Genomic DNA, 56,404 nt, shown 5'->3' on the forward strand with positions numbered 1-56,404 from the left:
CATGAGCTACATCATTTCTAAAATGATTGTAGGTGGACTGTCTCTAGATGAAGCTTTTAGAACCGTTCTGGTAACAGCTCCTAAATTGTTAGGAATTGACGATTTTACTTTTACTCCAAATAACCTTGTGGTTCTGGATTCTACTTCTACTGAGACTGCTTTTCCTGATGTAGATGGAGAAACGGTGTTAGGTAACATTAATTATCAACCGAAACACTTAATATTTAACGGTATACCAGATATTGAGAGCGTTTCTAGTTGGAAATAAACGTTTTGACACGATGAAAGAAGATATATTTCATTTTGTTCGCTGTCTTGAGGAAACAACAGAAGGGTAAATGGAGATACTCTTAGACATCTTACAGAAGCGTAAGAGTATCTCTTTATTTTTTAGATAAATGTAAGCGTTATCAAAATTTCTTTTTAAAAGGAGGAATTTGATTGGAAAATTCTCAATTGAATTTCGAAAAGAAGACGATTCGAAAGGTGACACGAAGAATTATCCCGTTACTATTTTTACTCTATATTATTTCTTATCTAGACAGGGCAAATGTGGGATATGCTGCATTGGAAATGAATGAAGCACTAGGACTAACAAGTAAAATGTTTGGTCTTGTGACAGGTATTTTTTTTATTGGTTATTTTCTGTTTGAAGTACCAAGTAATATTTTAATGCAAAAATTTGGGGCAAGAGTTTGGATTACTAGGATACTCTTTACTTGGGGAATTATTTCTATGGCAACTGGGTTTGCTCAGAATGCTACCCAGCTCTATATCATTAGATTCCTTCTTGGAATAGCAGAGGCAGGTCTATTTCCAGGTATTATTCTATACCTTACTTATTGGTTCCGAGCTAAAGAAAGAGCAAGTACAATTGCGATGTTTATGACAGCAATCGCCGTTTCTTATATTATAGGAGCTCCCGTTTCTACTTTAATTATTGATCATATTCATTGGATGAATGTGCCTGGATGGCGTTGGATGTTTATTATCGAAGGCGCCCCTGCTGTTATTTTAGGATTTGTTACATATTTCTACTTAACAGACCGGCCAGAACAAGCAAAGTGGCTAACAGCCGAAGAAAAAAATTGGTTGATTTCAGAATTAAGAAAGGACGAGGAGCTACGAGAAAAGAAAGGCCAACAAACCTCTAGTCATAAGACGGCCTTGACTGATCCTAAACTGTGGTACCTCGCCTTAATTTACTTTGTATATACTGCAGGTACACTGGGTGTTGGATATTGGATGCCCCAAATTATTAAAGGCTTATCTAGTTATTTATCAAACACCCAGATCGGCTTCATTGCTACAATCCCTTACATTATTGCTTCAATCGTCATGAATTACTGGTCAAGACGCTCAGATCGCACTGGTGAAAGACGTATGCACACAGCTTTACCATTACTCGTAGCTGGTTTAACGTTACTCAGTGTAGGAATGGTATCCAATCCATTTATTGCAATGGTTTTCATCACCATATCATTGGCAGCCATGTATTGTTTTAAAGGTCCTTTTTGGTCATTGCCCACTATGATATTGAGTCCAGCCACAGTAGCTGTTGGAATTGCAGTCATTAATTCAATTGGAAGTCTAGGAGGTTTTGTTGGCCCTTATGCAGTTGGATGGTTAAAAGATGCTACAGGAAAAATGCAAGCCGGTTTGATTTTCTTAAGTATTATTTTAATAATAGCTTTCATATTAGTATTAGCTATGAAATTTGAGCAAAAAAGAACTGCCTTCAAGAGTCAGAAGGAAATAGGGGAAATCCGGCTTGAAAAATAATTTGTCTACAATCTGAGCAGATCAATGATCTGTTTTTTTCTAGTGAAATCAGCCTGTATCTTAAGGTCTATATCGTGTATATACAAGGTTGGCCTAAAGCGGTTTGATGACGTTTTACATATATGATAACAGGTGGAATTATGGTATCATTTTAAAATATATACAGCTGAGGCTGACGTTTATCCAAATGCGGTAGGACAAAAAAGGGGTTGTTTACTTGAATTCAAAACAGCAGCCGACGACTAGAAAACGCTTGGAGACAATGGCAGATCATGTTGAAGATAAACGTGAAGAATATAAAGAATTGCTCATTCAAGTTCAATCTATTCTCGGTGAACCTTCTTTAGAGCAGGAAGAAGTGAAAGAGAAGCTGTCAGATACGTATAAACAAATGAAAGAATATGCTTTATTTGTTGAATCCATCGAGGCCTTTATTCGAAAAATGGCGAAAGAGTCCGATCAGCAAAAATAGGCATTCAAGTATGGATAAAAGAGTGTACTCGGCTGCGGGTATGCTTTTTTGTTTCGGTCAGATTATTCAGAAATTTAAATGAAAGCGTTGACATTTTTATTGTCATGATAAATAATAAATAAAAATTCATCTGAGCATGTACAGGAGGAACGATATGAACCATACAACCAAGAAATGCCTGATCACCTTTATGATTATCCTATTTTCTATGAGTTTTCTTTTTCCTTCCATTTCTTCTGCCCGAAATCATACGTCGTATGCTGCATCAACTGCTTCAGTCCCGTCTGGTCAATATTATCGTTCACAAGAGGTAGCTCTGCATTCTCACGTTCAAAAAGCTTCTCTTTATTACACAACAGATGGCAGCCAGCCGACAACTCAAAGTCAGTTGTACAAAAAGCCCATACATATCGAAAAAGATACGACTTTAAAAGTAAGCGTTTACAAGAAAAACCACCGCCTTTCCACGTCTACATACAATTATCGGTTTGTCACACGAGAGGACATTGCATCATCTTTTTTATCTTTCGAATACAAAGGAATGCCTTATCGGCTGTATATTCCAAAAAATCGTAAGAGGGGTAAAGCCTATCCTCTCGTCCTGTTCTTACATGGAGGCGGTGAGAAGGGAACAGACAATCAAAAGCAGTTACTTGCGAATGATGGTGCAGTTTTATGGGCTTCCCCTGAAGTCCAAAAGAAACATCCTTCGTACGTATTAGCCCCTCAGGCGCGAAATGCTGTGGATGGAGGCTTTGCATTAACAAGAAATTTGCAAAATGAAATCGATCTGACAAACGTGTTTCAATTTTCACCGGATTTACACAAAGCTTATGATGTCCTTCAGCATGTGTTAACTTCTTATCAGATTGATCAGAAAAGGATTTATGCGACGGGTTTATCACAAGGTGGATTTGGCACGTACCAGTTGAACATCACATATCCTCGTTTGTTTGCAGCGATGATTCCTATTGCGGGGGGTGCAGATCCAAGCAAGGCAGGAATTTTAGCACACAAGCCGATATGGGCATTTCATGCAGAAGATGATTCCATTATCCCTATCAGCTATGCGAGAAATACAATTCAAGCTATTCAAAAAGCAGGCGGAAATCCGCTTTATACGGAGTACGCAAGCAAGTATGGATATGACCATGCATCATGGACGCCTGCTTATGAGACGCCAGGCTTAACCGATTGGCTGTTTGCACAGAGACGCAGCTTTCGATAAACAAAAAACCGATTCACCTACTAACAAGGCGAATCGGTTTTTTTCTGTTTTATTTGTCAAAACGATGAGCAGAATGCTTTGTTGGTCCGATGTATTCGTTTAGCTGGAAAGAGCCTTTGATGGCAGCAGTGATGAATTCTTTTGCTGCATAAATGGCTTCTTTCACGTCTGATCCATTCGCTAGTTCAGCTGTGACTGCTGCTGAGAATGTGCAGCCTGCGCCGTGTGTGTATTCTGTGTCGATTTTATCTGTTTCAAGGCGTTCGAAGGTTTGTCCATCATAAAGCAAATCGATGGCTTTGTCCTCGCTTAGCTTACCGCCTCCAGTGATGACCACATATTTAGCACCAAGTTCGTGAATGCGTTTTGCTGCTTCTTCCATTTGTTCAATCGTTTTGATCTCGCCGATTCCGCTTAATTGACCTGCTTCGAAAAGGTTAGGTGTAATAACGGTTGCCAGTGGCGTGAGCTTTTCGCGCAATGCTTCCGCGTGCTCTGGGTATAGGACTTCGTTCGCACCCTTACAAACCATAACAGGATCAATGACGACATTTTTTAGGTCGTATGTTTTGATGGTGTCAGCTGCAAGCTCGATCACGTCGACGGTTGGGAGCATACCTGTTTTCAGGGCATCTACACCAATGCCTTCTACAATGGTAGAGAGTTGCGAGCGAATCGTCGCCGTATCAATTGGAAACACCTGATGATCCCAATGATTATGAGGGTCCATTGCAACGACAACGGTTAAAGCTGTCATCCCGTAGACGTTTTTTTCTTGAAACGTTTTTAAATCTGCTTGGATACCTGCACCGCCGCTTGAATCCGAACCTGCGATGGTGAGTGCTTTATTCATAGACATAGTTGCTGAACCTCCAATGTGATGTGTAACAGTTATTGTTCTATCCCTTATTATAATCAGCTTTTCCATTTATCACAATGAAACGGCATAAAAAAGCGTTCCTCTCTTCGGAACGCCTTTCTTTCTTACCTTTTACAAATCACCAATTTCCCTTTTTTCAGTTCGTCTAAAAGGGTTAAAGCTAACTTTTGATCGGCGCCAGCTGACATCATTTTGGCCATCAGTTCATCATCCCGGGTGCGAATGACATTGGCGACTTGATCCAAAATCCCTTGATCGACCGCAGTCATGCTTTTGGCGTCTGTATACTCCGTTACGGTATCAGAGCGTTCTGGGTCGTACGCAAAAACAAATACAGCGTCCTTTGTTGAACCCGATGAATGAAAGTGGTCGATGGCCTGTTTCGCTTCTTTACTATTCTCAGCCGTGATATATTCCATGATCATCACTCCTTTTCATCAAAAATTCCCATTTTCCCGTCAAATCAAACCGCCTTTTATATCATGAGAAGAAACCCAATTTATGTTTTAATGGAAAAAGACGAATCTATTAAAGGAGTAAGCTGCATATGAAGATTTCCTTATTAATTGTGACACATAACCGGCTCAGCGCATTGTGTGAGCTGCTTGAATCCATTTCAAGACAAACCGTACAGCCTTTTGAAATTGTCGTCGTCAATGATGCAGGAGAGCGAGTCGACATCATTCAGGAACTTTACCCTGAGCTTCCGATCCGCTTGATTCATTTAGATGAGAATGTTCAGCATGTGAATGCCAGAAATGTGGGGGTGCGGGAGCTGACAGGCGACGTCATCATGCTGAGTGACGACGATGATTACTTCACACCTTGTCATATCGAACGCATGAGCAAGGAGTTGGAAGATGCCGATTTTGTCTTTTCTGATGCGGAAATTGTGTCGTTTGAAGAAAAAGGCGCGACCCGTTTTCCACTGTCGAGACGTTTGTTTGCTTATACAGCGGACATTGAGGATATGCGTGTCTTTTCTACATATGTTCCTTCCGGCAGTATGTACAAACGCTCTATACACGATGAGATTGGCTATTTTGATCCAGCGATGCATCATTATTGGGACTGGGACTTCTTTTTGCGTGTATCACAGCATGCCCGAGTTAAACGAGTACCAGCTGCCAGCGTGATCTATGCGTTTTTTGACGGCGGTGGAAATCAGTCTAGTGATCTTGGTGAAACAAGGAAGAACTACCTAGATGATTTAAGTGAAAAGCATGATTTAGGCGACCTGCCAACAGCGAACTTTGCTATATTATTAGAAGAACCAGCGATGAAAAAGCGAGAATCAGAGAGTGAGATTGTGTGGGATGGAAAACCGATGATCTCCAGACTAGCGCAGCAAGTAGAAGGAGGAAAACCACAATGAAGCCATTTTTAAATGATAGCTGGTGGGCTGTGATGAAAAGTGAATTTGAACAGCCATATTATCAGGAATTACGAGAATGGATGAAGGAAGAATATCGCACGCAGACCGTTTTTCCAAAACCAGATGACGTGTATCGTGCCCTTCATTTGACGTCATATGAAAAGGTCAAAGTGGTGATTTTAGGACAAGACCCTTATCATGGCCCAGGGCAGGCACATGGATTAAGCTTTTCTGTTCAGCCAGGCGTCAAACACCCGCCATCTTTGAGAAATATTTTTCAAGAGCTAAAGGATGATCTTGGCTGTCCTGTTCCAAACCACGGCTCACTTGTCAGCTGGGCAGAGCAGGGTGTGCTGCTCTTAAACACTGTGCTGACTGTGAGGAAGGGAGAGGCGAATTCGCATAAAGGCAAGGGCTGGGAACGTGTGACAGACCGCGTGATTGATGTGCTGAATGAACGTGATCAGCCCGTCGTTTTTGTGTTATGGGGAAGACATGCTCAAAATAAGAAAGAACGCATTGATCAAAACAAGCATTACATCATTGAGTCACCTCATCCAAGTCCTTTTTCTGCAAGAAACGGCTTTTTTGGCAGCCGGCCGTTTTCAAAGGTAAACACGTATTTAAAGCAAATGGGATTCGAAGAAATCAATTGGTGTATCAAGGATATTGAATGAAAATAGGACGAGGGGAGAGCCCCTTCGTCCTGTTTATTTTAAAAATTTGCGGACCAAGTCGAGTCCGTTTTTCGCATTTGGATAACGGAAGGAAAAATCGAAGCGGTTCGTTTGACGCAGGACGCTTTTTTCATGCGTAAAAGTAAAGAAGCTTTCCTTCCCGTGATATCGTCCCATGCCGCTTTCGCCGACGCCTCCGAATGGCAGGTAAGGTGTAGCGACATGCATAAGCGTGTCATTGATACATCCTCCGCCAAATGAGAGGTTTTCTAGAATATACGATTCTGTGTCTTTATTTGTTGTAAATAAGTAAAGCGCCAGCGGCTTTGGCCTTGCTTTGATCATATGCGCTGCCTCATGCAGAGAATCAAAGGTCATGACAGGCAGGATCGGCCCGAAAATTTCCTCCTGCATGACGGGATCCTCCCAAGTGATGTCGTCTAAAATGGTCGGAGCGATTTTAAGCTCGTGTTCATTGCGCTGTCCACCTGTGACGATCATTCCATTTGAGAGAAATTGTGAAAGCCTGTCAAAATGACGCTGACTGACATTTTTTCCGAAGTGCGGATGTGTTTCGGGATGTTCACCATAAAAGTCACGGATACAGGCCGTCATTTCTCGCAAAAGTTTCTCTTTGATGGATTCATGAACGAGCAAATAGTCTGGTGCAATGCAGGTTTGCCCTGCATTAGTGAATTTTCCAAAGGTGATCCGCTTCGCTGCCAGCTTGATGTCGGCATCAGGCATGACGATGCAAGGGCTTTTTCCGCCAAGCTCAAGTGTGACAGGGGTCAAATGCTTTGCGGCGGCTTCCATGACGACTTTGCCGACTGCCACACTACCAGTAAAGAAGATATAATCAAAGGGCAGCTTCAGCAGCTCTGTACTGACATCGACACCGCCCTCTACGACAGCCGCATGGTCTTCTTGAAATACACGTTTGATGATAGTGCTGATCACTTGTGAGACTGCCGGGGTCAGCTCAGACGGTTTTAAGATCACGGCATTTCCCGCAGAAATCGCGCCGACTAATGGAGAAAGGGCCAATTGGAAAGGATAGTTCCAAGGAGCAATGATGAGCACACTTCCATAGGGCTCCTTGATGATCATGCTTTTCGATCCGATATGAGTCAGCGGTGTTTTCGCGCGTGTTGGCTTCGCCCATTTGTGAAGGTGCTTGATGGTATGATTGATTTCTTCATACACCATCCCGATCTCCGTTGTATAGGCTTCCTGTTCGGATTTATGTAAATCATGGGCTAAGGCCTGTAAAATATCCTTCTCATACTGTTTGATTGCTGCTTTTAAGTCTTGAAGAATGCGGATGCGTTCTTTAACTGCCGGCTTCTGAAAGACTTTTTGTTTCTGAAATAGAGCTGTGAGCTTGTTCATTATTTAATCCTTTCATAGACGATTTTGTTTCTTTTATTATGTGTGAATAAAGGTGACGGGTCAATTAAGAGAGGCGTGAGCGCACTGCTTTGAAAAAATGAACCCATTTGGTTTGTTCATTTGGTAAAATAATGTTGAAAAGAGATTTTTTTAGATTGGAGGGTCTACCCTTGAATATTCATATATCAAGCCTGCTTCAAAAAATGGAGGAAGCGGTTCAAAAAGCAAAACAAAGTGGAAATGATGAAGAGGTGAAACGTCAAGTGGCGGCCATTTCTTCACTATGTGATGTCATTCTCGACGCACCATCACAGGTGCAAATGCCGCAGTCGCCAGTCATCTCACCACCTCCATCGATACATACACCATCAGCGCCATCTGTGTCTACAGATCAAGCCATGCTTGAGAAACTCATGGGCACAAGCGGCGCGAAGAAATTTCAGCAAAATGATGAGGGTCAAAAAGAGAAGGACGGGAACGGCGACTCTATTTTTGATTTTTAATGGTCTTGTCACGACAAAGGGAAGGTGATCAGTTTGAAACTATTTTTGGGCGCCATTCAGTGGATGGCATTTTTTATCGCAGCTTCTATTGCCGTACCAATTGCGATTGCACAAGCATTTGAATTGAACCAAGTACAATCGGCAGAGCTGATTCAAAGTACTTTCTTTTCACTTGGTCTTGTGGCGATGGTGCAGTGTTTATGCGGCCATATGCTGCCAATCAATGAAAGTCCAGCAGGGCTTTGGTGGGGTGTGTATACGCTTTATGCCGGCATGACAGGAACAATCTTTGCGACGTATCCTGAAACCTTGCAAGCATTACAAGGGGCTTTAATTTTTAGTGCTATTTTCTTTTTTATTTTTAGTCTATTTAAAATCATCAATTGGCTCGCGTCTTTATTTACGCCAGTCGTCACAGGCATTTACCTGCTGCTGCTTGTTGTGCAGCTAAGTCAGCCAATCATGAAAGGGCTGATGGGCATCGGGTATCGAGGAAATCAAGTAGACGGGCTTGTCTTTTGCTTATCGATCTTGATTATTATCCTCACCTTCATGATCAGCCGCTCAAAATGGCATTACTTGAGGCAGTTTTCTGTGTTATTCGCACTTGCAGGCGGATGGCTGTTATTCGCTCTACTCGGATTGGCGAAGCCAGTTCGAATTCCAGAGCAAATCATCGAGTTTCCGAAGCTGTTTCCATTCGGTATGCCGGTCTTTGACAGTGGATTGCTTGTCACGTCCTTTTTTATAACGATTTTACTCATTGTGAACATGCTGGCAAGTATCCGAATTGTGGAAAGCTCAGTGAAGGCATTTGGTGAACTGCGTGAGCGGAAGAGAGCACGTCCTGCCGGTTTTGTCGCAGCATTTGGTCATTTACTAAGCGGGCTGATCGGTGCGATTGCGCCTGTACCTATTTCGGGGGCAGCAGGATTTATCCAGACAACCAAAATTCCTTCGAGAAAGCCTTTTTTCATAGGAAGTCTGCTTGTTGTTCTCATTAGTTTGTTTCCGCTGCTCATGAGCTTTTTCTCTGCATTGCCATCACCTGTGGGGCTTGCTGTAAACTTTGTGGTCTTCTCTTCTATGATTGGGATTGCGATGTCAGAGTTTGATCAATATGAGAAAGAAGAAATTCCGCGGATTCGCTTTGTCCTTGGGATTGCCGTTTTAGCAGGCGTAGGGGCGATGTTTGTGCCTCAGGGGGCCTTGAAAGGCATGCATCCTGTGCTCATTTCATTATTAAGCAACGGTCTTGTTCTAGGCACGCTCATTGCGATTGTTGTCGATCAGGTCTTGTTACGAAAGAAAAAGAAATCTGACAATCTCGTGTCAACGTAAAGGGAAAGTTGAATGTCGCCCTTCACCCGCGCTATGATAAACATAATTGACGAGATAAGGAGAATGACGAATGAAACTATTTTTCATTTTAGGTGCCATTAACGCCATGCTTGCTGTAGGCCTTGGAGCCTTCGGTGCGCACGGTCTAGAAGGGAAAATCCCTGAAAAATATATAGAAATATGGAATAAAGGTGTTCAATATCAGATGTTCCATGCCATTGGCTTATTTGTTGTCGCTTTTCTTGCAGATAAGCTGTCAGGTGTCTCCTTGGTTCCTGCCGCTGGCTGGGTGATGCTTGCAGGCATCCTTTTCTTCTCAGGAAGCCTTTATGTGCTGGCATTGACTCAGGTGAAGATTCTAGGTGCCATTACCCCAATTGGCGGAGTAGCATTTATCGCCTCTTGGATCATGCTTGTCATTGCAGCAGCAAAAAATTTATAAGGTAAAAAACCGATGCTCTCATAGGGGCATCGGTTTTTTTCTTAACTCCAGTAAGGAGTATAATTGGGTGGTGCTTGATAATAAGGGACGTAATGAGAAGGAGGGACAGGGTGCGTTTGAGCCTCCTCCTCCCGGTGGCAAAATGGTCCGATAAACACGCTTGGTTTCACAGGCTTTGTCGCCTGCTTCCATTGTGTTTCGTTCATGCAATAAGTATGGGCCATGATGTGAGAAGGGGTGAGGGTGAGAAGGTCTGAGCCTAGGATCACTTCAGGTGTAGATGCGTTAAAAATGGCTAACAAATGAGTTCTGTCTTGGAGAGCGACTTCATAGTGCCACCAGCCTTGAGGCACGTTTGCCACCTGTCCAGGTGTAATAGTATAGGTGTGCAGTTTTTTTGTAAATGGATTCAGCATCGATACGGCAGCAGAACCGGCTATACAATAAACAAGCTCTGCGGCATTTTGATGATAATGAGGCTCTACGACTTTGCTTTTACTCAAATATATATCCAGCAGGGACACTTGATCCAATGAGTTTAATTGTTTTTTTCCTAACACATTAATCAGGTTATGCTGATCGTATTTCACAAGGGGGCTTTGATTCAGATCGTATGAAAATTTCACATTTGGTGATGTATAATCCAGTTCAACAGTCATTGATGTCACCTCTAGGCTTTTGATAAAAACTACTAGGCATCTTATGAGCCGCGCCCCAGAGGTGTGACAAAAACCTAGACAAAAGAAAAAAGCAAGGGCACCTGAGCCTTGCTTTTGCCATGTATGTCGTTATCTCGGAGAATATGTTGACATTGAATATGGATAGTCGTACTGAATTTCTCCATCAAACGTAATGTAATCAAGATAGATTGTTAATAGTAAGTATCGTGTTCCTGTTTTGTTATCACTAATGATAATGTGGTCACGTCCTGCAGCTTCAATGACGCCTCTAAAAATCTTCGAATTCCATTCTTTACTCGCCTCAAACGTCATATAAATCGTGGCTACCTTGCCGCGGTTCAATCGTAAAATATTTTCAATATAGGACTGCTCAATAGGCAGCTGTCCGGTGACATTTTGCTGATAAATCGGTCCAGAAGGAATTTGATATGGCTGACCGCCGCCTTGCGTTCCTTGGCCTCCTTGTGAAGTGCCGGTAGACGGCATTGGTGAAAACCCCTGCTGCATTTGTCCTTGCATTTGACCCTGCGTTTGGGGAGGGACTGAATAACCCATCTGCTGCGCAGGATACGGATTTGCTCCATATTGTTGCTGGCGGAAATCTTGACCTTCGAAACCCGAACCTTGCCCAAATTGATTTTTCAATTTCATAACGTTCCTCCTCTTTCCTCATGGTGTTCTAAACAGAAGGCGTTTAGGCGCCTGTTGTTTCCATAGCATTCTTTCTCTCTTTCACACTATGAGACAGGAGGGGAGAATATGTACATTGAACGAAAAAAAGGAACTGCTGCGCAATTCCTCAGTGTGTAGACAAACCTTCGCCTTCTATCGGTACTCGTCCTTTTTACATGATCCAGTTTACAGCGTGCTGGACATCAAATAAAAGTGTCACGATGAGAAAAAACGCGGCGAGCGGTGTGATCACAATGATGAAGGCTTGCCATAATCTGAGCTTCATCACAGCGACAATGCCTAAAACAGCCATTCCAAATATCCACGTCTTTGCATATACATCCGTAAGAGTTAAAAGATCGATATAATACCATACTTCATAATGCTGATCTAAATATGGTGTGATTTTAACAAACGTATACGGACCGAGCATCCCCACAGTGGAAATCCAAGTAAGTGCAAATAAAGCAGAAGGGAAAAAGACCGTCAGTGTGCAGGCCTTGAGTATATCACGATACGCCGTTTGACAGCCGAAAAAGAGACGCCCTAACCATTTGATGATGAGGGCACCGAAAAATAGAATCATATTGCCTGCCAAAATACCATAACCCGCTCCTTGTAACAGAATAAAAGGGAATGGAATATGATTGCCCATATACTCGCTAAAATACCCTTCGTAGATCCAGCCCGTACCGGCGATACTTGCAAGGAGCATCATCAGCCAAATTGGTATATTGGAATGTCGATATGAGCGAATAATCGTTTTTGTCGCGACGAAAATTTTAAAAAATCGAAAAAATCCTTTTACTTCCTCTTCTTGGGAGTGATCATTCTTCATAGCTTCCAATGTTCTTTACTCCTTTAATACACATAAATGATTACTTATATTACCAAAAAGTTCACGTTTTTCAAAGAAAGATCAATAAAAAAATACAATTTTATAAAAAATAGGTCACTCTACAGTCTCTTTAAGAGGAGACACATATGATAAACATAGTTTGAAAGAGACCGAGGTGATAATTTTGACAAAAGTAACTGTCATTATGACGAGCTACAACAAGGCGGCTTACGTCGGCAGATCGATTGAAGCGGTCCTGCAGCAGACGCTGTCAGACTTTGAACTTTTTATCATGGATGATGGATCAAACGAAAAAACCCTTGCTGCTATTGAACCGTTTCGCAAAGATCCCCGCGTTCACTTTATCCAAAGCGGTATCAAAACATTGGAAGAGAGAACAGCGAAAACTCGCTATGCCGTGCTGATTAATCAAGCATTAGAACTGGCAAAGGGCGAGTATATTTCCTATGCCACAGATGACAATGTCTATGCCCCGGACCGTTTAGAGAAGCTCACTCATTATCTAGATGCCCATCCAGATAAAGATATTGTCTATTCTAGTTCTAAAGTTATCTATTTAAATAGCAAAAAAGAGCCAGTGAAGGAAATGATTCGGCCGGCGCAAACAGTGCAATGGAATGCTCCCTGCGCCATAGATCATTGCTCTGTCGTGCATCGTGCATCCATTTTATCAAAAATTCATGATGAATTTGGGTCCTACTGGGACGAGAGTCCGCATTTTTATCGAATAGGGGATGCCCGCTTCTTTTTTCGATTAAATCATTTTTATCCGTTTTATCCCTTTGATGAAATATTAGATACAAATTACATCACAGAACAGTCGATTCATTATCAGCTGGCAGCAGAAGAGAAAAGTGCCTTTATTCATGCACTTCCCGAGCAGTCTACCTGCTGGGATCTCCGCAGTATATTAAAACAAAAATATGGGAGGTGACCTGAAATGTCGCACTATATTCATCATTATTGGCAGGTGTACTTTGAGTATGTGAATCTGATGAAAGATTTGTCCTACAAGGAAATTCCTCTTGGGTTGATCAGCAATTTCTATCAATATATCAGTCCTGAAGTGAGGGAACGCATGGAAGATGAAGCATTTGGTCAAGAACTGACAACCGATTGTCCATTACCTGAAGAGATTCAGCCATTTTTTGATCAGCATAAGCAGCAGATCAAGCGTATCGCTTATCGTCCGGCGAATGGAAAGGTATTGCTTCACTTTGAACACCTGCGTTTTACTGAACAAAATTACAAGCGGTTCCATCCAAACCAAACGGTGGTGCTTGCTCGCTGGAAGAAGGCAGATTATTTCGGATTACCTGTTATCAGTAAGCCGGAATTAACCGGAGAGGTTAATAAAGAAGCCCACGCTGAATATATTGAAAAAGCAAATGCTCTCCTTAAACCTTACGCTCACCACCCTGTCTTTGGCAATGTCTTTTTTAGAGAAAAATTGCGGAAGGATATTGTGCAATTTATTGATGTCATTGACCAGATAGAAGTGCTGTTTCAAATGCAGCCGATTGCAGCTGTTATTGTTGGAACGACGGAGGATGCTTACAGCCGTGTACTCGCTTTGCAAACAGTGAAACGCCAGCTGACGAGTATCTGTCTTCAGCACGGCGCGCTTATGGGAGACGAAGCCTTTTTACCGATTTTCACGACTTGTCATGGGGTGTTTGGAAAGTATGAAAAGGACTGGTATGTAGACAAAGGCTGTCAGCCGGAACAGGTGGAAATCACAGGTCATCCGAGGTTTGATTTGGTGAAGGAGCGAACACCGCTTCAACAGGATCTCATTTTTCGTAAATTGAACTTCAGTCCGGCTAAAAAGACCGTGCTTGTGGCAACGCAGCCGTTTTCTGAAGCCTTCTATGGTGATGTTCTTAAAACGATTGCCAAACGGAAAGACATTCAGCTGATCATGAAGCCGCATCCTTGGGAAATTGCTCGAAATCGATTAAACGACTATGTGTCTATTGAACGAGCGGGAAATCATGTGAAATTGATTAAAAAAGAAATTGACCTGTATGACCTGCTGCCATATGTGGATATCGTGATTACGCTCACATCAACAGTTGGTCTTGAAGCCATGCTTTTTGAAAAGAGTGTGCTGATCGGGAAAATGACAGAAGGCAGAAGATACCCATATTACGAGTCGCTTGGCAGCTATCATATGGAAAACCCTGTTGAACTAGCTGAGAAAGCCATTCGTATTTTGTCGGATGAACAAGAGATGAAGCTGGCAAAGCAGCAAGGAGCTCAGTTCATTAAACAACACTATCCGCATGCGCGATCTACCGATGTTCTGCTTTCTCTGCTCAAAACAAAAACTGGTGTGGATTTTCAGAGATGAAGATAGGGGTGTGCAAGCGATATGGGAAAAAAGAGAGCACAATTTCTTCCTTATGCTCTGCCTTTCATTGAACAGGAAGAAATCGATGAAGTCATCGGAACATTAAAGTCCGGCTGGCTGTCAACTGGACCAAAAGTAAGACAGTTTGAAGAAGAATTTCAGCAGCTGACCGGTGCAAAACATGCGATCGCAGTCAATTCATGTACGGCTGCTTTATTTTTAGCGTTAAAGGCAAGAGGGATTGGGGCTGGGGATGAGGTGATTACAACACCTCTGACATTCTGCGCAACAGCAAATACAATCATCCATACGGGAGCAGCGCCTGTATTTGTCGATATTGATCCAGCAACACTCAATCTGGATGCAGAGAAAATAGAAGCGGCCATAACACCACATACAAAAGCAATTGTCCCTGTTCACTTTGCTGGTCAATCGTGCGATATGGACCGGATTTTAGCGATTGCCAAAAAGTATGATCTATTTGTACTTGAAGATGCTGCCCATGCTCTTTACACAACGTACCACGGTCAGCCCGTTGGATCGATTGGGGATGCGACCGCTTTTAGCTTTTATGCAACGAAAAACCTAGCGACTGGTGAAGGCGGCATGCTGACAACAAATGATGATGCGCTTGCGGCTCGAATTAGACGACTAGCGCTCCATGGGATGAGCAAGGGAGCGTGGAATCGTTATGGAGAAAAAGGAACGTGGTATTACGAGGTCGAGGAACCTGGTTATAAAATGAATATGTTTGACGTGCAGGCATCGTTAGGACTTGTTCAGCTAAGCCGACTAGATGACATGCAGGCACGGAGAGAACAGATTGCAAAAGAATACAATCAGGCTTTTCAAAAAGAAGCGAGCCTGATCCTGCCGCCTGTGCATCAAGAAGGAAGACATGCATGGCATTTGTATGTACTGCAAGTAAATCCAAAAGAAGCATTCATCACGCGTGATGAACTGATTGATCAACTGCAAAAGGAATTTAAAATCGGCACGAGTGTTCACTTTATCCCTGTTCACCTGCACCCATACTATCAACAAACGTATCACTATTCACCAGAGGATTTCCCTGAGTCACTCGCATACTACAAGCAGACGATCTCACTGCCGCTCTATCCAAGTATGACAGATGAAGATGTGCAGGATGTTATCACAGCGGTGCTGTCTATTTTAAAAGAACAGAAGGCATCATCATGAAGGTCGTTCATTCCATCGATGATCAGGTGCTGGCGGCTTGGCTGGAGAAATACGGCCAACAAGCGGAACAAATGAACGCCTTCAAGCAGTTTGCTCTTGTTAATGGCGCCCAGCTCAAAGCGGTCCTGTTATATGAATGGTCAAAATGGGAAAGTGGCATTTTTGATCAGCATATTTTTCATGTGAAGTTCATAGAAGCGGAGTCAGCGTCAGCTTTTCAAGAATTGATGGAGCGTTTCATCAATTGGATGAGAACAGAAAAATGCGATTTTTTCTTTTTACGTCTTGAAGCGTCTGATCTTGCAAAAAACCGCATCGTCCAAAGGCTGTCACATGTGTACTATGTAGGCGGTCTCACTCGTCTTGAGGCGTCGCCTGTTCAAATGGAAATGCCATCAACAGGTGAAGATGTGGTCATCAGTCTGCCGGATGAAAAGGAATACGATGAGGCGGTGTCACTTGCTCATCAAGCTTTTGGGAAAAGCCGGTATGCACTTGATCCTTTTCTAGATCAGAATGTCGTCCAGCATTTCTTTCAGGAATGGATGAGAAATAATTTACTCGGACGTGCAGATATCAATCTCGCGGCAAAGGTGAACGGTGAAGTCATTGGATTGATTCAAGGTGTAACAAAGGGCGAAGAACTGATCCTTGATTTATTGTCCATTAGACCAGATGTACAAGGAAAAGGGATCGGAAAAAAGCTGGTTATGGCGATGATAAAAGCCTCGTATGAGAGAGGGCACCGGTTTATGTCTGCCGGTACTCAGATGCATAACACAACCGCGATTCAGCTGTACGAAAAGCTGGGCTTTAGAACAAAAAATGCCTTCTTGTATTACCATGTGTGGCCGAAAAAAGGAGAGAGGTAAGATGGCGCATTTCTATATCGGAGATCGCAAAGTGGGGGATGGTGCGCCTGTCTTTATCATTGCAGAGGCAGGCATTAACCATGATGGAAAGCTGGATCAGGCACTTGCTTTAATTGATGTGGCAAAAGAAGCAGGTGCCGATGCGGTGAAGTTTCAAATGTTTCAAGCTGGTCGGATGTATCAAAAGGAACCGGGTTTGTATGAAACAGCCAAGGGAGAAGAGGTGTCCATTTTTTCTTTAGTAGAACAAATGGAGCTGCCGCCAGAATGGCTTCCGGTGTTATTGTCACGCTGCGCGGAAAAAGGGCTGATTTTTTTAAGCACAGTGTGTGACGAAGAATCTGCGGATCTATTGAATCAGACTAATCCGCCGGCTTTCAAACTGGCATCCTATGAAATCAATCATTTGCCGCTTATGCGTCACACGGCATCTTTTCAAAAGCCCATTATTTTCTCAACAGCTGGGGCAACCATTTCAGATGTCCATGAAGCATATGAGGCGATTACAAGCGAACAAAATCAGCAGGTCGCTATCATGCATTGCATAGCAAAGTATCCAGCACCTAGAGCTTACACGAATCTGCGAGTGCTTCAAACATTAGCTGCGGCATTTCCCGATGCAGTTATTGGCTTTTCTGATCATAGTGAGCATCCGACTGAAGCGCCAGTGGCCGCTGTGAAGCTTGGGGCAGCAATCATTGAAAAGCATTTTACAGTAGATAAAACGTTACCTGGGGCGGATCATTCCTTTGCTCTTGATCCTGATGAATTGAAGGAAATGGTTCAGCATATTCGAGCGGCAGAAAAGCAGCGGAATCTAAAAGAAGCTGACACTCATTCAGTGCCAGAAGAGCTCCTTGGCAGTTCTTATAAAACGACAACAGCTATTGAAGGCAAGATTCGTGAATTTGCGTATCGAGGCATTTTTACGACAAAAGGCATTGCGAAGGGCGAGACATTGACCGCAGAAAATCTAGCTGTGTTACGTCCAGGACAAAAAAGCCAAGGTCTGCATCCGCGTTATATGGCGATTTTACTTGGCGCAAAGGCTGTCAGAGATATCCCAGCCCATACAGGGGTTTCGTGGAAAGATGTACTCATGCAGGAGACGCCAAATGATCAATGATGTGCTCTTTGTCATACAGGCGAGAATGGGCTCAACAAGACTGCCCAAAAAGGTGATGAAACCGATCGGCGGTATGGCGCTGATCGACCTGATTGTTGAACGGGTAAAGCAATCAGATCATTACAATCACAAAACGCAGAACCTCATGATCGCCACAACAGTTGAGGCAGAAGATGATCTGCTAGCTCATTATTGTCTCTCAAAGGGATATAAAGTATTTCGTGGCAGTGAGACAGATGTATTGCAGCGATTTGCGCAGATTGTCCGTCATTTTGAACCGCAAATCATTGTGCGTTTAACAGGAGATAACCCATTTATAGATCCGGCCCTTTTGTCGAAAATGCTTGAAAAACATAGACAAGAGAAGGTTGATTACACGTATACGACTGGCACACCACTCGGTATTTCCGGGGAAATGATCGACGCACAGATTTTAAGTAAAATCGACAATTTTCCCCTTACGCAGCCAGAGCGTGAGCATGTCACGCTCTATATCAGAAAGCATCCTGAGCAATTTCATCTGCAATTATTCACACCGCCCAAAGAACTTGCATATCCTGCTTATCGATTCACGATTGATACAGAAGAAGATTATGAGTTTGCGACCCGTTTACTAGAGAAAGCTGGCGGCTCCATTGATGTGCCTACGGCTGAACTCATCACCATTTGCGAACAAGATCCTGATATTGTTCGATTGAATCAATTTGTGAAACAGAAGGGTGCTGAATGAACAAGAAAATCATGATTGTTGTGTATGGCGGGTTTTTAAGAGGAATGGGGCATGTTGTCAGAATGAAACGGCTGGCAAATGAACTGCTTCAAGAAGGAAACGACTTATATTTCTATACAAATGAACAGATCTGTGTAGAAATGCTCTCAGGTCCAAATTGGCACGTTCATTTGGTGCAGGAGTCGAAGGCATTCCTTCAGATGGAAAAGGATATAAAAGAGCTGAATCCTGATCTTTTGCTGATTGATGTACTTGATTGTGACCTCCAATTTCTTCGATTGATCAAAGCGTCCTCCGGCTCTGCAAGGCTGGTTTTATTCGAAGAAAATAGAGCAGAAGCGTGTCAGCTTGCCGATGCTGTCGTGAACGGCATTTATGGCGGTCTGGACGAAAAGCACATGCAAGTAGATGGGACAGCATATTTTGATGGAACACCTTATTTATTGTTAGATCAAGAGATAAGCCGATTAAAAGACACATATGAGGTTCGAAAAGAATGCAAAAAGGTGGTCATCAGTCTTGGTGGCAGTGACCCGCGTGGATTGTTATCAAAGGCTGTATCAGCACTTCTCGAAGCTGACCACCTACACATTTTAGCGGTTACAGGAAAAGCCTCCCGCATTGAAGAACAAATAGAGGCTGAGCATATTCAATTCATTCGTCATACAGATCAATTACTTGCGCGTCTCTCGGAAGCCGATCTGGCAATAGTGGCTGGCGGGATGACATTATACGAGGCAGTTTGTATCGGAGTGCCCAGTATTGTCCTTTCACAAGTAGACCACCAAACAGTGACAGCCGCTCGTTTTGCGCAAAAGGGAGCCTGTCACCATCTTGGATTAGGTGAACTTGTGGATGAAAAAGATATTCGGCGTGCTGTGGAAAGACTGTCCGGCAGCTATTTTCTCCGCAGAAGCATTCATCTCAATGGACGGACACTCATAGATGGAAAAGGAACTGAACGAGTGAAAAACATTCTTATACACCTCATGAATCATCACCAAAAAGAACATAAGGATGTGTAGATGTGAAGGGAGTTATTTTAGCAGGAGGAAAGGGATCACGACTGGCGCCTTTAACGAAGATTTTCAATAAACATTTATTGCCGGTTGGTCCATATCCAATGATTTATTGGTCATTGTTCAAATTGAAGGAAGCAGGGATTTTAGATGTGATGGTCATATCACAAGAAGAACAAATCCCGCTGTTTCAAAAGCTGCTTGAAAGCGATCAGGAACTGGGGATGAACATCGTATATCAGGTACAGCCTGAAGCGTCTGGAATATCAGACGGTTTATCCTATGCAAAGCCCTTTGTAGAAGGGGAGAAGTTTGTGCTGATGCTTGGTGATAATGTATTTGAGGATTCACTAAATTCTTTTGTTGAAGCCTTTCAGCAGCAAGAAAGAGGAGCCAAGGTTTTGTTGAAAGAAGTGGCAGATCCAAAGCGGTTTGGCATTGCAGAAATTGATGCCACGCGCCAACGGATTTTATCAATAGAGGAAAAGCCGGAGTATCCGCGCTCATCTTACTGCGTCACGGGCATCTATTTTTATGACCAGGAAGTCTTTCAATATATTGAGAGAATCTCACCGTCAGATCGAGGCGAATTAGAGATTACAGACGTGAACAATCTCTATATCTCAAATAGTCAGCTGACCTATGATATGTTAAAAGGGTGGTGGATTGATGCAGGAACACATGAATCTCTCCACCAAGCATCTGCGAAAATGTTTGAAACGATGAAGAAAAAAGAGGGATCCGAATGACGAAGTCTTATTTAATTACAGGCGGAGCGGGTTTTATCGGACTGAATTTTGTGAAGCTGCTGCTTCAGGATACAGATGTCCGGCTCACCGTTTTTGATAAATTAACGTATGCCAGCCATCCAGAGGAGATGGATGAATTATTAAAGTTGTCTCATTTTCGTTTTATTCAAGGGGATATCACCCTTCAGCATGAGCTGGACCAAGCATTTGACGAAGTCTATGATGCCATCATTCATTTTGCGGCAGAATCGCATGTTGATCGCAGCATTGAATCAGCAGAGCCTTTTATTCAAACAAATGTCCTCGGAACGTATCGTATGCTTGAAGCGGTCTTAAAAGGAAAGGCGAAAAAGCTCATTCATATTTCAACAGACGAAGTATATGGAGATTTGGAGCCAGATGATCCTGCTTTCACAGAACAAACACCACTTTCACCGAATAATCCTTATTCAGCAAGCAAGGCGAGTTCAGACCTGCTTGTGAAATCCTATATCCACACTCACCAATTACCCGCGATGATTACACGATGCAGCAACAATTACGGACCGTATCAGCATGAGGAAAAATTAATCCCGACCATTATTAGAAAAGCAGTCAATGGAGAGAAAATCCCGATTTATGGAGACGGCCAGCAAATTCGCGATTGGCTGTATGTAGAGGACCATGCGAGAGCTGTGAAGCAGGTGCTCGAAAATGGCACAGCGGGGCAAGTATACAATATTGGCGGCGGCAATGAGAAAACAAATCTCGATTTGACCAAAACAATTTTATCGCAGCTCGGGATCAGTCATGATCAAATTGCGTTTATTCAAGATCGAAAAGGACATGACAGACGGTATGCCATTGATGCCAGTAAGCTAAAAGGCGAGCTCGGCTGGACGCAGGAGACGTCATTTGAAGAAGGTATCGAAAAAACGATCAATTGGTATCGAGCCAAATACGATCAGAGCGAAGAAGGGTGACGGATGAAAGTTTTAATCACCGGTGCAGGCGGCCAATTAGGGAAAGAATTGAGCAGGCAGCTCAAGGAAAAAGACATGACCGTCATTGCCTTAACGAGGAACATGCTCAATATCGCAGACCAGCAAGCGGTCAGGCATGCGATGAGACACTATCAGCCTGATATTGTTGTCAGTGCAGCAGCCTATACATCTGTTGATCAATGTGAAACAGAAACCGAAAAGGCGTATCTTGTGAATGGCATTGGCGCCTACTATACAGCATTAGAAGCAAAGCGCGCAGGGGCTGATGTGTTACATGTCAGTACAGATTATGTGTTTGACGGGCAGGCGGACACCCCTTACCAAGTCGATGCACAAGCAGACCCTCAAACCATTTATGGAAAGAGTAAAAAGCTTGGTGAGGAATTGATTCAGCTTGTATCAGACGAAGTGAAAATCATTCGTACCTCGTGGCTTTACGGACATGAGGGGCATAATTTTGTGAATACCATTCTTCGGCTTGCTGAAACGAAGGATCATTTACGCATTGTGAACGATCAGATAGGGTCTCCTACTTATACAAAGGATGTAGCTGAGGCTCTGATTCATTTGTTTGATCAGAAGGCAGGCGTGTACCATGTCAGTAACCGAGAAAGCTGTTCCTGGTTTGATTTTGCGTCAGAAATTGTGATGAAAAGCGGCTTGTCCGCCACAATTGAGCCGATTTCCACGGAAGAGTACAGCTTCCAAACGCCACGCCCGGCCTATTCTGTCTTAGATCTTCAAGCGATTGAAGCCACAGGCTGGCAGCCGAGGCATTGGAAGGATGCACTTCACGAATACTTGCAGAAAGAAGGGAGATGGCATCAGCATGATTGATGGTGTTCAAACGAAAAAACTCATGAAACATTGTGATGACCGCGGCTTTTTTGCAGAGCTCATTCGAGATGATGAACCGATGCTGAAACGCTTTGGTCAGGCGTCATGGTCGAAAAGCTTTCCAGGCGTGATCAAAGCCTTTCATTATCATGAAAAACAAGACGACGTTTGGTTCTTCCCCGCAGGTCATGCACAGGTCGTGTTATATGATTTGCGTGAGGACTCTCCCACAAAGGGGCAAACCGATGTGTATTATATGGGGGAAGACAATCCGATGCTGCTTCTCATCCCAAAGGGTGTCGCGCATGGCTACCGTGTATTAGGTGAGACGCCGCTGCAAATTGTGTATTTCACAACAGAATCGTATGACCCGAAAAACCCAGATGAAAAGCGAATCGCCTGGAATGACGAAATGATCGGGTTTGATTGGGAAACGACATTTAAATAGAGAACGAGGGGCCTTTCGCAGGAGAAAGGTCTTTTTTTGTTGAAATACATTCTATATGTGTCATTTTATGTATATGTACGAAGCTGATAAGAAAAGGGATGTGGATGAGTTTGTCTAAAAGAATTGCATTTGTAACAGGAGCAAGTACAGGGATTGGAAAGGCCATCGCCATAAAGCTTGCCGCTCAAGACAATGTAAAGATCATCATCAATTCTAGAAATCAATCCTCACTAGAAGAAGCGCAGCAGGACATTGGGCGTATGGCAGAAACAAAGGAGCCGGTGGCTCTTTTCTGTGGCGACATGTCAGATGAAGGGGTGCGGGCTGAGGCTTTTGAGGAAATAGAAAAAGAGTTTGGCAGACTGGATGTGTTGATTAATAACATTCCGGGGGGAAAGCCAGATACCTTTGATTCGTGTGAGAGCGAGCAGATGATGGCAGCATTTTCTCAAAAAGCCATTGCGTACATTGATACGATGAAGCGTGCAGCAGCGATGATGAAACGACATGAATATGGCCGGATCATTCAAATTGTCGGGAACCTATGGAAGGAACCTGGTGACCAAATGTTTACGAACAGCATGATGAATGCAGCGATTATCAATGCTAGTAAAAATGCTGCCACACAGCTTGCACCATCAGGGATCACAGTGAATTGTTTAAACCCAGGATTTATTGCTACAGATCGGTATGAACAATTTATCGGAAACATGATACGTAAACAGGCATTATCGCGGGAAGAAGCTGTACAGGCTGTAGCGTCAGGAATTCCAATGCAACGAGTGGGCTCAGCGAGTGAAATGGCTTCATTGGCTGCTTTTATCGCATCAGAGGAAGCCTCCTATCTTACAGGACAACAAATATCTGTCGATGGTGGAGCAATGAAAAGTATATAGCATCAAAAAAACCCGCTAGATGCGGGTTTTTTGATTAAAGCGAATCGGAAGGATGCGAAGCCGGTCGATAAACAGGGCAAGCTGTTCTATTGGAGCAACCATTGAGATGCGGACATGACGTTTTCCATGTGCTCCAAACACACCCCCAGGCGTGACAACGACATCAGTATGTTCGAGTAAATAGTCTGCAAATGCATGAGAATGTTCAAACTCATCAGGGATTGGAGCCCATAAATAAAAGGCGCCAGCTGGACGTTCGATGGACCATCCTAGCTGCTTTTCTGCCTGACGGATGAAGAAGTGAATTCGCTCAAGGTAGACCTCTTTTAATGATTGAATGTGATGGTCATCACTTTGCAAGGCGACGGTTGCGGCTTGTTGAAATCCGCCATACATACTGACAAACACATGATCTTGGAAGGCGTTAATGGCTTGGATGATGTCCTCATTACCTACAGCAAAAGCGACTCTCCACCCTGCCATATTAAATGTTTTGGATAGAGAATATAATTCTACTCCTACACTTTTTCCAAGAGGAGCATTCAGAAAGCTTACTGGTTTTTGCTCATAATGAAATGAACCATAGGCAAAATCATGAATGACATGCAGTCCGTGAGCCGATGCAAAATCAGCAGCCTCTTCAAAAAATGCATCATTTGCCACAGCACCTGTTGGGTTATTCGGATAATTTAAGAAAAGAACCTTTGCCTTTTTGAGCACCTCCGGATCAATTGAGGAGAGATTCGGCAAATAGCCATTTTTCGATTCAAGTTTGATGCAGTAGGGCTTTGCGTCTGCCATCAAGATCCCAGAATGATATTCTGGGTATCCTGGATCGGGGACGAGGGCAATGTCCCCTGGGTCAAGCAGACACTGACTCATGACATAAAGGCCTGTTTTCCCCCCATTGAAAAGGGCCACTTCTTTCTGTGGGTCTATCTCAGTCCCGAATTCTTTTTTGTAGAAATCTGCAATGGCTTGCTTGAAAAAGTCGAAGCCTCTAAAAGGTGCATATTGCTGAAACTCTAAAGTGCCTGCTGCCTCTTGAAGGGCGCTTACGATATGTGCAGGAGTCGGAAGATCAGGATTTCCCTGCCCAAGGTTTATGATGTTCGCCCCGTTTTGTGCTTTATGTGCAATTTTCTCAAAGACGGTTCCAAATTTCTGTTCTGGCAGCCGTTCAATCACGTTAGATGGTAAGATCTTCACCACATTACCCTCTCTTTCTATCCTTTCACTAATTCATCCATTAACTGAATGGCAGCTTGCTTCTGTAAGTTGCGGATGGATTCGGCAACATCCTGTGAGGATGACCCTTTTAATTCAAGCGACACGATGCCATTAAAGGCTTCAAATAAAGAGAGATCCACAAAGGTGCCTTTAGATGGGACGGTTTCACTGATGATTACAGTATCTCCAACTAAAGCATCCTGCGGAATATGGACATGATCAATGGTGATATGTGTGGCCTCTGCCGGTATGTGTCCGCTTTCTTTGAAATGCTGAGGGTATAAATGGCAGTCTGCTATATAATGCGTATGTCCAGAAAGCAGCTCTTTTGGCAGCTCCGCTTTTTTTCCATCGACTAATACATCGATCAGCAGCTTGGCCATATCCACACCAAACACTTTTTTGATATTCGGAATCATATTCCAGCCAGCAAATCTAGCTGCGGATTCGATCAGTCCTGTTTCTCGATTTTTCATGAGCTTGATCTCTGTATGGGTCGCACAGTTTTCAAGTCCCAGCCCTTCATTTGCCTTCTTAGCTGCCTCAATGATGATTTGCTGTGCTTCATTGTCTAGGATCGAGGGAGTAATATGAGCCGTTTCTGTAAAACCGATTTGAGGGGTCTTGTCATGTATGACAAAAGGGATATATTCTCCCTCCACGACGAACCCTTCTACACTGACATAATCAGAATAGCCACCCTCTTGATACCAATCCTCGTAAGCCCCCTCTAAGTACGTTTCAGCGACAAATGGTGCTTCATATGTCACAGCGTTTGGGACGGGAATGGTTTGCAAATAGGACTGTACGTTTAAAAAGAGATCATCACTGCCGGCTCTGTCATGAAAAAGGGTCACGCCAATCGAGCTTGCTAAATATGTAGGCTTTAAAATAAGCGGTGTCCCGATATGTTCAATAGCTTGCTGGAAATCAGCTAAAGTGGTGACAGGCTGAGTTTTCACCGCTTTGACACCAGCAGCGTTGAATGCAGCTCTCATTTGGCTTTTATCACGCGCCATTTCAGCTGCTTTTACCCCAGCGCCGCGCAGCCCCAGCCGTTCGGCGGCTTTTGCCATTGGTGCAATGAATAATTCATTATTGGTGGTGATGGCATCAGCTTTGAAAAAGGAAGCCACACGGACTAGGTCATCCACCACCTCTTCCTCTGATTTCAAATAATCATCATGTGCCCAGTAAATAGAATCAGGGTGTTCAAAAGAAGGGTGTGTCTCAAAATAATCGCGATCTTTGATGACGGCAATGGAGTATTTTTCTATTAGCTCAGCGTGTCCCTTTGTAATGGCAAAGGGTCTCGGGATATAAGAAACGATATGATAAGATGCCGCCACGCTTTCATAAAACATATGGGGCGGGCACCCTCCTAAGTCAGCAATGACAAGTACGGTTTTTTTACTCAATGAAAGCACTCCTTTTTATCTAGCGGTGTATCCGCCATCTGCTGTGACAACACTTCCAGTCATATAGCTGGATAGATCAGAGGCGAGAAACAGCATCACGCCCGCAATTTCTTCAGGTTTTCCGAGACGAAGCAAGGGATTCACCTTTGCTTTTTCCTTTTTGACAACCTCAAGACTTTCTGAATGATTGTCTAAAAAGGATTTTTCATTTAATGGCGTATCAATGATGCCTGGGGCGATACAATTCACCCTGATTTGATGAGCGGCATAGTCAATCGCCATCGATTTGGTGAGCTGGATGACACCGCCCTTTGTTGCGTTGTATGCAGGAATGTCAGGCCAGCCAACGAGACCTCCGACAGATCCAGTATTAATAATACTTCCGCTTTTCTTCTCAAGCATATGCGGCAATGTATGCTTACTCATGAGAAATACACCCGTCAGGTTGACCTGTAGAATGTGGTTCCAATCCTCCAATGTCATCTCGTGAATAGGTGAGACAATTTCGATGCCTGCATTGTTAATCAACACATCAATTGTCCCGAATTGGTTCAGCACGGATTGAACGGTTTTTTGACAGTCAGCCTCATTTGTAATATCTGTTTTGAAAAACGCAGCATGTTCATGAGGCAATGATTCAACAAGTTGTTTACCGCTATCTTCATTGATATCAGCCACAACTACTTTTGCTCCGTGTTCAAGGAAAAGCTTGACGGCGGCAAGCCCAATCCCAGACGCACCTCCTGTAATCAGGACGACTTTTCCGGCAATGTTCATTTCTTCACCTTAGACGCTTTTGGCTTTAAGCGGTTATAGCGTGGAGGGAAGAAGAGATTAATAGACTTTGATGCTTCTGGCTTTGGATTAATGGCGCCGTGATCTTCTTTTGGATCACAGAAGTAGGTCGTGCCAAATTCCATCTTCTCTGTAAAGCCTTCAATCGTCATATCGTATCCACCGCTAATGCAAATCCCAATTTGTTCATTACGGTGCTTATGAAAAGGCATTTCCCCGCCATTTCCCGGAATGTTAGCAATCATAAGCTCCATCCAGTCCTCAACAAAAAAAGTCACTTCCATGCCAGGAAGCAAATCACGCGTTTTGAAAATGTCTAAGAAATAAGTAGGAGGAGCCGTATATTCCTCGCCATCTTTTAATCTCTTAATATCAATGGCGATCACTTCTTCATCTGTCAGATTCGATGCGCCGTGAGGAACGAATGGTGGTGCAATATAGGCTGATTCTAATGGGGTGAGCACTTGTGTCGATTGGCCGACCGTCATTTGAAGCTCGCCTTTTAATACGATGCCGATTTGTGCTTCCGGATGCTCGTGAGGTTCGATGATCGTGTGAGGAGGGACGTATGAAATTAACACTTCCGTATCGCCTCTGACAGTAGAATATTGGATGACACCATTATCCCATTCTCGTTTTTTCGCTTGAGGAAAATATAATTCTTGCACCTTTTGTTCAGTTGGCATGTTACATCTCTCCTTTTCCGAATATAGACCAGCTCATAGGAATGCTTTTAAATGTTCGAATGAAGGTGAGGCCGTATGTAGCTCTAGCCACCTCATTGGTTAAAGCGAAATCAAATTCGCCGTCTCTTACTTTTTGTGCGGCTGTACTTGTGGAATTGACAAGCTCAAATTCAGCATTTTGATGAATAAAATATTGAATCAAATTCACAGGTGCAGGATGAGAAACAATTTTTAAATGGTGAAGCATTTGTTCTTGAAAGGGGAAATCTGGTCTGACAGCCAAACCATACATGGGCGTGTCACATCTGAATATTTGTAAAAGCTGCAGGTCAGGTCTCATGTAGAAGTGTTTAATTCCTTCGTATGCGTGTGGAACGAGAGTGTATTGGAGTGCGTTAGAGAGAGTATGTTCAATGCAAGTTTCGAATGTGTCGTAAAGGGATAGTTTCGTATGAGTGCCGAGTGTAGTGGTGGAATGAGAGATGAAATGTTTTGCTGCATATTCACTGCTTGTCCCCTTAGGGCCTAATGTATTGACTGTAAACATCTTAGGTGAAACGATGGGCTCTTCTTTGAAATGAAAAACATCATTCTTTAAGATCATGTTTACCATCCAATCTTTTTCAAATTTTTACTAGATTATAAAAAATAAAATTGGTAATTGTCAACAAAATTTATAAAAAATGTATTTTATGATGATATTAAAAATTGATCTAAAAAACTGCACATATCGAGATGTGCAGTGAAATGAGCTCACGTTTCAAAGGTATTTTTATGTTTCTGCTGTAAGGTTTTTTCACGTTTATAGCTGATGAAGCTGATGAGAAAACCAACGAGCGTAATGAGTGCACATACAAGTCCTACCGTATGATAGCCGAAATGGACATAAACAGGTCCCATCAAAGCGGACCCAAGCATAACGGCTAGATTGGAAGCAAGGCTGTAAAAAGCCATCACTTTGCCTCGGTGAGTTTGGGAGCAGTCGCTCAGGACGGTGCTCAAAAGCGTGACGGATAAACTTTGCATGGCACCCCAAATAAATAAAGCGAAAATGAGCAATGTCCATGAGAACGGGGCATAAGGAAGTAAGGCAAGAACGAGCGTAATGCCGCCCAGCACAAAGAAAAGAGACCGTGTTTTGCCAAACCAATCTGCTAATTTCCCGGTAAATATACTCATGGAAAAACCAACGCCATAAGCCATGATCAGAAGTCCAGCTGTTGATTGCCCTCCGGAAAACAAACTTTGCAGGTAAGCTCCTAAAAATGAGTACATGCCATAAAATCCAAGCATGTTACAAAATGTCACGGTCAAATAGGCAGGGACACGGTCGATTTTCAAAGCCCCCCATAAAGAGCCTGATTTCTCCCTAGCTTGAGTTGCCTTCTTATCAGCTGTGGCGACTTGTTTTCTAGATTCAAGGATGACGAGCAGCAGGACAACGAGACTCATCATGGCGAAAATCCAAAATGTCCAGCGCCAGTTCAAACTTTGACCGATAAAAGCGCCAATGGGCACACCAAGGACAAGAGAAAGAGACCAGCTCGATACAATGAGTCCCATCACTTTGCCGCGATATTCGTAGGGAACCCGGTCGCCCACAAGAGCATAGGCTGTTGGCACAAATACACCAGTCGCCAGCCCAGAAATAGCACGGCCTGCAAAAAACACGGCCAAATTTGGGGCAGCAGCACACATCACTGTTCCAATCAAAAAGAAAGACAGCCCAATAATCAAACACAGCTCTCTTGAATATCGGTCCCCTAAAGGAACGAGAAGCGGAGCTCCAACCAGCACAGCTAACCCATAAATGCTGATGGAAAGAGCGAGAACATCAAGAGAGTGCTGAAAGGAGTTTGATAAATCAGGCAGCAGTGGTGAAATCACCAGTTCCTCCGATCCCGCCGCAAAAACGCCAAGTGTGAGTGCGATGGCAAGTGTGATGGGAAATGTTTTAGAAGCCTGGCTGTCTAAAGATTCTTTCATCAAGTGATCCCTCCATACTTGCTTTTTCATTCAATTCCGTTAAAATAAATTCTACCATTATTTAGTTTTATTTTACATTTCGCATCATAAGTATTATCATCAAATACTTTTCAAATGGAACGATTTTTGGATAGGAGAGGTACGAATGAAAATCACCGATGTTGATGTGCATATTTTAAATGAATTGAGAGAAGATGCCCGCTTATCCATGAGGGAATTGTCCAAACGAGTGAATTTATCAGCACCTGCGGTAGCAGAAAGAGTGCGTAAATTAGAGGACGCAGGGATTATCGAAGGGTATTCTGTTCAGGTCAATTATAAAAAATTAGGGCTTCTGATTGACTGCCTGCTGGAAGTTACGGTGTTAAATGGGGAGTATCAGCGTTTTGTGGCTTTTATGAACGAGCACCCACGCGCTTTTTTTGCTTATCGAGTGGCAGGACAGTCTTGCTTTTTCATTAAGCTGTCAGTTTCGTCTCTTGAAGAAATTGAAGCCTTTATTCAAGAAGTGTCTGGATTTACAAAAACCGTCTCCCATATTGTCTTGTCAGAGCACTCTTTTTCTCATCCTATTCAGGAACGCTTGAAACAAATAGAAGAGCCAAAAATGACCGTGGTGAAATAAAAAAGGACCTATGTCAGGTCCTTTTTATTCGTTTATCTGACTGATAACTCATAAACGTAATGATAAGGCCAATAAATGTCACAGCTGCAGCAAATAACGGAACAAGCTGTAAATGTGTGATGTCGATAGCAAGACCGCCAAGCGCTGCACCGCCGGCATTCCCAATATTAAAGGCAGAATGGCTGAGCGTCGATGCGAGTGTCGGTGCTTCATGTGCCATGTTCATCGTGCGGTATTGCAAGGTAGGAACAAGAATAAATGAAATGATTCCCCAAACAAAAATGGTCAGCACGGCAGGCACTTTGAATTCGGAAGTGACTGTAAACAATAACAGGACAGCAATGAGTAGGATCAGTGTCACCATAATACTCGGCATCAGCTTCCAGTCAGCAAGCTTTCCGCCAACTAAATTCCCGATGGTGACCCCAAGTCCAAATAGGACAAGGATGAGCGTTACCCCATTTTCCTGAAAACCAGTGACTTGCAGCAGGATTGGGCTGATATACGTAAATGCTGTAAAAACACCAGCAAAACCAAAGATGGTCATCGCAAAGGAAACGAGTACCTGTGGTTTTTTCAAGACGGATACTTCATTTCGAATATCCAATACTTCTTCCTTTGATTGATTCGGAACTAAGCTGATGATACCGATTAAGGAAATGAGACCAATGACGGCAATGACTAGAAAAGACATACGCCAGCCGAATTGATTTCCGATAAAGGTACCGAACGGCACACCGAGTACATTGGCTACCGTCAGTCCTGTAAACATGAAGCTGATCGCACTTGCACTTTTCTCTTTAGGCACAAGCCGTGCAGCCATAATGGCTCCGACGCCAAAGTACGTTCCATGAGCAAATGACGTTAAAATACGGGCGGCCATTAATAGACCATAAGAGGTCGAGACAGCGGCAGCAGCATTTCCCGCCACGAAAAGAATCATTAACAGAATGAGGAGACGTTTTCTCGACATTTTCCCAGTCGATAACGTTAATATAGGTCCGCCAACTGCGACACCAAGTGCGTATCCAGTAATCAGCTGTCCTGAAGCAGAAATTGATACATGAAGATCGTTTGCGACATTTGGCAAAAGTCCCATGATGACAAATTCAGTCATGCCAATCGAAAACGCACCGAGCGTTAATGCAAAAATAGCGATGGGGAAGTTTCTCATGATGTGATCACCTTTCTAAACAAATACATAAAAAAGCTTCGGAAAGATCCGAAGCCTTAAGAGTTTATCATACATGGAAATAAGACGCCAGCTGCTCGTTTGCTAAACGGTTTCCAACAAAGAAGGAACCGAATTCGCCGTAGCGTGCACTGACTTCATCAAAGCGCATTTCATAAACCAATTTTTTAAATTGGAGCACATCATCAGAGAAAAGGGTAACGCCCCACTCATAATCATCAAAACCAACAGAACCTGTAATGATCTGTTTTACTTTTCCAGCATAGCTTCGGCCAATTAAGCCATGGCTTCTCATAAGAGATTTACGCTCATCCATGGAAAGCATGTACCAGTTGTCATTGCCAGAACGTCTTTTATCCATTGGATAGAAGCACACGTATTGAGAAGAAGGAAGCTCTGGATATAGGCGCGCACGTACATGTGGGTTCTCGTAAGGATCTCCGCCATCGCCGCCTCCTGCTAAGTAGTTGCTGAGCTCAACAACTGAAACATACGAATAAGCTGGAATCGTAAACTCCGCTAGTCGTGTTTTGTTGAATTCAAGTTCTATTTCACCTAGTTCTTCCATTGTCGGACGTAAAATCATGAGCATAATATCTGCTTTTTGGCCGACAATACTATAGATTGTTTGGCTTCCAGCTTTATCTTGCTCAGCTGTTTTCCATTTTTCCAATAGACCTGTGAACTCATGAATAATCGCTTGGCGCTCATCACTTGTCAGCAGCTTCCAAGCTGTCCAGTCGATCGTTCTAAAATCATGCAGCGCATACCAGCCATCTAGTGTTTGAGCTGCTTCATTTGTTGTATGTTGTTCGCTCATTTCTTTCACTCCTATTAACAGTTTTCCATCTGTTCCAACTATAACATAGTTTGTCCAAATGGAGATGTGATCAAAACTTGAACGAAGAAAACAGCTTTTATCAAAATTGATTAAATTAGTTTGAAAAATAAGAATTTAATTTGTAAGCGCTATAATATAAGTTGGTAGTTTGAATTTAGGTAGAAGAAGAGTATGCTTAAAAGAGAACGCTTTTTTTGTAAAATCAAGGAGGGTATTGTAGTGGCAGATATTTTTTCAACAGTTCAGGAAAAGGTTGCAGGTAAAGGAGTAAAGATCGTTTTTCCTGAGGGAATGGACGAACGCATTCTAACAGCCGTTCAAAAACTAGCAGACGGCAAAGTATTGCAGCCAATTGTTGTAGGTAAAAAACAAGATGTTGAAGCAAAAGCAAAAGAATTAGGTCTTACACTTGATGGTGTTGACGTGTATGATCCTCATACATATGAAGGTTTTGAAGAGCTTGTACAAGCTTTCGTAGAAAGACGTAAAGGCAAAGCAACCGAAGAGCAAGCAAGAAAAGCATTACTAGATGAAAACTACTTCGGTACAATGCTTGTGTATAAAGGTCTTGCAGACGGACTTGTGAGCGGTGCGGCACATTCAACTGCTGACACAGTGCGTCCAGCACTTCAAATCATTAAAACAAAAGAAGGCGTAAAGAAAACATCTGGCGTCTTCATTATGGCTCGCGGCGAAGAGCAGTATGTGTTTGCTGATTGTGCAATCAACATTGCTCCAGACAGCCAAGATCTAGCTGAAATTGCGATCGAAAGTGCAAACACAGCAAAAATGTTTGATATCGAACCACGTGTGGCAATGCTTAGCTTCTCTACAAAAGGCTCAGCAAAATCAGACGAAACAGAAAAAGTATCTGAAGCAGTTCGCATTGCAAAAGAAAAGGCACCTGAGCTTGTACTTGATGGAGAATTCCAATTCGATGCAGCTTTCGTTCCTTCAGTAGCAGCGAAAAAAGCGCCAGATTCCGTCATCAAAGGCGATGCTAGCGTATTTGTTTTCCCTAGCCTCGAAGCTGGAAACATCGGTTACAAAATTGCACAGCGTTTAGGTAACTTTGAAGCTGTAGGTCCAATCCTACAAGGCTTAAACCAGCCAGTAAACGATCTTTCAAGAGGCTGTAATGCCGAAGACGTTTACAATCTTGCGCTTATCACAGCAGCTCAAGCACTATAATGATCTCGACAAAGGCAGCCAGTACGATAGATTCGTGCTGGCTGTTTTTTTGATGACAAATGTGTACAATATAGGGGAAAAGAAAAAATTTGATCGTAGATAAAGCCGATAGAATGGGCAGGTGCTATAATGAACGATTTAATACATAAGCTTCAGCATAAGGTCGCGGGATTAACAGAGGCACAAAGGAGAATTGCAGATTATATCGTGCACAATCCGATGGAGGTCGCGTTTTTAACCGTAGATAAATTGGCTTCAAAAGTTGGGACGAGTACAGCTACCATCATGAGATTCTCTGCTGCTTTAGGGTATTCCGGTTTCTCTGAGCTTCAAAAAGAGCTTCAATCAAACATGAAGCATAAAGCTGCCCCTCAAACGAGACTTGAAGCGAACCTCAAGCATTCAAATAAAAGTAAGCTTCTGCATAACCATGTAGAGCTGCAATTTCAAAATATCCAGTATGCTTTAGACAATATCACGGAAGAAAACTTTAAGCATATTGTTGAAAAAATAGCCAGCTCCCGCCAGGTTCTGTGTACAAGTGCCCGAAGTGGAAGACCTGTTGGCGAGTATCTGTCATTTGGAATCAATCGGCTATTGGGGAACTGTCAATATATTGATGCGGACAAAAGCGACTGGGTGGATGATCTCGTTCATTTTCAATCTGATGATTTCATTATAGCGGTCAGCTATCCTCGCTATGCAAAGCGTATAAAGGACTTGCTGGAGGCAGCGAAGTCATATGGGGTGGAAGTGCTTTTAATTACAGACAGCTACAGCTCTCCACTAACTAAGTATGCACAATATGTATTACCATGTTCCTCAGCAAGTGTGGGCTCTCATAACTCTGTCGTATCTGCTATCTTTATCGTAGATTATATTTTAAGTGCCTTAGCCATTAATGACCCTGAAAGGACAAAACCACGTTTAGATCAAATCAATCATATGTTAACGAAAATGAGTTATCACACAACACATTAGTCGTGTGGTGACTCATTTTTTTCATTTAATTTATATGAAAGCGCTTTACTAAATAAAATCGAGATGGTATGATCGTGTCACGAAAGTAATATATATTACTTTAATAAAGTTTAATGTAACGAATATAACTCAAAGGGGATGATGGAAACAATGAGTACTGTTCAATTCGTGTCAAATGATCTAATAGATCGGGCAAGAAAGCTTAACTCAACCTTGCTGTCAGACGTGATGGGATGCACCGGAGCGATGGATCATCAAATTAAACCTGTTGCAAGAGGCATGAATATAGTAGGGACTGCTTTTACCGTTAGCTTACGGCCAGGGGATAATTTATTTCTTCATCATGCGATCTACTCTGCTAAAGAAGGAGATGTACTGATTGTTGATGGAAAAGACCATAAAGGTCATGCATATTTAGGGGAATTGATGGCAGGTGTAGCAAAGGCTGTAGGAATAGAAGGAATCGTGATTGACGGGCTTGTTCGCGACAAACTCGCTTTAGAGGAGCTGGCTTTTCCAATATACAGTAAGGGGTTTATGCCAAACGGACCTTTTAAAGATGGTCCTGGGGAATTGAATCAAACCATCTCGTGCGGCGGTGTCAAAGTAGCACCAGGTGATTTAGTCATTGCTGACGATGATGGAGTCGTCATCGTTCCACAGGAGAAGGCGGAACACATGCTCACACTAGCGGAAGAGAAACAAGCGTATGAAAATCAGAGATTAAACACGATTCAACAATATATGGACGAAGGAAAGCAAGACACTAGTCTCTTAGCACCTGCATGGCTGGCAGGCAAATTGAAAAAATTTCAGGAATAGAATAGGGGAGAATCGGTGATGAAGATAGGCTTTATCGGTTATGGAGAAGCAGCATATGAGCTATCAACGGGATTGAAAACAGAAGGATTAGATCAATTTTATGCGTATGATGTACTGTTACAAAATGAGAAATTGGCTGGAGCGTTGAAAGAAAAAGCATCGCAGACAGGAGTTCAATTAACCAGCAGTATCAGCGAAGTCATTGAGAAATCTGATATTGTCATTGCAGCTGTGCCAGCGAATAAAACCTTAGAAGTGGCCCAATCTGTATCGGGAAGTTTGAAAGAGAATCGAGTATATGTAGATGTGTCAGCATCAACACCAGACATCAAAAAACAAGTGGCAAACGAAATTGAAAAGCAAAAAGCTCTATTCGTAGATGCTGCCATGCTAGGGCCTCTTCCAGTCAACAAACACAAGGTTCCGATCACGGCAAGCGGCAGCGGAACCGACCAATTCATGAAAGTAATGAATGCTTATGGCATGAATATCACAAAAATCAGTGACCAGCCAGGAGATGCTTCTGCCTTAAAGCTGATCAGAAGTGTTTATATGAAGGGGATCGTTGGTCTCATGATTGAATTTTTGGAAATTTCCAAAAAATATAATGTGGAACAACAAGTGATTTCTTCATTAAGCGATACAATGGATAGCAAAAGTTTTGAAGAGACCATGAACCGTCTTGTGACAGGGAGTGCATTACATGCAAAACGACGAGCGATCGAGCTTCTTGGCTCTATTGAAATGTTAGATGAAGCAGAGGTTGATGCCAGCATGTCTCGGGCAGCGCAACAGAAGCTAGAGAGATTAGCAGACTTTCAATTCGTTGAACGGTTTAATGGGAAAAAGCCGGACAGCTGGGAAGAAGTTATTGACGTGATGCAGCAGGGGTAATAAATTGTAAGCGTTTTATTTAACAAAGGGGAGGCGAAAAACGATATGGGTTTTATTGCGTTGATTGTATTCATAGCTGTCATTATTATATGGAATGTCGTCGTGAAACGGAATATGGGAGAAGCCATGCTATTAGGCTTTATTGCAACCACATTATTTGGCGGATTGGATGCATTAAGACTTTTCTGGGATGGATTAAAATTCGCATCCACATATGAGGTGCTCTATGCAGCTGTCGCATTTGTATTCATGGCTTATTTAATTGAAAAGCTGGAATTAATTCATGCACTCTTGCGAATCTTAAATTCGGTTGTAGGTAAACTTCCTGGTGGAGCGGCTTATATGAGTACGTTAGGCTCAGCAGTCTTAGGTGCTCTTTCAGGTTCAAATTCTGCAAACACAGCTGCCACTGGCTCTATCACGGCATCTTGGATGATTAAATCAGGCTGGAGCCGAACCCATACAGCGACCATTTTAGCAGGGAATGGCGGACTTGGAGCAGCACTGCCTCCGAACTCTTCCATGTTTATCATGCTGGGGTTTGCACCAATTGCAGCCCTTGTATCGGAGGGAGATTTATATATTGCGCTTCTCATAGGAGGACTATATCAAGTCGTATACCGATTTATTTTGGTGTATATTCTGGTGAAAAAGAATAAAATTCAGGCCATGCCGCCAGATGATATTCTTCCTTTTAGGGAAGCTGTGAAACAAGGGTGGAAGTCGATCTTTATTTTTTTCGGTGCCTTGATTCCTATCATTATCACAATAGGTCCGCTGGCAAACTACTTAAAAAGTAATCCAAACATTGGACCAGAGGCAATGGATCAAATTTCTTTAATTACGTGGATTCCGATTCTCATGATGTTGATTAGTTTAACGATCGGGAGAAAAAAGGCATCTGTACTAGATTGGTCTCAGTTTTTCAAGTCTGCTATTCCTAAGTTTACAACGATTGGTGCCTTGATGCTGTTTGCTGTTGCGGCAAGTCAGGTGCTTGCTGAATTAGGATTGGCAGAAGATTTGACGCAAATCACATCAGTACTTACCATTCCGAAGTGGCTTATGGTGCTCATTGTGGGAATTCTTGTCACGCTGGTGGCTGGGCCATTATCTTCAACAGCTACATTAACAGCTGTTGGACTTGTCTCGTTTTCAGCTTTAGTCTCAGTCGGAGTTGATCCAGTTGTGGCTGTTGTCGCCATTCTTGCTTTTTCATCGACAGAAGGCGCTTCCCCGCCGGCATCAGGATCGATTTTCATTGCTTCAGGTCTTGCAGGAGCCAAACCTGAGAAAACCTTTATACCACTGATTCTCTACTATATGCTGCCGATCGTGGGAATTGGCTGGCTCATCGGAATGGGATTACTTCCAGTATAGAAAGGAGAAACACATGAGAGCATTAATGGAATTATTATTTAAAGTGCTGCTTGTCCTGTTCTTAACGTCAGGAGCCCTGTTGGTATTCGGTCAAATACTAGGGATTGTCTTGCAAAAGGGAGATATGATTATTGCGAGTACGAATCTATTCAAAAACCCAACACTGGTGTTAAGTGCCTTTTTTAGTCTTGTTGGTTTCTCTCTCAATTATATTCCTGAAAAGAAAGACACCTCATTTAGCGATCATCCATCAGCATCAGCGAGTGATTCGCTCAAATAAGCAATAAACAGCTGGATTCAGAAAATGAATTCAGCTTTTTTGTGCGCGAGAAATAGGTATTAAAACCCAATACGTACGATTCATTTTTTGGTAAATTCACTTTCAATCATATGCCTCTTGTGCTAGTAAATGGTAACATAACGGAGGACTATTTAAGGGATAGAGGTGTTTGACGATATCTGGAGCAATCATCGGTTATAAAACAGCCTTGTATTCATTAAAGGCAGATATATCTATAAAAAAAGAACAAATCATCGAACTCAACATGTGCCGCAAAGAAATCAAAGAGGCAAAATCAACCCTGTCAGATGCCAGCAAGAAAATCACTCATCCAGATCTGACATCACATACATGGTTTGGCCATTTGGCAGACACGTTTGATGACATTCGAGACGAAATGGCTTCCGCCAGTCAAGAGATAAAAAGTGTACAGCTAACCAATTTATTAAATCGAATTGATGAGAAAATTAGTGATGTCACATCGGAGATTCATTCGTTAGAACATGAAATTCATTCGGTTGAAAGAAAAATAGAGAAAGAAAAGCAGAAACAACTGGAAGAAAAAAGAGGGTAGTCACATGACGAGAGAAATTAAAATAGATGCCAGTCAGGTCAAACGAGTATTACAGCATGCAAAACAATCAGGCACTCAAATGAATGCAGCCCTTCCAACAACCATCAAAGGAAAAAATCAGCTCCTGACGGCAGACTCATTAGAAAAGATCAATCAACAGCTGAACGAATTAAGTAATTCCTATATAGGCATCCTTCAGAAACAGCTTGTACAAACAGAACAAGCGGTGAACACCATGATTGAAACGGACAAGGCGCTTGCTTCTAGCAGTAAAAGAAAATAAAGGAGAACGCAATGAAAACCCTTGACGCCTTTGCGCTAATAAACGGAATAGATCAAACGCTGAATACGTTAAAGCAGCAGTCACAGCAAATCAGCTCCTTAGAAAAACAAATCCATCACATCATCTCACTCGATGGCGCACTAAAGGGAGAGGCAGGACAAGCCATCCGCGCCTTCTATACAGAATGCCATATTCCCTTCCTGCAATTCTTTCATGTCGTCATTGAGGAATATAGCGCTGCATTAAAAAACACAAAGCAGGCTCTTCATGCACTAGAATCAAACGAGCACGGCTTTATCTCACAAGCATTTATCGAAGATGATCTTGATCAAGGCTTAAAAAAAGCTGAACGTACGATTTCTGAAATCGTATCAGAGGTAAACCACGCCATCGGCAGAGTTGGTCATATTGTTCACTTGCCAAGTGTAGACGAATCAGCTTTTCAGCAAAACTATCAAAAGGCATGGCTTGAGACCTCAAGAACCATTGGTCTGCTTCATGCATTTGACAGGGAGCAGACAAGTGCTTTACATGAAACCAAAAGCTCCCTTCAAACAATGAAGCAATACATAGATACCTTAAGTACCATGTTCACCGGCCCAAAAATCGACATCACAAGCTATCAAAAGGGATCTATTTTCAAAGATGGAAAAAAAGAAAAAGTAAGCAGCACCATCAGTGGATTGAACGACAAAATAGACAACCCAAAAGACAATCCAATGATCATCATGCTGAAGAAACTAAAAGAGAAACAACAAGCGAATGTGGAGACGGTTGTTCGGGAAACGCCGTCTAGTAAAATCAATCAAACCACATTAACTTTAAATGGAAAAGTATACAACATAAATGAGTACAAAAAGATCAACTTCGAACATGCCAAAACGGTTGACGTCATGCGAGATGGAATGCTGTATCGGTTACGAATATCAGAAAAAAACAAAGTTACGATTGAGAGAGTTAAACCGATTTCTGATGTAAAAACAGGCGATAAACCCCAAAATATCTTAAATAAAGCGGTTGAATTTACAGGAATAAACGATGCAATTCGGGTTATTACAGCAAGAGATCCAATTACAGGTGATAAAGTCGCGGATATGGATCGTTTGGTATCAGGGGTGTACATGGTTCCAAGCACCAACATTGTTAAAGTGGGGAAATATGTTTTTAAGATTATTAAAGGGGAGAAAGCAGCTAAGAGGGTTGAGAAGAGTGCTAAAGGTGCGAGTAATGGGGCTAAAGATTTTGAAAAATCATTAGTGACATTGCCTCCAGCAGAGCGCGTCGCAGCTGTAAAAATAAAAGTAAAAGAAATTACTAAAAGTAATGGCTTAATAAAAGATTCTAAATTAAGTAAGATTAATAGTAGGGATGTATATAAAGACCCTAAAACTGGGGATTTATATTCAGTAGATACACAGCATGGTCGTTTTGAAAAAACAAATAACAAGGGGAAGCATCAAGGAGAGGTTGATTTTGATTTTAAACAAACTAAACCTGCTGATGCATCTGGTGGTCATAATTTAAAAATTAAGTAGAGAGGATGTAATAGAATGATTAAGAATGATTGGATATCTATTCAGGAAGTTGAGGATGATACTCAAATTTGGGCTGGAACCATAGTCAGAGTTTTTAAGGAGGGATTAAATAAGGACAACATAGAAGATAATTTCTATGATTACATCGTTTCTTTTATTTATGATAACAATGAATATTTACAATTAACCTGTCTTACTCAAGGGGAGGGTGGAAATATTGTTTCTGTATTGCAAACAGAACCAGATTCTAATTATTCATTAGGTAAGGAATTGAAAAGAATGATGGATGATGGTAAGAACTCTGTTTTTGTGAAATTTTCACCTAAATGTATCGTTAGATAAATCTCTAATAGGAGTTGGAAAGACCAGATTTTTAAGATAAATGAGCAGAATTGATAGAACAGTTGAGTTTACAGAGAGGTCGTTCATCTTTTTTTATCCAAGTTAGATGTATGATGGGATATCTCAATCACCGAAAACATCAGTAGCAATAGACTATACTCTTTCCATAGCTTCTATTATCCCACTTACGAAAATAGGGAAGGATGGGAATAAAAAGATTATTTTTTATGATTATGAGATGAATTTAATATTTTTCCTTTTGATAGATAAGGAGATTTTAGATGATTTTACTAGATGAGTGTATTGAGGCACTTGGTGAGGGTGCACGTGTTTTATATGATAATGATAGAGTACAAATATTAAGTAATTTGGATAAGTCCTTTCCATTTTCTGATTATAGTCAGATTGAATGGGAGAAAGTATCTGCTTATGCTGAAGTGGATACAATCGATGAAATACGATCCTTTTTAGATCAAAAACTGAATGAGTACAGTGATATTATTTATATAATTTGGGATGAAGGGACGTTACCAATTATTCAATCTACTTTAGATAAAGTATTTGAAGCTATAGATGATGTTACAGCTGTCAGTTTTGATACGTGGATTTTTTCACCATCTTCTGGATATGTTATTGAAATTTTTCATGATGGTGAGGTAAAAGTAGGATTAAAATAGCATAGATGCACCCTCAAAGAATTAATTTGAGTCTCTTTGAGGGTTTTGAAATGTTTCTGTGAAGGTCATTCTAAGTTTGATTGCTATATCTGGTTTTACTTTTTTCTTTGCTAATCAATCCGACCCACAGACACTCATCACTATTTGACTTACTACAAGCATTTTAACTTACCTGTGATGTATAAAAGGGTCATGAAAAAATCAGCTACTTAACATAGAGGAGGCTTTAAAATGCTCAATTTACCTCAAATCCCAAATTTGCACGTGAACAAACCAGCAAGTGACATACATATCAAAGAGGCAGAATCCCAGCTAAACATGGTGCTGCCCCATGCTTATATGGAATTGTTGAAACAGACAAATGGATGTTCTATTGGAGGCGATGTTCTACTATACGGAACTGAGGACATAATGGAACGCAATGCAACGTGGGAAGTCCATCATTATGCGAGCGGCTATGTAGCCATTGGCGATGATGGCGGCGGGCGAGTACTTCTCATGCGGCAGGCAGAAGAGGAGAAAAAAGTGTGGATCGTCGATGCTGGTGTGATGGACCCTCAGCATGCGGAATTGGTGGCTGAAGACTTGTTGAGCTGGGTAAATGAGGGCTGTTTCATAGAAGTTTAGTCTATTAAGGAGATGATCAATTTGCCGTGGAATACATTGATCGCTGCATGCCTCGTGGTTGGGGTTCCTGTCGTTTTAATTGCAGCTTTTTATTTCATCTCGAAAAGGAAGAATAAGAAAACAAAATCATCTAACTGAAACGCTCTGTGACGCCAAATGTTATGGAGCTTTTTTGCATTCTCCCTCCATTCCTCCCATGTTATAATAAACACAGTTTATGAACGAGAGGATATGCAGGACATGAAAAATGAACCTATTGAGTTATTGACACAGCCGACATGGCGTATCATCGATCAGTCGAGTCTCGGTCTCTATGTAGACCCGAAGCAATCCTTTGCGATGGATGATACGCTTTGCGCGTCGGTGGGGAAGGGTCTCTCACCAGCGACAGCCCGTTCTTGGGTGCATCACAATACGATTGTGCTTGGGATTCAGGATACAAGACTTCCATTTCTCCAAGATGGCGTAAAGCTGCTTGAGGAAGAGGGCTATCGCGTAATTGTGCGCAACTCAGGCGGTCTTGCTGTGGTACTGGATGAAGGCGTACTGAATGTGTCTTTAATCTTTGCTGAACAAAAGAAGGGCATTGATATTGACCGCGGGTATGATGCGATGGTGGAATTGATCCGCCGGATGCTGTCAATGTACGAGGTGGACATTGAAGCCTATGAAATTGTCGGCTCTTACTGTCCAGGCAGCTACGATTTGAGTATCAATGGAAAGAAATTTGCCGGCATTTCTCAGCGTAGATTACGCGGAGGGGTCGCTGTGCAAATCTATTTGTGTGCAGATGGAAGCGGGCGTGAACGTGCCGATTTGATCCGCCGTTTTTATGACGCCGCCTTAAAGCATAAACGGCAAGAAGTGAAGGCAGTATTTCCTGATATACAGCCGGATACGATGGCATCCTTATCAGAATTAATCGGTGAACCGATTGATTGTACGCTTCTCATGCGTTTATTACTAGAGGAGCTTCAAAAGCTCAGTGATCAGCTTACAGCGTCAGGATTGAACGCAGAAGAACAGCTGGAATTTGAGAAAAACATGACGCGGATGATTGAGAGGAATGAAAAGGTGTTTTCGTGAAGGAGAAGTAAATTTTTTAAATATATTTTAGATCGACAAAACAATCGAGTCATTTTGTCGATCTATCTCTATTATTTTAATTCAACTTTATAGCCAATATAAATGTTAGGATCAAAAGTGTATATTCCAGGTTGATTAAATGTTAATGCAGAGATTCGGAAAGCATACTTCTGTTTAACAGGATTCCATGATCCATTTGGATAATAAGCTGGGTAAACTTTGAAATTAGGGTACGTTGTGTTAATCCAGGTCATACTAGAATTTGGACGTATACTTCGTTTCAATGTATATAAACTTAATGAATTTCGACCGCTGTCAGGACCATCAGTTCTAACTTCTATTATGTAGCTATTATTCGGAATTGAACTGTCATTGGATAGGTCGAAATATTGTAGCGAGCTAGTTTTATTAAATGACGTAATCGAAGCTTGATTAAGCGTAATCCTTTTTTCCATAACCGAGGAGGCCGGAATAGGGTATAAAACAGGCATACCTACAGTAACATTTAATTCATAGGGAAATTGATTTTTTTTATCATCAGAAGGTTCAATGTAAATTAAATAATCTCCTACTGTATCCGTTGGGAATTCAACTTGAGCTGTTCCTTCTTCATTAATCGTGCTTCTTCCTATTCCTCTACTTTCTGAAATGATTTCACTATTAGGATTAGTAATTTTGACATCAAATGTTTTAGAAGAGCGCAGGGTTAGTTTTTCTGTCTTATTCATGCCAAGGGAGACTTTATACAATCGTCGATCCTCTGCATGTGTAATAATTGTCATAGCTTCATCTGGTGAATAAAAAGCATTACTTCTTTTTAATTCAATTGAATTACTTGGCTCATCTGCTGCTTGTGCGTTAAAGGAGATAGTACTTAAAAAAATAATGGTCACTAACCCAAATAATATTTTCCTCAATATTTAACAACTCCCTTTTAATTATTAATATGTATATCGGTATTCTTTATTATAAATTAACATTATTTCAAATAAATTCATTTTTAGTTTATTAGTTACAGATGATTAAAAAGGAGAAGTTGTGATGAAATCCCAAAAAATCAGTTACCTTTATTTACTATGACTTCCTGTCCTCATGGGAGCCGGCAAGGCCAATGCCGGTATTTATCTTTTTATGTTCGAAATTTTTGTTAAAGTGTGATGCTATTTATGGACACATTCACCTGCAAATTTAAAGCTGTTTTCGAAAAAAATTATTCGATATAATAGAAATATAAAAAAGAGAGAAGAAACGATGGGTAATCCAAAAATTTGAAATAGTCTAAGGAAAAAGTATTTAAAGATCCAGTACGCCGTTATTTTCATGCGAGACATATATAATATTGGATTTAATAGGATTTTAGCTCCTTCGATCAATTAAACAGCTAGGAGAAGAACTAGAAGACGCTTTACTAGGGTTAGGAAGTACATACAGAACCTTAGGGGAATATGAAAAGTCAAAACAGATATTCCTACATGCGATGGAAACTTATCCGGATAATAAAGCCATTCAAACGTTTTATGCCATGACTTTGTATAATTTGAAGGAACATAGCAAAGCGATGGAAATATTACTGAACTGTTTAACTGAAACGACAAAAGATCCTGCTATTTTAAGTTATCGAAAGGCGATTGATTTTTATTCAAATCAGTTAGATAGATTGTGGAAATGATTTATGTAGAAATGGAGGGGCAATGTAATGGAAGAATCCCCTCCTTTGTTATGAAATTTTATATATGTGATAGTCCTTTATGACATAAGAAAGAAGGAAAATGTATTGTCATTCATCACCACGTATTACCCGCTGTTTATGCTTTGTGTTTTGTCTTTGTTGTATGTGATGTATCGTATTCAGCCGATAGCCTCTGCGATTAAAAAAATCATCATTGTGCTCTGTGTGTTAACAAATGCTGCATATATTTGCTGGCGTCTCTTCTTTACACTGCCGCATGAAGGTACATTTAATATGATAATGGGCATCTTGCTTGTGGCCTGTGAATGTATTGGATTTTTACAGCTGCTTGTGTTTTATACACTTGTTTGGAAGCCTTCAAATCGGAAACAAGTCATGATCAGTGATCTTGAAAGGCTGCCAACAGTTGATATTTTCATAGCTACATATAATGAACCAATTGAAGTGCTAAGACGCACGGTTGCAGGTTGTTTGAATCTGTCTTATCCAAAAGGCAGCGTCCATATTTATTTATGTGATGATGGCAAGAGGGAGTCTGTAGAGCAGCTTGCTTCTGAGTTTGGTGTTCATTATCTGACTAGAACAGATAACAAGTTTGCTAAGGCGGGGAATTTAAACCATGCGATGTCTCAAACGAATGGGGAGTTGATTCTCACACTTGATGCTGATATGGTCCCGCTTCCTGCCTTTTTAGAAAAGACAGTGCCTTACTTTCATGATGGAGCGACTGCATTTGTTCAAGTTCCACAGGCGTTTTATAACGAAGATCCTTTCCAATATAATATGTTCTCGAAGGATCGAATTCCAAATGAGCAGGACTTCTTCATGCAAACCCTCCAAGCTGGTAAAGATCGATTCAATGCGGTCATGTATGTCGGGAGTAATACGGTATTTAGAAGAACAGCATTAGAGGAAATTGGCGGATTTGCTACTGGAGTGATTACAGAAGACATGGCGACAGGAATGCTTCTCCAAGGGAAGTTCAAATCTGTGTCTGTCGGAGAGGTATTAGCTGTCGGTCTGGCACCTGAAAGCTGGCTTGATCTGTTAAAGCAGCGAGACCGCTGGTCGAGAGGGAACATTCAGTGCGCCCGTAAGTTTAATCCATTGAAGGTTCGCGGCTTAACGCTTATGCAGCGCGTTCTTTATTTAGATGGCATTGTGTATTGGTTTAACGGTTTGTTTAAAATGATTTACATTCTTACACCGATATTGTTTTTATTATTTGGTATTCAAAGTTTCTGGGCAGATTTTCAGTCCATTTTCATGTTTTGGCTGCCGGCGTTCTTTAGTTCGTACTTAGCGTTTAAACTGGTGTCGAATCAAAAAAGAAGTATGTTTTGGAGTCATATTTACGAAAGCTCTATGGCATTCCACCTGGCTGGTGTGGCTTTAAGTGAGCTGTTTTTGAAGAAGAGGGTTGAATTTCTTGTCACACCGAAGGGAATTCAAACGGACAAGAGACATTTTCATTTGAAAACGATGATTCCTCATTTGATCTTCTTGCTCCTCTCATTGCTAGTCCTTGTGAAAATAGGATACGATATGAAGGTAAATGGGACGATGAATGCTGATCTCACGTTGATTAATATTTTTTGGGTACTTTATAACGGTGCAGGGCTGTTCATGGCACTTATTGTGGCGTTTGATCGTCCGCGTTATCGAAAATCAGAGCGGTTTGTCATTGAAAAAGAGGGGCATCTTCGTTCCGATCATCAAGATGAGTCGATTGCTTGTTTTCTACTAGATATGAGTGATTCAGGTGCGCGTCTATCCATTCCATTGGATCAAGCTTCTTCTCTAAATCAAGGACAAATGCAATTATTCTTTTCAGAGAATGAAAGTGTGGCATGTGATGTGGTCTGGAGTCATCCGGAGGGAGACAAGCTGATGGTTGGTGTGGCTTTTACTGACACAGAAAAATCACAGTACCTATCACTGATCCGCTTCTTATTCACACGAGAGCACGTATCGATAACGGATCGTGAGAAAAAATCCTATGCTGTTCGGACATTTCTCCGCTTTGTAAGAGAAACGGAGAAAGTACCAAAGGCTATTCGGCGCAAATGGATGAGAAGACCATTGCAAGGTGTGGCAGGCACGCTAGTCTATGAGGACCGGTTAGAAGAGAAGGTGCTGGTGAACATACATGATATTAGTTTATCTGGGTGTAAAATCGAGTCTGAAGCTTCAATTGAATTACATGACAAAGTGCTAATCACCATTGATACAGAATCTCTGACAGAGCAGCCGGCGATTGTGGTTTGGACATCACAAAAACGCGGCCGCACAATAGCCGGACTCAAGTTTGTTCAGCCTGAAATCAAGCAGATAGAAGAAAGAGAGGGAGTGGTTTCTTGAAATCCAAAAATGGCGGTTACCTCTATTTACTATGGCTTCCTGTCATCATGGGAGCCGGCTACGGCATTTCGCTTTTAGTGCCATTTCTTCAGCCTGTACTGACACTTGGCATCGCAGGTCTTTATATTTTTATGTTTGGTGATTTTCAAGTAAGGCAGGTCAGGTATATTTTTATGTTCGTGTTTTTGATCAATGTCCTTTTTAGTGTGATGCTATTTTTGGGCATTTAAAAAAGTGCTTCCCGAGGCGGGGAGCACTTTTTGTTATTCTGCCATTTTTTCGAGGTTGCCGTTCCGATCCATTTTAAAGGTTGGTGCGGCACTATCGTCTTCTTCAAACAAAACTAGTTTTCTTGCACGGTTCATGATTTTGACGAGTGTTTCATAATCTTCTTGAATCGTGAGCTGATCCTTTTCAAGCTTTTTTACTTCAGCTTCTAGCTGCGAGACTTTATGAGAAAGCTCATTGTTTTCTCTTTTTAAGCGGCTGTTTTCCATACGTAAGGCAGTGGATTGCTGACCATCGCCTTCATAACGGCGTAAGAAATCAATGATATCGTCGATGGTTAATTCTTGATGCTGCCTAAATGGATTCGCTTCCGGCTTTTTCTCTGCGGTATTTGGGGCAGGAGAAGCCTGTGACAATAAATGTGATAAACTAGCTAACTCTTCATTGTAGCTTTGATCCACAAACTGAAGCTGTTCGGCAGTTTCAGCAGCTGGTGCAAATGTTTCTTCCTTTGCTGGCTCCAATTCCTGTGAGAATTCCTCCTGAGTGACCGTTTCTTCTACTTGCGGCTGATAAAGTAATCGTTTTTTCGCAGGCTGGCCATTGCCAAGTGCACGCATCCGTTGTTTTCGTTGTTTTTTGGCTAGTGCCAACGCTTTTTCATATTGATGCCTCACGACAGCGTTCCATCTAAATCCGCATGCTGCGGAGGTGCGGTTCAGCTTGTCTCCTACTTCTTCAAACGCATTTAGCTGTGTACTGCCCTCTCTGACGTGACGTAAGACGGTTTCTGCCAGGAGGAGATCATTTTCCTCTGACCAAGCATCTTGTCTTTGTTTTGACATGTGTTTAAACCCCCATATGATTTGATGGTATTAGATTAGCCAAGTTCAAGAAGGTTTATACAAGTTTGCTAAAAGGATAGTGGAAAATACTAGCTTTTATGTAAGCGCGTCATTGGGGCGGCAAAGCGTCTTGCAAGTCCAGCCGCTTCGATGTACAATGTTGGGTGGTATATTATTCACGATTGGCTGTCCAACTGTTTCATATAGAATGAAGTATCATCATTGAAAGGAAGCGTAAGACCATGGCTAATGAGTTTCGCGTATGTGACGATTGTGATGCGACGAACCTAAAGACGTTATTGCCTCGACTCAAATCGGTTGACCCTGATGCAAAAATTGAGATTGGCTGTCAATCCTATTGTGGTCCAGGACGAAAAAAGGCTTTTGCGTTTGTGAACAATCGCCCATTATCCGCACCAACAGAAGATGAATTACTCGAAAAGGTTCAAAAAAAAGTCAAATAAATGTCACTGAATGTGTTCAGTCGACCTAAAAAGAGGTCCGTCCCTGTCAGGTCGGGCTTTTTACGTCCGTGCAATCTTTGAGAACACATTCACCAGCAAATTCAAGGATGTTTTCGGGAAAAGTTACCCGATATAATAGAAACACGTCTTAAAAAAAGAGGGACGAAACGATGGCGTATCCAAAAGGTAAATTATCTGAGGAAAAGGTATTTAAAGATCCTGTGCACCGTTATGTTCACGTAAGGGACGCATTAATATGGGATTTAATAGGAACAAGAGAATTTCAGCGCCTGAGACGGATTAAACAGCTAGGAACCACGTATTTGACGTTTCATGGTGCAGAACACAGCCGATTCAATCATTCACTCGGTGTATACGAGATTGTGAGACGAATTGTGGATGATGTGTTTAAAGGGCGGCCTGAATGGGATGAAGGAGAGCGCGAGCTTGTACTTAGTGCAGCCTTGCTTCATGACCTCGGACATGGTCCATTTTCTCATTCCTTTGAAAAGGTCTTCCACTTAGACCATGAATCGTTTACAAGAGATATTATTTTAGGGCAGACGGAAGTCAATGAAGTGCTCCGCCGGGTGAGTGATGATTTCCCGAAGCATGTGGCTGAAGTCATTGCCAAAACGTATCAAAACAAACAGGTGGTTAGTTTGATCTCAAGTCAAATCGATGCCGACCGAATGGACTATTTGCAGCGTGATGCCTACTATACAGGCGTCAGCTACGGCCACTTTGATATGGAACGTATTTTACGTGTGATGCGTCCGAGAGAAGATCAGATTGTGATGAAGCAGAGCGGGATGCATGCGGTAGAAGATTATATTATGAGCCGCTATCAAATGTACTGGCAAGTCTATTTCCACCCAGTGACACGCAGTGCTGAAGTCATTTTAACGAAAATCCTTCATCGTGCAAAAGAGCTGCATGAAACGGGTTATATTTTTACACATGCCCCAGTTCATTTTTACTCAATTTTTGAGGGAAATGTCACCACAGAGGACTATATTAAGCTGGATGAATCCATTGTTTTATTTTATTTTCAGGCGTGGGAAGACGAAGAAGATCACGTGCTGGCCGATTTGTGCCGCCGTTTTATGAACCGCCGATTGTTCCAATATACAGAGTTTAATCCAAATGAAGAAATGACGAAATATTTCAAGCTGACCGCCTTGTTTAAGGAGGCAGGAATTGATCCTGACTACTATTTAGTGGTCGACTCGTCTTCTGACTTGCCCTATGACTTTTATAGACCAGGAGAGGAAGAAGAGAGGCTGCCAATTCACCTTTTGACGCAAAGTGGTCATATTAAAGAACTGTCGAGACAGTCAGATATTGTTGACGCCATTTCCGGTAAACGAAGAACCGATCATAAACTTTATTTCCCGATGGACTTAATTGTAGATATGTCGGAAAAAGCTGAAGAAAAGAAGGCGATCATGAAGCTGCTTGGTTTGGGATAAAGAAGTACTGAAAAAGGAGATGTCGGGAATTTGTTGAAAGAGCATGCAAAGTTGATGAAGGTATTCTCTGAATCAGGGGAAATCGTTGGACGGAAGAAGCTGCAAAAGATGATTTACATAGCAAAAAAGCTAAATTTGCCTTTTTACGAGAAATACGATTTTCATTTTTATGGCCCCTATTCAGAGGAGTTGACGCTCAGAATTGAAGAGCTGTGCAACCTTGGATTCTTGGACGAAATGAAGGAAAAAAAGGGCGGATACTATCAATATCGCTATTCGCTGACGGACAATGGGAAAGAGTTTCTCGATCAATGTGAAGTGGACATGCCTGACCTCAAAGCGCTGACGCACCAGATGAACGAGCAATCGTCCCGTTTCCTAGAGCTTGTCTCAACGATTTTATATTTTGATGACCTGCCAGAAGATGAGATAAAGGAAAAGGTCTTCACCATTAAAAGCAAGCAGCGTTATACGGACGAAGAATTTGAGGCTGCCCTTGCTTATATTGATCAGTTGAAGGAATTGAACTAACGAGAAGAACCAGTATGTGATGGCTGATGGCTAGAACAGACTGGTTTTTATTTTTGTACAGAAACAAGCCGACCGCATGGATCGACTTGTATTTTATGAATGGTGATAAGAGAATCTTGCTAAAAATTGTTTTGTACGTTCTTCTTTCGTCTGTTCAAAGACTTCTTCCGGCGTACCTGATTCGACGATGACTCCATCCTCCATGAAAATCACCCTGTCAGCAATATCATAGGCAAAGCTCATCTCGTGGGTGACGATGATCATGGTGACCCCGGTTTGTGCTACCTGTTTAATGACATCAAGCGTTTCTCCTACAAGTTCTGGATCTAATGCAGAGGTCGGTTCGTCGAATAAAATGACTTCTGGATTCAAAGCCAGTGCCCGTGCAATGCCGACTCGCTGCTGCTGTCCGCCAGATAATTGATGTGGATAGGCATCCTTTTTCTCTAGTAATCCGACCTTTGTGAGTAATTGGAGAGCTGTGTCATAGGCTTGATCTTTTGGTTGTTTACGGGCAATGACTAAACCTTCCATGACGTTTTCAAGTGCTGTTTTATGAAGAAATAGATCGTATTGCTGAAAGACCATGGCGGTTTTTCTGCGAAGTGCGAGAATGTCTTTAGGCCTTGCTTGATTGAACTTGACGGTCGTGTGATCAATGCTGATTTCTCCTTGATCTGCACGCTCAAGAAAATTCAAGCATCGCAGAAAGGTTGATTTTCCAGAACCGCTCGGACCTAAAATGACGACCACTTCGCCTCTTTCTACCGTTAAATCAATTCCTCTCAGAATCTGATTTTTACCGAACGCTTTATGCACCTGTTTGATAGCAATCATGCCAATCGTCTCCTTTTGTTTTTGTGTCCATATTTCTCATATCCGGCTGTAATGGCTTCGATAGAGGCACACAGGGCCCAGTAAATCAGGGCAACGGCGATGTATGCTTCAAGATAACGATAGTTCACATTGGCTTTAATTAAAGCGCCGTTTAAAATATCGACCACAGACACCATAGAAACGAGAGAAGAGGCTTTGATTAAACTGATCAGCATGTTGTTCAGCATTGGAAGGGAGATGGGAAAGACTTGCGGTATGATGACCCTTCTTAAAACCTGTCTGCTGGTGAAACCAACGGATAGAGCAGCATCGAATTGTCCCTTTGGAATAGATGCGAGAGAGCTTCGAAATATTTCAGATAACCCGCTTACGGCATATAAAGTAAGGGCGAAAATGGCAATCCATCGTCTGTCCAAATCACTGAAACGAATCTGAAGAGAAAGAGATGCAGCCAAATGGTCCAGTGTATCGGAAAAAAGCAGATAAGATACGAGCAAAATCAGGACAACCGGAATTGCTTTAAAAATAGCCACAAACCATTTGAACAAGGGAGACAATACAGGCACCTGATAAAAACGGATAAGGGCAATACCAAATCCAAAGACAGAGCCAAATAATAGCGGGAGAAAGCCTAATAGCAATGTCGTTGGCAAATAATGAAGTGCGGCTATAAAGGCCTGCAGCATAAAGGCAACATCAAAATCCACTCAGATCGCTCCTTTCTTATGATGTAGTAAAGTCTCCGCCCAATATTTTCTTAGACAATTCAGCGAGCTTGCCGTTATCGATTAGTTTTTGTAATGCTTGATCAATGTCTTTTTGAAGTTTCGTATTGTTTTTTTGATAAAGATAATACGTTTTAGATACGTTTACAGGCTTTCCAGAGGTGACTAGATTGGCATTAAATTGTTTGTTTAGCTTGTTGACGTCATACTTTGTGAGCAGGGCCGCATCGACTGTGCCATTTTGAAGGTTTTTGACGAGAATCTCGTTCCCGCCATCTCCGTAGACAATGTCAATTTTCCGATCATGCTTTTTGTTATATTGCTCAAGAAGATAAGCGAAATTACTACCTGTAGAGGTGTGCACTTTGTGTCCAGCCAAATCGTGAAGGCTTTGAAAATCATGACCGGAGGCTTTATCAACAACCACATAGCTTGTATAATCTGTGTAGCCAACTTTTCCAAATAGATACTTCTTCTGGCGCTCATCATTGATTTCATATTGATGGGCAGCGAGATCTACTTTGCCAGCATCTAAAGCGGGCAGAATATTTTTAAATTCGAAGGATTCATATTTAAACTTATATTGTGGAAGCAGCTGATCCACTTCATCTAATACAGCCTTCTCATAGCCTGTTAGTTGACCGTTTTCATCTAAGTAAACGAAAGGCTGATAAGCGTTCCCTGTGCCAACGATGATTTCTTTCGCATCTGGATCATTATTCGCTGCTTCCGCTTTGTTTCCACTCGATTGTTCTGCATTTCCGCAGGCAGCAAGCAACAATGAGCCAAGTGTAAGCAGACCGATGATGTAATGTTTTTTGAATTGTTTGTTATTTTTCATGTGAAATCCTCCTCGTTTTACTTCGCACGCTTTTCTACTGTGAAAGCCGTTTCGGGTCTTTTTAAGGAAACGAATGTCGTCTGACGCTGTTTTCTTGTTTTCGGTGTATTGATCTGTTTTTCCAATAGGTCAAACGCTTTTTCCAGCAGCAGACTTAACAAAATAAAAATGACGGCAGCAATAAAGTATCCTTCTAATACGCGATAGTATAAAGCCCCTAATGTTTGAACCTTTCCTATAATATCCATCACGCCCAATGTGAAGGCGAGGGAGGTATTTTGTAATAAGTTGACAATGGCTACGCCAATATTCGGGAGCGCGATTCTACCTGCTTGAGGAATGAGCGTCCTTCTATAAATCTGCCATTTCGTCAGCCCAATTGAGGCAGCCGCTTCATATTGAGATGCTGGGACACTTGATAAGGCTGATCGGAATATTTCTGAAAAGTAGGCAGCTGTATTGAGTCCATATGTAATATAAAGAAAGATCAATTTGTTCCACATGGAGATATCAAGGCCAATTGCTGCGAGCACACCTGGCAGACCATAAAAGACAATAAACATTTGAACCAGAATAGGCGTTCCGCGAATAAAAGAGACATAGACTGCACTGAGTTGGTGCAGAACAGGAATGCGCTCAATTCGAAAATAAGCAAGGATGAATCCAAGAAAGCTGCCAATCAAAGTGGCAAATAAAACAATCAGCAAGGTCGTTGGAAGGGCTGATAATACTTTAGGAAAGAGTGTGACCACGTACTCCCATTTGAAAAACTCACCCACGTTGAATCACCTCCTATGTAGAAGTCGTTTCGACTTTTTCTTCTGCGGGTGGTGTCCCTAGAATGTCTGGATCAAAGCGTTCAGGGATAAGCACTTTATACATCAAAACACCTAAATCTCCATTTTCAGCCTCGCGTTCAATATATTTTGTATATCCTTTTCGTTCGTACATCTCTAAAAGCCAAGGGTGTTTCCGGCCAGAAGTGCCCAGTGTATATGCAGGCGCTTTATATGTCTGCCTAAGCAAGGTGTTTTCTACATAATCGAGCAGCTTATTTCCAATCCCTTGACCGGCTAAATCAGGAGCTGTCGCAAACCACCAAACAAATGGATAGCCTGAGACCGGCTCAGTGCTTTCCCAAGGAAAACGTATGGTGATGGTAGATATGAGCCGGCCGTCTCGTTCTAATACAACGGCAGCGGACTGTTTAATATTTTCTGTGACCATTTCAAGTGTGGCGTTCGTGGATGGCCAATCGATGCCCATTTCACCAAGCGGTTTAAATGCACTGGACAGCAATTCTAAAAAAGCTGGTGCATCTTCTTCGGTAGCGATGCGAAAAATATCTCGACTCATGACAAACCTCCATTCAAAATGTAATGTCAGATTAACGCTTTTCTTAAAGTCTCGATATCTGGATTCAGCAATGCTTGATACACGTGGGAATCATGGCTGATCTCAACTACAGGCACATAGCGGACACCGTATTTTGCTTCTAAAATGTTTCTGTAATCGTCATGCTCTGTGACATCAATCGTTGAAAAAGGAATCTGCTGTTCGTTGAAGTAGGATTGAATGTCCTTGCAATAACTGCATCCATTTTTGCTCCATAAAATGATTTTTTGACTATTTGACATTAGACGTTCACCTCTTGATTGATTGGTTTTTGGTTTGTTTGTTCTTGATCAAGTGCTTCTTTTAATAAAGTAATAGACGTGATCCTTTTATCAATATCTACGATCGGCGACAGCACGATGAATTCATTGATATCGTAAGACTCGGATAGCTCAGTCAGCCTGTGATGAACGGTTTCTTTTGTGCCGGCGGTGTAGCCTGTTTTTTGTACGTGAATGTTGTAGTGTTCCTTCTCCGTTTCTTTCACCAGTTTTTCTGCATCCTCTAACGATGTGACATTCAGCTTTCTTCCATCGGAAAAGGAGACCTTTACTGTTTCCTTTTGTTTGATGTGCGAGAGTGCCTGTTCGTGATCTTCAGCTACAGAAACGGTGATGGCAAGAAGGAACTGCTGGCGGGTGCCCGCTTTCTGATATGTTTGGAAGGTCTCTCTTGCTTCTTTTAATAAGGCTTCATCTCCATTAATAAAGAAGGCAAACACAAAGGAGATACCAAGTTTTGCTGCGAATTCAGCACTCTCCGTACTTCCCCCTAAAAGGAAGATGTCAGGTGATATGCGCGGGATGGGCTGAGCATTCAAGTCATTTGTGTGTTCCGTTAGATAGGTGTTGAGATCCACTAATTTTTGAGAAAAATCCTTCCGTGATGCCTGATAATCTTCCTGAAGAGCTTGTGTCGATAGGTTCAGTCCTCCCGGTGCTTTCCCAACACCTAAATCGACCCTTCCAGGCGCTAATGATGCCAGGACGTGAAATGTTTCAGCCACCTTAAACGGACTGTAATGCTGAAGCATCACACCGCCAGATCCAATGCGTATGTTGTTTGTTTTTGCTAAGAGATAGCCGGCAAGAGCTTCAGGGGAAGAACCTGCTACTTGAGGGTTATTGTGATGTTCAGACACCCAAAACCTGTGATAGCCAAGCTGATCCGCTGCTTCAGCCAATCTGACAGTATGCTGAATGCCCGTCTCTGCGTTCTCGTTTTCACCGACAAGGCTTTGATCAAGAATACTAAGGGTGAACGACATTGGCTGTTCCTCCTATCAGACTTTGATATTGAGATAATGCGAGGTTTAACCTGTTTATGGCATCTGAATCAAGTAAATAATCACCTGATTCCTGCTTTGTGACCTGCTGATCCACGACATACACGCCAGATTGAACAACCGTTGCACCAAGTTGATGAATAATCGGTTTAAGAGCATATTCAATGACGAGCAGGTGACCGTAGGTTCCTCCTAAAACGAACGGAAGGACGGGTTTTCCTTGCAACGCTTTCTGTGGAAGTAAATCTAAAAACGTTTTTAAAATACCGGAAAATGACGCTTTGTAGACAGGCGTTAACACAATGACACCGTCACTCTCATTCACAAGTTCAATGGCCTTGACAATTTCTTCGTTTGAAAAGTCCGCACGTATTAGTGCGCTGCTAGGCAGCTGGTGAACTTGAATGATATGTACATCGATTCCATTGATCGTTAAATGCTGCTGAACATGCTGCAGTACACCGGTTAATCGAGATTGGACGGAATGTCCGCCTGCTATAATCGTTACTTTCGTCAATTTGTCTCCTCCATTTCACATAATTCCTTCTAAACAACTTGGAATAGTTGATAATATAAATTATAATAAGGCAAACCAATTGAAAAGTATAATTAGTAATCATAAATACACGATTCAGTTATTTAAAATATAGAGAAAAGAGGGGTTTTTATGGAGATTCGTGCGATCCGCACCTTTGCCACCATCGTGAAATATGGGAATTTTTTAAAAGCAGCAGAAGCACTGAATTATTCTCAGCCAACCATTACCTTG

General features: G+C 42.1%; 65 protein-coding genes and 1 pseudogene (1 of these 66 cut by a window edge). 42 read left to right on the forward strand and 24 right to left on the reverse strand.

Translation table 11 applies throughout. The annotated features are described in order from the left end of the window. The 4 genes from AOQ70_RS19830 to AOQ70_RS18285 all read left to right on the forward strand — a co-directional run. Positions 1-268: hypothetical protein (locus AOQ70_RS19830; RefSeq protein ID WP_197414618.1), on the forward strand; the 268-nt coding region annotated here is incomplete at its 5' end. 173 nt (positions 269-441) lie between these two features. Next, the gene (locus AOQ70_RS18275; protein WP_059377855.1) at positions 442-1,782 is read left to right on the forward strand and encodes an MFS transporter; all 1,341 of its coding nucleotides are present in this window, start codon (positions 442-444) and stop codon (positions 1,780-1,782) included. 217 nt (positions 1,783-1,999) lie between these two features. After that, a complete protein-coding gene (locus tag AOQ70_RS18280) occupies positions 2,000-2,254 on the forward strand; it encodes a hypothetical protein (protein WP_024423823.1) in 255 nt (84 codons plus the stop codon). A gap of 154 nt (positions 2,255-2,408) precedes the next feature. Next, positions 2,409-3,482, forward strand: a complete 1,074-nt coding sequence (locus AOQ70_RS18285; RefSeq protein WP_059377857.1) for a chitobiase/beta-hexosaminidase C-terminal domain-containing protein — start codon at positions 2,409-2,411, stop codon at positions 3,480-3,482. A 49-nt stretch (positions 3,483-3,531) separates the two neighbouring features. Here the strand turns inward: AOQ70_RS18285 and AOQ70_RS18290 are convergent, their stop codons facing one another. Together AOQ70_RS18290 and AOQ70_RS18295 are read right to left on the reverse strand one after the other, a co-directional pair. After that, positions 3,532-4,341 carry a bifunctional hydroxymethylpyrimidine kinase/phosphomethylpyrimidine kinase gene (locus AOQ70_RS18290; RefSeq protein ID WP_059377859.1) on the reverse strand — a complete coding sequence of 270 codons (810 nt, stop codon included), beginning with the start codon at positions 4,339-4,341 and terminating at the stop codon, positions 3,532-3,534. Positions 4,342-4,466: 125 nt separating this feature from the next. Next, positions 4,467-4,781 carry a general stress protein gene (locus tag AOQ70_RS18295; protein WP_059377862.1) on the reverse strand — a complete coding sequence of 105 codons (315 nt, stop codon included), beginning with the start codon at positions 4,779-4,781 and terminating at the stop codon, positions 4,467-4,469. A gap of 128 nt (positions 4,782-4,909) precedes the next feature. Here AOQ70_RS18295 and AOQ70_RS18300 point away from each other — a divergent pair, with 128 nt between their 5' ends. Further along, positions 4,910-5,737 carry a glycosyltransferase family 2 protein gene (locus AOQ70_RS18300; protein WP_059377864.1) on the forward strand — a complete coding sequence of 276 codons (828 nt, stop codon included), beginning with the start codon at positions 4,910-4,912 and terminating at the stop codon, positions 5,735-5,737. Beyond that, complete coding sequence (locus AOQ70_RS18305; RefSeq protein WP_039182328.1) at positions 5,734-6,414, forward strand: uracil-DNA glycosylase; 681 nt, start codon at positions 5,734-5,736, stop codon at positions 6,412-6,414. Before AOQ70_RS18300 ends, AOQ70_RS18305 begins: the two co-directional genes overlap by 4 nt. A 33-nt stretch (positions 6,415-6,447) precedes the next feature. On the opposite strand, the gene AOQ70_RS18310 is transcribed toward AOQ70_RS18305, so the two are convergent. Next, the gene (locus AOQ70_RS18310; protein WP_059377867.1) at positions 6,448-7,806 is read right to left on the reverse strand and encodes an aldehyde dehydrogenase; all 1,359 of its coding nucleotides are present in this window, start codon (positions 7,804-7,806) and stop codon (positions 6,448-6,450) included. A 170-nt stretch (positions 7,807-7,976) separates the two neighbouring features. Here AOQ70_RS18310 and AOQ70_RS18315 point away from each other — a divergent pair, with 170 nt between their 5' ends. The 3 genes from AOQ70_RS18315 to AOQ70_RS18325 all read left to right on the forward strand — a co-directional run bounded on the left by AOQ70_RS18315 (position 7,977) and on the right by AOQ70_RS18325 (position 10,092). Further along, complete coding sequence (locus tag AOQ70_RS18315) at positions 7,977-8,309, forward strand: YwdI family protein (protein WP_039182322.1); 333 nt, start codon at positions 7,977-7,979, stop codon at positions 8,307-8,309. 33 nt (positions 8,310-8,342) lie between these two features. Further along, positions 8,343-9,650 (forward strand): purine/pyrimidine permease, encoded by a 1,308-nt coding sequence (locus AOQ70_RS18320; RefSeq protein ID WP_041087711.1) that lies wholly within the window; start codon positions 8,343-8,345, stop codon positions 9,648-9,650. A gap of 70 nt (positions 9,651-9,720) precedes the next feature. Next, entirely contained in the window at positions 9,721-10,092 is a 372-nt protein-coding gene (locus tag AOQ70_RS18325; protein ID WP_025093833.1) for a DUF423 domain-containing protein, read from the forward strand. 41 nt (positions 10,093-10,133) lie between these two features. Here the strand turns inward: AOQ70_RS18325 and AOQ70_RS18330 are convergent, their stop codons facing one another. The 3 genes from AOQ70_RS18330 to AOQ70_RS18340 all read right to left on the reverse strand — a co-directional run bounded on the left by AOQ70_RS18330 (position 10,134) and on the right by AOQ70_RS18340 (position 12,282). After that, on the reverse strand, positions 10,134-10,751 hold the full coding sequence (locus AOQ70_RS18330) for a cupin domain-containing protein (RefSeq protein WP_059377870.1): 618 nt from the start codon (positions 10,749-10,751) through the stop codon (positions 10,134-10,136). 129 nt (positions 10,752-10,880) lie between these two features. Continuing rightward, the gene (gene gerQ, locus AOQ70_RS18335; protein ID WP_034660388.1) at positions 10,881-11,423 is read right to left on the reverse strand and encodes a spore coat protein GerQ; all 543 of its coding nucleotides are present in this window, start codon (positions 11,421-11,423) and stop codon (positions 10,881-10,883) included. Between the two features lie 193 nt (positions 11,424-11,616). Continuing rightward, positions 11,617-12,282 carry a YIP1 family protein gene (locus AOQ70_RS18340; RefSeq protein ID WP_231730911.1) on the reverse strand — a complete coding sequence of 222 codons (666 nt, stop codon included), beginning with the start codon at positions 12,280-12,282 and terminating at the stop codon, positions 11,617-11,619. A 184-nt stretch (positions 12,283-12,466) separates the two neighbouring features. Here AOQ70_RS18340 and AOQ70_RS18345 point away from each other — a divergent pair, with 184 nt between their 5' ends. From AOQ70_RS18345 to AOQ70_RS18400, 12 genes are all read left to right on the forward strand, one after another. Then, complete coding sequence (locus AOQ70_RS18345; RefSeq protein WP_059377955.1) at positions 12,467-13,237, forward strand: glycosyltransferase family 2 protein; 771 nt, start codon at positions 12,467-12,469, stop codon at positions 13,235-13,237. A gap of 6 nt (positions 13,238-13,243) precedes the next feature. After that, on the forward strand, positions 13,244-14,656 hold the full coding sequence (locus tag AOQ70_RS18350) for a capsular polysaccharide export protein, LipB/KpsS family (RefSeq protein WP_059377872.1): 1,413 nt from the start codon (positions 13,244-13,246) through the stop codon (positions 14,654-14,656). A 21-nt stretch (positions 14,657-14,677) separates the two neighbouring features. Then, positions 14,678-15,856 (forward strand): DegT/DnrJ/EryC1/StrS family aminotransferase, encoded by a 1,179-nt coding sequence (locus tag AOQ70_RS18355; protein WP_059377873.1) that lies wholly within the window; start codon positions 14,678-14,680, stop codon positions 15,854-15,856. Beyond that, entirely contained in the window at positions 15,853-16,728 is an 876-nt protein-coding gene (locus AOQ70_RS18360; RefSeq protein ID WP_059377876.1) for a GNAT family N-acetyltransferase, read from the forward strand. The genes AOQ70_RS18355 and AOQ70_RS18360 overlap by 4 nt, the downstream gene beginning before the upstream one ends. A 1-nt stretch (position 16,729) precedes the next feature. Further along, on the forward strand, positions 16,730-17,854 hold the full coding sequence (locus AOQ70_RS18365; RefSeq protein ID WP_059377877.1) for an N-acetylneuraminate synthase family protein: 1,125 nt from the start codon (positions 16,730-16,732) through the stop codon (positions 17,852-17,854). Further along, on the forward strand, positions 17,844-18,584 hold the full coding sequence (locus tag AOQ70_RS18370; RefSeq protein WP_059377880.1) for a cytidylyltransferase domain-containing protein: 741 nt from the start codon (positions 17,844-17,846) through the stop codon (positions 18,582-18,584). The genes AOQ70_RS18365 and AOQ70_RS18370 overlap by 11 nt, the downstream gene beginning before the upstream one ends. Then, positions 18,581-19,609, forward strand: a complete 1,029-nt coding sequence (locus AOQ70_RS18375; protein WP_059377882.1) for a PseG/SpsG family protein — start codon at positions 18,581-18,583, stop codon at positions 19,607-19,609. Before AOQ70_RS18370 ends, AOQ70_RS18375 begins: the two co-directional genes overlap by 4 nt. 2 nt (positions 19,610-19,611) lie before the next feature. Further along, positions 19,612-20,352, forward strand: coding sequence for a sugar phosphate nucleotidyltransferase (locus tag AOQ70_RS18380; protein WP_058838502.1), 741 nt, complete (start codon positions 19,612-19,614; stop codon positions 20,350-20,352). Further along, on the forward strand, positions 20,349-21,314 hold the full coding sequence (gene rfbB, locus AOQ70_RS18385) for a dTDP-glucose 4,6-dehydratase (RefSeq protein WP_059377885.1): 966 nt from the start codon (positions 20,349-20,351) through the stop codon (positions 21,312-21,314). The genes AOQ70_RS18380 and rfbB overlap by 4 nt, the downstream gene beginning before the upstream one ends. Before the next feature lie 3 nt (positions 21,315-21,317). After that, positions 21,318-22,172, forward strand: coding sequence for a dTDP-4-dehydrorhamnose reductase (gene rfbD / locus AOQ70_RS18390; RefSeq protein ID WP_059377887.1), 855 nt, complete (start codon positions 21,318-21,320; stop codon positions 22,170-22,172). After that, the gene (locus AOQ70_RS18395; RefSeq protein ID WP_058838504.1) at positions 22,165-22,620 is read left to right on the forward strand and encodes a dTDP-4-dehydrorhamnose 3,5-epimerase family protein; all 456 of its coding nucleotides are present in this window, start codon (positions 22,165-22,167) and stop codon (positions 22,618-22,620) included. The genes rfbD and AOQ70_RS18395 overlap by 8 nt, the downstream gene beginning before the upstream one ends. Before the next feature lie 104 nt (positions 22,621-22,724). After that, complete coding sequence (locus AOQ70_RS18400) at positions 22,725-23,516, forward strand: SDR family oxidoreductase (protein WP_269433642.1); 792 nt, start codon at positions 22,725-22,727, stop codon at positions 23,514-23,516. Positions 23,517-23,531: 15 nt separating this feature from the next. Here AOQ70_RS18400 and AOQ70_RS18405 read toward each other — a convergent pair whose 3' ends face one another. From AOQ70_RS18405 to AOQ70_RS18430, 6 genes are all read right to left on the reverse strand, one after another. Next, positions 23,532-24,725, reverse strand: a complete 1,194-nt coding sequence (locus AOQ70_RS18405; RefSeq protein WP_059377957.1) for a pyridoxal phosphate-dependent aminotransferase — start codon at positions 24,723-24,725, stop codon at positions 23,532-23,534. A gap of 17 nt (positions 24,726-24,742) precedes the next feature. Beyond that, positions 24,743-26,164 carry an ATP-grasp domain-containing protein gene (locus AOQ70_RS18410; protein WP_059377892.1) on the reverse strand — a complete coding sequence of 474 codons (1,422 nt, stop codon included), beginning with the start codon at positions 26,162-26,164 and terminating at the stop codon, positions 24,743-24,745. Positions 26,165-26,179: 15 nt separating this feature from the next. Next, entirely contained in the window at positions 26,180-26,941 is a 762-nt protein-coding gene (locus tag AOQ70_RS18415; RefSeq protein ID WP_059377896.1) for a glucose 1-dehydrogenase, read from the reverse strand. Beyond that, positions 26,938-27,645, reverse strand: coding sequence for a cupin domain-containing protein (locus AOQ70_RS18420; protein WP_059377898.1), 708 nt, complete (start codon positions 27,643-27,645; stop codon positions 26,938-26,940). The genes AOQ70_RS18415 and AOQ70_RS18420 overlap by 4 nt, the downstream gene beginning before the upstream one ends. Before the next feature lies 1 nt (position 27,646). Continuing rightward, entirely contained in the window at positions 27,647-28,249 is a 603-nt protein-coding gene (locus AOQ70_RS18425; protein ID WP_024423797.1) for a bacilysin biosynthesis protein BacA, read from the reverse strand. 149 nt (positions 28,250-28,398) lie between these two features. Next, positions 28,399-29,631 (reverse strand): MFS transporter, encoded by a 1,233-nt coding sequence (locus tag AOQ70_RS18430; protein ID WP_059377901.1) that lies wholly within the window; start codon positions 29,629-29,631, stop codon positions 28,399-28,401. A gap of 145 nt (positions 29,632-29,776) precedes the next feature. Between AOQ70_RS18430 and AOQ70_RS18435 the strand changes: the two genes are divergently transcribed. After that, positions 29,777-30,256 (forward strand): Lrp/AsnC family transcriptional regulator, encoded by a 480-nt coding sequence (locus tag AOQ70_RS18435; RefSeq protein ID WP_059377905.1) that lies wholly within the window; start codon positions 29,777-29,779, stop codon positions 30,254-30,256. A 13-nt stretch (positions 30,257-30,269) separates the two neighbouring features. Here the strand turns inward: AOQ70_RS18435 and AOQ70_RS18440 are convergent, their stop codons facing one another. Together AOQ70_RS18440 and hemQ are read right to left on the reverse strand one after the other, a co-directional pair. Then, positions 30,270-31,430: an MFS transporter gene (locus AOQ70_RS18440; RefSeq protein WP_059377908.1), complete on the reverse strand. Its 1,161-nt coding sequence runs from the start codon at positions 31,428-31,430 to the stop codon at positions 30,270-30,272. Positions 31,431-31,497: 67 nt separating this feature from the next. Next, positions 31,498-32,268, reverse strand: a complete 771-nt coding sequence (gene hemQ, locus AOQ70_RS18445) for a hydrogen peroxide-dependent heme synthase (protein ID WP_024423793.1) — start codon at positions 32,266-32,268, stop codon at positions 31,498-31,500. A gap of 240 nt (positions 32,269-32,508) precedes the next feature. Here hemQ and pta point away from each other — a divergent pair, with 240 nt between their 5' ends. From pta to AOQ70_RS18515, 13 genes are all read left to right on the forward strand, one after another. Beyond that, positions 32,509-33,480 carry a phosphate acetyltransferase gene (gene pta, locus AOQ70_RS18450; RefSeq protein ID WP_059377910.1) on the forward strand — a complete coding sequence of 324 codons (972 nt, stop codon included), beginning with the start codon at positions 32,509-32,511 and terminating at the stop codon, positions 33,478-33,480. A gap of 129 nt (positions 33,481-33,609) precedes the next feature. After that, positions 33,610-34,461: a MurR/RpiR family transcriptional regulator gene (locus tag AOQ70_RS18455; RefSeq protein WP_059377912.1), complete on the forward strand. Its 852-nt coding sequence runs from the start codon at positions 33,610-33,612 to the stop codon at positions 34,459-34,461. A 150-nt stretch (positions 34,462-34,611) separates the two neighbouring features. After that, positions 34,612-35,283 carry an RraA family protein gene (locus tag AOQ70_RS18460; protein WP_082700881.1) on the forward strand — a complete coding sequence of 224 codons (672 nt, stop codon included), beginning with the start codon at positions 34,612-34,614 and terminating at the stop codon, positions 35,281-35,283. 18 nt (positions 35,284-35,301) lie between these two features. Further along, positions 35,302-36,177 (forward strand): NAD(P)-dependent oxidoreductase, encoded by an 876-nt coding sequence (locus AOQ70_RS18465; RefSeq protein ID WP_059377914.1) that lies wholly within the window; start codon positions 35,302-35,304, stop codon positions 36,175-36,177. A gap of 45 nt (positions 36,178-36,222) precedes the next feature. Then, on the forward strand, positions 36,223-37,557 hold the full coding sequence (locus tag AOQ70_RS18470; protein ID WP_059377915.1) for a TRAP transporter large permease subunit: 1,335 nt from the start codon (positions 36,223-36,225) through the stop codon (positions 37,555-37,557). A 13-nt stretch (positions 37,558-37,570) separates the two neighbouring features. Continuing rightward, positions 37,571-37,837 carry a hypothetical protein gene (locus AOQ70_RS18475; protein ID WP_041087759.1) on the forward strand — a complete coding sequence of 89 codons (267 nt, stop codon included), beginning with the start codon at positions 37,571-37,573 and terminating at the stop codon, positions 37,835-37,837. 175 nt (positions 37,838-38,012) lie between these two features. Beyond that, on the forward strand, positions 38,013-38,411 hold the full coding sequence (locus tag AOQ70_RS18480) for a YwqH-like family protein (RefSeq protein WP_059377960.1): 399 nt from the start codon (positions 38,013-38,015) through the stop codon (positions 38,409-38,411). A gap of 4 nt (positions 38,412-38,415) precedes the next feature. Then, positions 38,416-38,694, forward strand: a complete 279-nt coding sequence (locus AOQ70_RS18485) for a YwqI/YxiC family protein (RefSeq protein WP_059377918.1) — start codon at positions 38,416-38,418, stop codon at positions 38,692-38,694. A gap of 11 nt (positions 38,695-38,705) precedes the next feature. Then, a complete protein-coding gene (locus AOQ70_RS18490; RefSeq protein WP_059377920.1) occupies positions 38,706-40,229 on the forward strand; it encodes a T7SS effector LXG polymorphic toxin in 1,524 nt (507 codons plus the stop codon). Between the two features lie 15 nt (positions 40,230-40,244). Continuing rightward, positions 40,245-40,571 carry a glycoside hydrolase family protein gene (locus tag AOQ70_RS18495; protein ID WP_059377922.1) on the forward strand — a complete coding sequence of 109 codons (327 nt, stop codon included), beginning with the start codon at positions 40,245-40,247 and terminating at the stop codon, positions 40,569-40,571. Positions 40,572-40,852: 281 nt separating this feature from the next. After that, the gene (locus AOQ70_RS18505; protein ID WP_059377927.1) at positions 40,853-41,248 is read left to right on the forward strand and encodes a CDI toxin immunity protein; all 396 of its coding nucleotides are present in this window, start codon (positions 40,853-40,855) and stop codon (positions 41,246-41,248) included. Between the two features lie 231 nt (positions 41,249-41,479). After that, a complete protein-coding gene (locus tag AOQ70_RS18510; RefSeq protein WP_059377929.1) occupies positions 41,480-41,875 on the forward strand; it encodes an SMI1/KNR4 family protein in 396 nt (131 codons plus the stop codon). 240 nt (positions 41,876-42,115) lie between these two features. Then, positions 42,116-42,961 carry a lipoate--protein ligase family protein gene (locus AOQ70_RS18515; RefSeq protein ID WP_059377932.1) on the forward strand — a complete coding sequence of 282 codons (846 nt, stop codon included), beginning with the start codon at positions 42,116-42,118 and terminating at the stop codon, positions 42,959-42,961. Between the two features lie 71 nt (positions 42,962-43,032). On the opposite strand, the gene AOQ70_RS18520 is transcribed toward AOQ70_RS18515, so the two are convergent. Further along, positions 43,033-43,878: a hypothetical protein gene (locus AOQ70_RS18520; protein WP_059377935.1), complete on the reverse strand. Its 846-nt coding sequence runs from the start codon at positions 43,876-43,878 to the stop codon at positions 43,033-43,035. A 470-nt stretch (positions 43,879-44,348) separates the two neighbouring features. Here AOQ70_RS18520 and AOQ70_RS18525 point away from each other — a divergent pair. The 3 genes and pseudogenes from AOQ70_RS18525 to AOQ70_RS18535 form a co-directional block, all read left to right on the forward strand. Next, a pseudogene (locus AOQ70_RS18525) lies at positions 44,349-44,630 on the forward strand (tetratricopeptide repeat protein); the annotation flags it as partial. Between the two features lie 105 nt (positions 44,631-44,735). Beyond that, on the forward strand, positions 44,736-47,012 hold the full coding sequence (locus AOQ70_RS18530) for a glycosyltransferase (RefSeq protein ID WP_058838520.1): 2,277 nt from the start codon (positions 44,736-44,738) through the stop codon (positions 47,010-47,012). Next, positions 47,009-47,242 (forward strand): DUF5970 family protein, encoded by a 234-nt coding sequence (locus AOQ70_RS18535; RefSeq protein ID WP_024426379.1) that lies wholly within the window; start codon positions 47,009-47,011, stop codon positions 47,240-47,242. The genes AOQ70_RS18530 and AOQ70_RS18535 overlap by 4 nt, the downstream gene beginning before the upstream one ends. 33 nt (positions 47,243-47,275) lie before the next feature. Here AOQ70_RS18535 and AOQ70_RS18540 read toward each other — a convergent pair whose 3' ends face one another. After that, complete coding sequence (locus tag AOQ70_RS18540) at positions 47,276-48,085, reverse strand: RsfA family transcriptional regulator (RefSeq protein WP_034281253.1); 810 nt, start codon at positions 48,083-48,085, stop codon at positions 47,276-47,278. A 242-nt stretch (positions 48,086-48,327) separates the two neighbouring features. Here AOQ70_RS18540 and AOQ70_RS18545 point away from each other — a divergent pair, with 242 nt between their 5' ends. The 3 genes from AOQ70_RS18545 to AOQ70_RS18555 all read left to right on the forward strand — a co-directional run bounded on the left by AOQ70_RS18545 (position 48,328) and on the right by AOQ70_RS18555 (position 50,552). Next, positions 48,328-48,549, forward strand: a complete 222-nt coding sequence (locus AOQ70_RS18545) for a DUF1450 domain-containing protein (RefSeq protein ID WP_003215259.1) — start codon at positions 48,328-48,330, stop codon at positions 48,547-48,549. Between the two features lie 170 nt (positions 48,550-48,719). Beyond that, on the forward strand, positions 48,720-50,021 hold the full coding sequence (locus AOQ70_RS18550) for an HD domain-containing protein (protein ID WP_007497716.1): 1,302 nt from the start codon (positions 48,720-48,722) through the stop codon (positions 50,019-50,021). A gap of 30 nt (positions 50,022-50,051) precedes the next feature. Further along, positions 50,052-50,552: a YwgA family protein gene (locus AOQ70_RS18555; RefSeq protein WP_047202587.1), complete on the forward strand. Its 501-nt coding sequence runs from the start codon at positions 50,052-50,054 to the stop codon at positions 50,550-50,552. Between the two features lie 93 nt (positions 50,553-50,645). Here AOQ70_RS18555 and AOQ70_RS18560 read toward each other — a convergent pair whose 3' ends face one another. The 8 genes from AOQ70_RS18560 to ssuE are packed head-to-tail and all read right to left on the reverse strand — an operon-like array spanning position 50,646 to position 56,152. Further along, the gene (locus AOQ70_RS18560) at positions 50,646-51,389 is read right to left on the reverse strand and encodes an amino acid ABC transporter ATP-binding protein (RefSeq protein WP_059377937.1); all 744 of its coding nucleotides are present in this window, start codon (positions 51,387-51,389) and stop codon (positions 50,646-50,648) included. Continuing rightward, positions 51,386-52,096: an ABC transporter permease subunit gene (locus AOQ70_RS18565; RefSeq protein WP_082700882.1), complete on the reverse strand. Its 711-nt coding sequence runs from the start codon at positions 52,094-52,096 to the stop codon at positions 51,386-51,388. The genes AOQ70_RS18560 and AOQ70_RS18565 overlap by 4 nt, the downstream gene beginning before the upstream one ends. 16 nt (positions 52,097-52,112) lie before the next feature. Further along, the gene (locus tag AOQ70_RS18570; RefSeq protein ID WP_059377941.1) at positions 52,113-52,955 is read right to left on the reverse strand and encodes a transporter substrate-binding domain-containing protein; all 843 of its coding nucleotides are present in this window, start codon (positions 52,953-52,955) and stop codon (positions 52,113-52,115) included. 17 nt (positions 52,956-52,972) lie between these two features. Next, positions 52,973-53,734, reverse strand: a complete 762-nt coding sequence (locus tag AOQ70_RS18575; RefSeq protein ID WP_048237685.1) for an amino acid ABC transporter permease — start codon at positions 53,732-53,734, stop codon at positions 52,973-52,975. A gap of 13 nt (positions 53,735-53,747) precedes the next feature. Beyond that, complete coding sequence (locus AOQ70_RS18580; RefSeq protein ID WP_058838526.1) at positions 53,748-54,311, reverse strand: GNAT family N-acetyltransferase; 564 nt, start codon at positions 54,309-54,311, stop codon at positions 53,748-53,750. A gap of 26 nt (positions 54,312-54,337) precedes the next feature. Beyond that, on the reverse strand, positions 54,338-54,592 hold the full coding sequence (locus AOQ70_RS18585; protein WP_059377943.1) for a glutaredoxin family protein: 255 nt from the start codon (positions 54,590-54,592) through the stop codon (positions 54,338-54,340). Further along, positions 54,592-55,617: an LLM class flavin-dependent oxidoreductase gene (locus AOQ70_RS18590; protein WP_059377945.1), complete on the reverse strand. Its 1,026-nt coding sequence runs from the start codon at positions 55,615-55,617 to the stop codon at positions 54,592-54,594. Before AOQ70_RS18590 ends, AOQ70_RS18585 begins: the two co-directional genes overlap by 1 nt. Further along, entirely contained in the window at positions 55,601-56,152 is a 552-nt protein-coding gene (ssuE, locus tag AOQ70_RS18595) for an NADPH-dependent FMN reductase (protein ID WP_059377946.1), read from the reverse strand. The genes AOQ70_RS18590 and ssuE overlap by 17 nt, the downstream gene beginning before the upstream one ends. Positions 56,153-56,302: 150 nt before the next feature. On the opposite strand from ssuE, the gene AOQ70_RS18600 reads away from it, so the two are divergent. Then, positions 56,303-56,404: the start of a LysR family transcriptional regulator gene (locus AOQ70_RS18600; RefSeq protein WP_059377949.1), read on the forward strand. Its footprint extends 783 nt past the window's final position; only the first 102 of its 885 coding nucleotides appear in the window; it begins with the start codon at positions 56,303-56,305; its stop codon lies off the right edge, out of view.

This window comes from Bacillus sp. AM 13(2015), assembly GCF_001518755.1.
GTDB classification, from domain to species: domain Bacteria; phylum Bacillota; class Bacilli; order Bacillales; family Bacillaceae; genus Bacillus; species Bacillus safensis.

What these genes read in the sequence shown, in the direction of transcription:
- AOQ70_RS18425 (WP_024423797.1), bottom strand. Translation starts at nt 28,249, where the DNA reads ATGATCTTAAAGAATGATGTTTTTCATTTCAAAGAAGAGCCCATCGTT.
- AOQ70_RS18550 (WP_007497716.1), top strand. Translation starts at nt 48,720, where the DNA reads ATGGCGTATCCAAAAGGTAAATTATCTGAGGAAAAGGTATTTAAAGAT.
- AOQ70_RS18420 (WP_059377898.1), bottom strand. Translation starts at nt 27,645, where the DNA reads ATGCCAACTGAACAAAAGGTGCAAGAATTATATTTTCCTCAAGCGAAA.
- AOQ70_RS18325 (WP_025093833.1), top strand. Translation starts at nt 9,721, where the DNA reads ATGAAACTATTTTTCATTTTAGGTGCCATTAACGCCATGCTTGCTGTA.
- AOQ70_RS18505 (WP_059377927.1), top strand. Translation starts at nt 40,853, where the DNA reads ATGATTTTACTAGATGAGTGTATTGAGGCACTTGGTGAGGGTGCACGT.
- AOQ70_RS18350 (WP_059377872.1), top strand. Translation starts at nt 13,244, where the DNA reads ATGTCGCACTATATTCATCATTATTGGCAGGTGTACTTTGAGTATGTG.
- AOQ70_RS18470 (WP_059377915.1), top strand. Translation starts at nt 36,223, where the DNA reads ATGGGTTTTATTGCGTTGATTGTATTCATAGCTGTCATTATTATATGG.
- AOQ70_RS18440 (WP_059377908.1), bottom strand. Translation starts at nt 31,430, where the DNA reads ATGAGAAACTTCCCCATCGCTATTTTTGCATTAACGCTCGGTGCGTTT.
- AOQ70_RS18570 (WP_059377941.1), bottom strand. Translation starts at nt 52,955, where the DNA reads ATGAAAAATAACAAACAATTCAAAAAACATTACATCATCGGTCTGCTT.
- AOQ70_RS18295 (WP_059377862.1), bottom strand. Translation starts at nt 4,781, where the DNA reads ATGGAATATATCACGGCTGAGAATAGTAAAGAAGCGAAACAGGCCATC.
- AOQ70_RS18300 (WP_059377864.1), top strand. Translation starts at nt 4,910, where the DNA reads ATGAAGATTTCCTTATTAATTGTGACACATAACCGGCTCAGCGCATTG.
- AOQ70_RS18560 (WP_059377937.1), bottom strand. Translation starts at nt 51,389, where the DNA reads ATGATTGCTATCAAACAGGTGCATAAAGCGTTCGGTAAAAATCAGATT.
- AOQ70_RS18540 (WP_034281253.1), bottom strand. Translation starts at nt 48,085, where the DNA reads ATGTCAAAACAAAGACAAGATGCTTGGTCAGAGGAAAATGATCTCCTC.
- rfbD (WP_059377887.1), top strand. Translation starts at nt 21,318, where the DNA reads ATGAAAGTTTTAATCACCGGTGCAGGCGGCCAATTAGGGAAAGAATTG.
- AOQ70_RS18370 (WP_059377880.1), top strand. Translation starts at nt 17,844, where the DNA reads ATGATCAATGATGTGCTCTTTGTCATACAGGCGAGAATGGGCTCAACA.
- AOQ70_RS18460 (WP_082700881.1), top strand. Translation starts at nt 34,612, where the DNA reads ATGAGTACTGTTCAATTCGTGTCAAATGATCTAATAGATCGGGCAAGA.
- AOQ70_RS18510 (WP_059377929.1), top strand. Translation starts at nt 41,480, where the DNA reads ATGCTCAATTTACCTCAAATCCCAAATTTGCACGTGAACAAACCAGCA.
- AOQ70_RS18415 (WP_059377896.1), bottom strand. Translation starts at nt 26,941, where the DNA reads ATGAACATTGCCGGAAAAGTCGTCCTGATTACAGGAGGTGCGTCTGGG.
- rfbB (WP_059377885.1), top strand. Translation starts at nt 20,349, where the DNA reads ATGACGAAGTCTTATTTAATTACAGGCGGAGCGGGTTTTATCGGACTG.
- AOQ70_RS18340 (WP_231730911.1), bottom strand. Translation starts at nt 12,282, where the DNA reads ATGAAGAATGATCACTCCCAAGAAGAGGAAGTAAAAGGATTTTTTCGA.
- AOQ70_RS18465 (WP_059377914.1), top strand. Translation starts at nt 35,302, where the DNA reads ATGAAGATAGGCTTTATCGGTTATGGAGAAGCAGCATATGAGCTATCA.
- AOQ70_RS18360 (WP_059377876.1), top strand. Translation starts at nt 15,853, where the DNA reads ATGAAGGTCGTTCATTCCATCGATGATCAGGTGCTGGCGGCTTGGCTG.
- AOQ70_RS18490 (WP_059377920.1), top strand. Translation starts at nt 38,706, where the DNA reads ATGAAAACCCTTGACGCCTTTGCGCTAATAAACGGAATAGATCAAACG.
- AOQ70_RS18395 (WP_058838504.1), top strand. Translation starts at nt 22,165, where the DNA reads ATGATTGATGGTGTTCAAACGAAAAAACTCATGAAACATTGTGATGAC.
- AOQ70_RS18330 (WP_059377870.1), bottom strand. Translation starts at nt 10,751, where the DNA reads ATGACTGTTGAACTGGATTATACATCACCAAATGTGAAATTTTCATAC.
- AOQ70_RS18485 (WP_059377918.1), top strand. Translation starts at nt 38,416, where the DNA reads ATGACGAGAGAAATTAAAATAGATGCCAGTCAGGTCAAACGAGTATTA.
- hemQ (WP_024423793.1), bottom strand. Translation starts at nt 32,268, where the DNA reads ATGAGCGAACAACATACAACAAATGAAGCAGCTCAAACACTAGATGGC.
- AOQ70_RS18400 (WP_269433642.1), top strand. Translation starts at nt 22,725, where the DNA reads ATGAGTTTGTCTAAAAGAATTGCATTTGTAACAGGAGCAAGTACAGGG.
- AOQ70_RS18590 (WP_059377945.1), bottom strand. Translation starts at nt 55,617, where the DNA reads ATGTCGTTCACCCTTAGTATTCTTGATCAAAGCCTTGTCGGTGAAAAC.
- AOQ70_RS18285 (WP_059377857.1), top strand. Translation starts at nt 2,409, where the DNA reads ATGAACCATACAACCAAGAAATGCCTGATCACCTTTATGATTATCCTA.
- AOQ70_RS18515 (WP_059377932.1), top strand. Translation starts at nt 42,116, where the DNA reads ATGAAAAATGAACCTATTGAGTTATTGACACAGCCGACATGGCGTATC.
- AOQ70_RS18435 (WP_059377905.1), top strand. Translation starts at nt 29,777, where the DNA reads ATGAAAATCACCGATGTTGATGTGCATATTTTAAATGAATTGAGAGAA.
- AOQ70_RS18455 (WP_059377912.1), top strand. Translation starts at nt 33,610, where the DNA reads ATGAACGATTTAATACATAAGCTTCAGCATAAGGTCGCGGGATTAACA.
- AOQ70_RS18375 (WP_059377882.1), top strand. Translation starts at nt 18,581, where the DNA reads ATGAACAAGAAAATCATGATTGTTGTGTATGGCGGGTTTTTAAGAGGA.
- AOQ70_RS18430 (WP_059377901.1), bottom strand. Translation starts at nt 29,631, where the DNA reads ATGAAAGAATCTTTAGACAGCCAGGCTTCTAAAACATTTCCCATCACA.
- AOQ70_RS18580 (WP_058838526.1), bottom strand. Translation starts at nt 54,311, where the DNA reads ATGAGTCGAGATATTTTTCGCATCGCTACCGAAGAAGATGCACCAGCT.
- AOQ70_RS18365 (WP_059377877.1), top strand. Translation starts at nt 16,730, where the DNA reads ATGGCGCATTTCTATATCGGAGATCGCAAAGTGGGGGATGGTGCGCCT.
- AOQ70_RS18545 (WP_003215259.1), top strand. Translation starts at nt 48,328, where the DNA reads ATGGCTAATGAGTTTCGCGTATGTGACGATTGTGATGCGACGAACCTA.
- AOQ70_RS18305 (WP_039182328.1), top strand. Translation starts at nt 5,734, where the DNA reads ATGAAGCCATTTTTAAATGATAGCTGGTGGGCTGTGATGAAAAGTGAA.
- AOQ70_RS18475 (WP_041087759.1), top strand. Translation starts at nt 37,571, where the DNA reads ATGAGAGCATTAATGGAATTATTATTTAAAGTGCTGCTTGTCCTGTTC.
- AOQ70_RS18585 (WP_059377943.1), bottom strand. Translation starts at nt 54,592, where the DNA reads ATGTCAAATAGTCAAAAAATCATTTTATGGAGCAAAAATGGATGCAGT.
- AOQ70_RS18355 (WP_059377873.1), top strand. Translation starts at nt 14,678, where the DNA reads ATGGGAAAAAAGAGAGCACAATTTCTTCCTTATGCTCTGCCTTTCATT.
- AOQ70_RS18495 (WP_059377922.1), top strand. Translation starts at nt 40,245, where the DNA reads ATGATTAAGAATGATTGGATATCTATTCAGGAAGTTGAGGATGATACT.
- AOQ70_RS18290 (WP_059377859.1), bottom strand. Translation starts at nt 4,341, where the DNA reads ATGTCTATGAATAAAGCACTCACCATCGCAGGTTCGGATTCAAGCGGC.
- AOQ70_RS18310 (WP_059377867.1), bottom strand. Translation starts at nt 7,806, where the DNA reads ATGAACAAGCTCACAGCTCTATTTCAGAAACAAAAAGTCTTTCAGAAG.
- gerQ (WP_034660388.1), bottom strand. Translation starts at nt 11,423, where the DNA reads ATGAAATTGAAAAATCAATTTGGGCAAGGTTCGGGTTTCGAAGGTCAA.